The organism is Saccharopolyspora sp. NPDC050642, assembly GCF_040654735.1.
GTDB classification, from domain to species: domain Bacteria; phylum Actinomycetota; class Actinomycetes; order Mycobacteriales; family Pseudonocardiaceae; genus Saccharopolyspora; species Saccharopolyspora elongata.
Genome location: NZ_JBFAIN010000004.1, coordinates 1 through 56356, shown reverse-complemented (window position 1 = coordinate 56356; position 56356 = coordinate 1). Strand labels below are relative to the sequence as shown.

At 69.3% G+C, this 56356-nt stretch carries 51 protein-coding genes and 4 pseudogenes (1 of these 55 cut by a window edge); 35 read left to right on the top strand and 20 right to left on the bottom strand.

Annotation, left to right across the window (positions count from 1 at the left end; all coding sequences use genetic code 11):
* Together AB0H93_RS08785 and AB0H93_RS08780 are read left to right on the top strand one after the other, a co-directional pair.
* Positions 1-612, top strand: the 3' portion of a protein-coding gene (locus AB0H93_RS08785; RefSeq protein ID WP_358569666.1) for an acyl-CoA dehydrogenase family protein. It extends 555 nt beyond the left edge of the window; only the last 612 of its 1167 coding nucleotides appear in the window; its start codon lies beyond the left edge, outside the window; the stop codon is at positions 610-612.
* 313 nt (positions 613-925) lie between these two features.
* Positions 926-2122: a CaiB/BaiF CoA-transferase family protein gene (locus AB0H93_RS08780; RefSeq protein WP_358569664.1), complete on the top strand. Its 1197-nt coding sequence runs from the start codon at positions 926-928 to the stop codon at positions 2120-2122.
* Between the two features lie 38 nt (positions 2123-2160).
* Here AB0H93_RS08780 and AB0H93_RS08775 read toward each other — a convergent pair whose 3' ends face one another.
* Both AB0H93_RS08775 and AB0H93_RS08770 read right to left on the bottom strand, forming a co-directional pair.
* Positions 2161-2943: an NAD(P)-binding domain-containing protein gene (locus AB0H93_RS08775; protein ID WP_358569661.1), complete on the bottom strand. Its 783-nt coding sequence runs from the start codon at positions 2941-2943 to the stop codon at positions 2161-2163.
* Entirely contained in the window at positions 2940-3995 is a 1056-nt protein-coding gene (locus AB0H93_RS08770; protein WP_358569658.1) for a pyridoxal-phosphate dependent enzyme, read from the bottom strand. Before AB0H93_RS08770 ends, AB0H93_RS08775 begins: the two co-directional genes overlap by 4 nt.
* A gap of 11 nt (positions 3996-4006) precedes the next feature.
* On the opposite strand from AB0H93_RS08770, the gene AB0H93_RS08765 reads away from it, so the two are divergent.
* The 4 genes from AB0H93_RS08765 to AB0H93_RS08750 all read left to right on the top strand — a co-directional run bounded on the left by AB0H93_RS08765 (position 4007) and on the right by AB0H93_RS08750 (position 7268).
* Complete coding sequence (locus AB0H93_RS08765) at positions 4007-4492, top strand: Lrp/AsnC family transcriptional regulator (RefSeq protein ID WP_358569655.1); 486 nt, start codon at positions 4007-4009, stop codon at positions 4490-4492.
* 167 nt (positions 4493-4659) lie between these two features.
* Complete coding sequence (locus AB0H93_RS08760) at positions 4660-5361, top strand: type 1 glutamine amidotransferase domain-containing protein (RefSeq protein WP_358569652.1); 702 nt, start codon at positions 4660-4662, stop codon at positions 5359-5361.
* An 85-nt stretch (positions 5362-5446) separates the two neighbouring features.
* Complete coding sequence (locus AB0H93_RS08755; protein ID WP_358569649.1) at positions 5447-6715, top strand: VanZ family protein; 1269 nt, start codon at positions 5447-5449, stop codon at positions 6713-6715.
* Positions 6716-6797: 82 nt separating this feature from the next.
* A complete protein-coding gene (locus AB0H93_RS08750) occupies positions 6798-7268 on the top strand; it encodes an Hsp20/alpha crystallin family protein (protein WP_358569646.1) in 471 nt (156 codons plus the stop codon).
* Positions 7269-7487: 219 nt separating this feature from the next.
* Here the strand turns inward: AB0H93_RS08750 and AB0H93_RS08745 are convergent, their stop codons facing one another.
* Positions 7488-8807, bottom strand: coding sequence for an MFS transporter (locus tag AB0H93_RS08745; protein WP_358569644.1), 1320 nt, complete (start codon positions 8805-8807; stop codon positions 7488-7490).
* 169 nt (positions 8808-8976) lie between these two features.
* Positions 8977-10809 carry a phosphoenolpyruvate carboxykinase (GTP) gene (locus AB0H93_RS08740; protein ID WP_358569641.1) on the bottom strand — a complete coding sequence of 611 codons (1833 nt, stop codon included), beginning with the start codon at positions 10807-10809 and terminating at the stop codon, positions 8977-8979.
* A gap of 553 nt (positions 10810-11362) precedes the next feature.
* Between AB0H93_RS08740 and AB0H93_RS08735 the strand changes: the two genes are divergently transcribed.
* The 3 genes from AB0H93_RS08735 (at position 11363) to pqqC (ending at position 14394) form a co-directional block, all read left to right on the top strand.
* The gene (locus tag AB0H93_RS08735; protein ID WP_358569638.1) at positions 11363-11827 is read left to right on the top strand and encodes an MSMEG_3727 family PQQ-associated protein; all 465 of its coding nucleotides are present in this window, start codon (positions 11363-11365) and stop codon (positions 11825-11827) included.
* Between the two features lie 186 nt (positions 11828-12013).
* Entirely contained in the window at positions 12014-13699 is a 1686-nt protein-coding gene (locus tag AB0H93_RS08730; RefSeq protein ID WP_358569635.1) for a PQQ-dependent dehydrogenase, methanol/ethanol family, read from the top strand.
* Positions 13700-13710: 11 nt separating this feature from the next.
* A complete protein-coding gene (pqqC, locus tag AB0H93_RS08725) occupies positions 13711-14394 on the top strand; it encodes a pyrroloquinoline-quinone synthase PqqC (RefSeq protein WP_358569632.1) in 684 nt (227 codons plus the stop codon).
* 3 nt (positions 14395-14397) lie between these two features.
* Here pqqC and AB0H93_RS08720 read toward each other — a convergent pair whose 3' ends face one another.
* Both AB0H93_RS08720 and AB0H93_RS08715 read right to left on the bottom strand, forming a co-directional pair.
* Entirely contained in the window at positions 14398-15417 is a 1020-nt protein-coding gene (locus AB0H93_RS08720; protein WP_358569630.1) for a sodium:proton exchanger, read from the bottom strand.
* 118 nt (positions 15418-15535) lie between these two features.
* A pseudogene (locus tag AB0H93_RS08715) lies at positions 15536-15835 on the bottom strand (YdcF family protein); the annotation flags it as partial.
* Between the two features lie 359 nt (positions 15836-16194).
* On the opposite strand from AB0H93_RS08715, the gene AB0H93_RS08710 reads away from it, so the two are divergent.
* Entirely contained in the window at positions 16195-16614 is a 420-nt protein-coding gene (locus tag AB0H93_RS08710) for a hypothetical protein (RefSeq protein ID WP_358569627.1), read from the top strand.
* Positions 16615-17244: 630 nt separating this feature from the next.
* Here AB0H93_RS08710 and AB0H93_RS08705 read toward each other — a convergent pair.
* A complete protein-coding gene (locus tag AB0H93_RS08705; protein ID WP_358569624.1) occupies positions 17245-17709 on the bottom strand; it encodes a hypothetical protein in 465 nt (154 codons plus the stop codon).
* Positions 17710-18176: 467 nt separating this feature from the next.
* Here AB0H93_RS08705 and AB0H93_RS08700 point away from each other — a divergent pair, with 467 nt between their 5' ends.
* Positions 18177-18770: a protoglobin domain-containing protein gene (locus AB0H93_RS08700; protein WP_358569621.1), complete on the top strand. Its 594-nt coding sequence runs from the start codon at positions 18177-18179 to the stop codon at positions 18768-18770.
* Positions 18767-18931: a hypothetical protein gene (locus tag AB0H93_RS08695; RefSeq protein WP_358569618.1), complete on the top strand. Its 165-nt coding sequence runs from the start codon at positions 18767-18769 to the stop codon at positions 18929-18931. Before AB0H93_RS08700 ends, AB0H93_RS08695 begins: the two co-directional genes overlap by 4 nt.
* Before the next feature lie 27 nt (positions 18932-18958).
* On the opposite strand, the gene AB0H93_RS08690 is transcribed toward AB0H93_RS08695, so the two are convergent.
* Positions 18959-20230: a C39 family peptidase gene (locus AB0H93_RS08690; protein ID WP_358569615.1), complete on the bottom strand. Its 1272-nt coding sequence runs from the start codon at positions 20228-20230 to the stop codon at positions 18959-18961.
* Positions 20231-20743: 513 nt separating this feature from the next.
* Here AB0H93_RS08690 and AB0H93_RS08685 point away from each other — a divergent pair.
* The 4 genes from AB0H93_RS08685 (at position 20744) to AB0H93_RS08670 (ending at position 25043) form a co-directional block, all read left to right on the top strand.
* Complete coding sequence (locus AB0H93_RS08685; RefSeq protein WP_358570519.1) at positions 20744-21688, top strand: NAD(P)/FAD-dependent oxidoreductase; 945 nt, start codon at positions 20744-20746, stop codon at positions 21686-21688.
* A gap of 250 nt (positions 21689-21938) precedes the next feature.
* A complete protein-coding gene (locus tag AB0H93_RS08680) occupies positions 21939-23168 on the top strand; it encodes a wax ester/triacylglycerol synthase domain-containing protein (RefSeq protein ID WP_358569612.1) in 1230 nt (409 codons plus the stop codon).
* Between the two features lie 29 nt (positions 23169-23197).
* A complete protein-coding gene (locus AB0H93_RS08675; RefSeq protein ID WP_358569609.1) occupies positions 23198-23419 on the top strand; it encodes a phosphopantetheine-binding protein in 222 nt (73 codons plus the stop codon).
* 1 nt (position 23420) lies between these two features.
* Positions 23421-25043 (top strand): AMP-binding protein, encoded by a 1623-nt coding sequence (locus tag AB0H93_RS08670; RefSeq protein ID WP_358569606.1) that lies wholly within the window; start codon positions 23421-23423, stop codon positions 25041-25043.
* On the opposite strand, the gene AB0H93_RS08665 is transcribed toward AB0H93_RS08670, so the two are convergent.
* The 3 genes from AB0H93_RS08665 to AB0H93_RS08655 all read right to left on the bottom strand — a co-directional run bounded on the left by AB0H93_RS08665 (position 25038) and on the right by AB0H93_RS08655 (position 29669).
* The gene (locus tag AB0H93_RS08665; protein ID WP_358569604.1) at positions 25038-25769 is read right to left on the bottom strand and encodes a methyltransferase; all 732 of its coding nucleotides are present in this window, start codon (positions 25767-25769) and stop codon (positions 25038-25040) included. The genes AB0H93_RS08670 and AB0H93_RS08665 overlap by 6 nt on opposite strands.
* Before the next feature lie 176 nt (positions 25770-25945).
* Positions 25946-26842 carry an alpha/beta fold hydrolase gene (locus AB0H93_RS08660; protein WP_358569601.1) on the bottom strand — a complete coding sequence of 299 codons (897 nt, stop codon included), beginning with the start codon at positions 26840-26842 and terminating at the stop codon, positions 25946-25948.
* 103 nt (positions 26843-26945) lie between these two features.
* Positions 26946-29669 carry a LuxR C-terminal-related transcriptional regulator gene (locus AB0H93_RS08655; RefSeq protein ID WP_358569598.1) on the bottom strand — a complete coding sequence of 908 codons (2724 nt, stop codon included), beginning with the start codon at positions 29667-29669 and terminating at the stop codon, positions 26946-26948.
* Positions 29670-30005: 336 nt separating this feature from the next.
* On the opposite strand from AB0H93_RS08655, the gene AB0H93_RS08650 reads away from it, so the two are divergent.
* The 5 genes from AB0H93_RS08650 (at position 30006) to AB0H93_RS08630 (ending at position 34278) form a co-directional block, all read left to right on the top strand.
* Positions 30006-30521, top strand: a complete 516-nt coding sequence (locus AB0H93_RS08650) for a hemerythrin domain-containing protein (protein ID WP_132491860.1) — start codon at positions 30006-30008, stop codon at positions 30519-30521.
* A gap of 85 nt (positions 30522-30606) precedes the next feature.
* Positions 30607-31008, top strand: a complete 402-nt coding sequence (locus tag AB0H93_RS08645; protein WP_358569595.1) for a hypothetical protein — start codon at positions 30607-30609, stop codon at positions 31006-31008.
* Between the two features lie 266 nt (positions 31009-31274).
* Positions 31275-32822 (top strand): PQQ-binding-like beta-propeller repeat protein, encoded by a 1548-nt coding sequence (locus AB0H93_RS08640; RefSeq protein ID WP_358569592.1) that lies wholly within the window; start codon positions 31275-31277, stop codon positions 32820-32822.
* A 133-nt stretch (positions 32823-32955) separates the two neighbouring features.
* Positions 32956-33876, top strand: a complete 921-nt coding sequence (locus AB0H93_RS08635) for a hypothetical protein (protein WP_358569590.1) — start codon at positions 32956-32958, stop codon at positions 33874-33876.
* A 108-nt stretch (positions 33877-33984) separates the two neighbouring features.
* The gene (locus AB0H93_RS08630; protein ID WP_358569587.1) at positions 33985-34278 is read left to right on the top strand and encodes a hypothetical protein; all 294 of its coding nucleotides are present in this window, start codon (positions 33985-33987) and stop codon (positions 34276-34278) included.
* A gap of 56 nt (positions 34279-34334) precedes the next feature.
* Here the strand turns inward: AB0H93_RS08630 and AB0H93_RS08625 are convergent, their stop codons facing one another.
* Positions 34335-34703, bottom strand: coding sequence for a hypothetical protein (locus AB0H93_RS08625; protein WP_358569584.1), 369 nt, complete (start codon positions 34701-34703; stop codon positions 34335-34337).
* A 621-nt stretch (positions 34704-35324) separates the two neighbouring features.
* Between AB0H93_RS08625 and AB0H93_RS08620 the strand changes: the two genes are divergently transcribed.
* The 3 genes from AB0H93_RS08620 to AB0H93_RS08610 all read left to right on the top strand — a co-directional run bounded on the left by AB0H93_RS08620 (position 35325) and on the right by AB0H93_RS08610 (position 37128).
* Complete coding sequence (locus AB0H93_RS08620; protein WP_358569581.1) at positions 35325-36014, top strand: DUF1345 domain-containing protein; 690 nt, start codon at positions 35325-35327, stop codon at positions 36012-36014.
* A gap of 131 nt (positions 36015-36145) precedes the next feature.
* A complete protein-coding gene (locus tag AB0H93_RS08615; protein WP_358569578.1) occupies positions 36146-36826 on the top strand; it encodes a hypothetical protein in 681 nt (226 codons plus the stop codon).
* On the top strand, positions 36823-37128 hold the full coding sequence (locus tag AB0H93_RS08610; RefSeq protein ID WP_358569575.1) for a CPBP family intramembrane glutamic endopeptidase: 306 nt from the start codon (positions 36823-36825) through the stop codon (positions 37126-37128). Before AB0H93_RS08615 ends, AB0H93_RS08610 begins: the two co-directional genes overlap by 4 nt.
* A gap of 354 nt (positions 37129-37482) precedes the next feature.
* Here AB0H93_RS08610 and AB0H93_RS08605 read toward each other — a convergent pair whose 3' ends face one another.
* Positions 37483-38475, bottom strand: a complete 993-nt coding sequence (locus tag AB0H93_RS08605) for an alpha/beta hydrolase (RefSeq protein WP_358569572.1) — start codon at positions 38473-38475, stop codon at positions 37483-37485.
* 461 nt (positions 38476-38936) lie between these two features.
* Between AB0H93_RS08605 and AB0H93_RS08600 the strand changes: the two genes are divergently transcribed.
* On the top strand, positions 38937-39854 hold the full coding sequence (locus AB0H93_RS08600) for an acetoacetate decarboxylase family protein (RefSeq protein WP_358569569.1): 918 nt from the start codon (positions 38937-38939) through the stop codon (positions 39852-39854).
* 110 nt (positions 39855-39964) lie between these two features.
* Entirely contained in the window at positions 39965-41491 is a 1527-nt protein-coding gene (locus AB0H93_RS08595) for a succinic semialdehyde dehydrogenase (protein ID WP_358569566.1), read from the top strand.
* A gap of 146 nt (positions 41492-41637) precedes the next feature.
* Here the strand turns inward: AB0H93_RS08595 and AB0H93_RS08590 are convergent, their stop codons facing one another.
* Positions 41638-42234: a TetR/AcrR family transcriptional regulator gene (locus AB0H93_RS08590; RefSeq protein ID WP_358569563.1), complete on the bottom strand. Its 597-nt coding sequence runs from the start codon at positions 42232-42234 to the stop codon at positions 41638-41640.
* A gap of 95 nt (positions 42235-42329) precedes the next feature.
* Here AB0H93_RS08590 and AB0H93_RS08585 point away from each other — a divergent pair.
* The 4 genes and pseudogenes from AB0H93_RS08585 to AB0H93_RS08570 form a co-directional block, all read left to right on the top strand.
* A pseudogene (locus tag AB0H93_RS08585) lies at positions 42330-42974 on the top strand (2,4-dienoyl-CoA reductase); the annotation flags it as partial.
* 169 nt (positions 42975-43143) lie between these two features.
* Positions 43144-43239, top strand: a pseudogene (locus AB0H93_RS08580) (DNA-binding response regulator); the annotation flags it as partial.
* A gap of 942 nt (positions 43240-44181) precedes the next feature.
* A complete protein-coding gene (locus tag AB0H93_RS08575) occupies positions 44182-45603 on the top strand; it encodes an MFS transporter (RefSeq protein ID WP_358569560.1) in 1422 nt (473 codons plus the stop codon).
* Entirely contained in the window at positions 45590-46288 is a 699-nt protein-coding gene (locus tag AB0H93_RS08570) for an aspartate/glutamate racemase family protein (RefSeq protein WP_358569557.1), read from the top strand. The genes AB0H93_RS08575 and AB0H93_RS08570 overlap by 14 nt, the downstream gene beginning before the upstream one ends.
* A 302-nt stretch (positions 46289-46590) precedes the next feature.
* Here AB0H93_RS08570 and AB0H93_RS08565 read toward each other — a convergent pair whose 3' ends face one another.
* The gene (locus AB0H93_RS08565; RefSeq protein WP_358569554.1) at positions 46591-47208 is read right to left on the bottom strand and encodes a TetR/AcrR family transcriptional regulator; all 618 of its coding nucleotides are present in this window, start codon (positions 47206-47208) and stop codon (positions 46591-46593) included.
* Between the two features lie 39 nt (positions 47209-47247).
* Between AB0H93_RS08565 and AB0H93_RS08560 the strand changes: the two genes are divergently transcribed.
* The gene (locus AB0H93_RS08560) at positions 47248-48903 is read left to right on the top strand and encodes an MFS transporter (RefSeq protein WP_358569551.1); all 1656 of its coding nucleotides are present in this window, start codon (positions 47248-47250) and stop codon (positions 48901-48903) included.
* A gap of 746 nt (positions 48904-49649) precedes the next feature.
* On the opposite strand, the gene AB0H93_RS08555 is transcribed toward AB0H93_RS08560, so the two are convergent.
* From AB0H93_RS08555 to AB0H93_RS08540, 4 genes and pseudogenes are all read right to left on the bottom strand, one after another.
* Positions 49650-50165, bottom strand: a complete 516-nt coding sequence (locus AB0H93_RS08555; RefSeq protein WP_358569548.1) for a putative immunity protein — start codon at positions 50163-50165, stop codon at positions 49650-49652.
* Entirely contained in the window at positions 50162-50776 is a 615-nt protein-coding gene (locus AB0H93_RS08550; protein WP_358569545.1) for a putative immunity protein, read from the bottom strand. The genes AB0H93_RS08555 and AB0H93_RS08550 overlap by 4 nt, the downstream gene beginning before the upstream one ends.
* Positions 50777-50861: 85 nt before the next feature.
* Positions 50862-51854, bottom strand: a complete 993-nt coding sequence (locus tag AB0H93_RS08545; RefSeq protein ID WP_358570580.1) for a hypothetical protein — start codon at positions 51852-51854, stop codon at positions 50862-50864.
* 83 nt (positions 51855-51937) lie between these two features.
* Positions 51938-52330 (bottom strand): annotated as a pseudogene (locus AB0H93_RS08540) (AAA family ATPase); the annotation flags it as partial.
* Positions 52331-52697: 367 nt separating this feature from the next.
* Between AB0H93_RS08540 and AB0H93_RS08535 the strand changes: the two are divergent.
* The 4 genes from AB0H93_RS08535 (at position 52698) to AB0H93_RS08520 (ending at position 55833) form a co-directional block, all read left to right on the top strand.
* A complete protein-coding gene (locus AB0H93_RS08535) occupies positions 52698-52955 on the top strand; it encodes a DUF485 domain-containing protein (protein ID WP_358569543.1) in 258 nt (85 codons plus the stop codon).
* On the top strand, positions 52952-54502 hold the full coding sequence (locus AB0H93_RS08530) for a cation acetate symporter (protein WP_358569540.1): 1551 nt from the start codon (positions 52952-52954) through the stop codon (positions 54500-54502). Before AB0H93_RS08535 ends, AB0H93_RS08530 begins: the two co-directional genes overlap by 4 nt.
* Before the next feature lie 138 nt (positions 54503-54640).
* On the top strand, positions 54641-55198 hold the full coding sequence (locus AB0H93_RS08525) for a nuclear transport factor 2 family protein (protein ID WP_358569537.1): 558 nt from the start codon (positions 54641-54643) through the stop codon (positions 55196-55198).
* A 17-nt stretch (positions 55199-55215) separates the two neighbouring features.
* A complete protein-coding gene (locus tag AB0H93_RS08520) occupies positions 55216-55833 on the top strand; it encodes a response regulator (protein WP_358569534.1) in 618 nt (205 codons plus the stop codon).
* Positions 55834-55960: 127 nt separating this feature from the next.
* Here AB0H93_RS08520 and AB0H93_RS08515 read toward each other — a convergent pair.
* On the bottom strand, positions 55961-56356 hold a 396-nt coding region (locus AB0H93_RS08515), incomplete at its 5' end, for a transposase family protein (protein ID WP_358569531.1).

Genomic DNA, 56356 nt, shown 5'->3' with positions numbered 1-56356 from the left:
ATGTCGCTGTTCCTCATCGACATCGACCCCGAGCACGTGCACCTGAGCCCGATCCCCAAGCTGGGCCGCAACGCGGTCTCCTCCTACGAGGTCGTCATCGACGACCTGTTCGTGCCCGAGAGCGCCCGCGTCGGCGCCGAGGGCCAGGGCTTCAAGTACCTGCTCGACGGCCTCAACCCGGAGCGGATCCTGCTGGCCCACGAGGCGCTGGGCATCGGCCGGGCCGCGCTCGACCGGGCGGTGCGCTACGCGAAGGAACGCGTCGTCTTCGACCGGCCCATCGGCCAGAACCAGGGCATCGCGTTCCCGCTCGCCGAGGCGGCGACCCGGCTCGACGCGGCCGAGCTGATGGCCCGCAACGCGGCGTGGCGGTACGACCAGGGCCTGTCCTGCGGGCGCGAGGCGAACATGGCCAAGTGGCTGTGCGCCGACGCCGGCTTCCAGGCGGCCGACCAGGCGATCCAGACCCACGGCGGCATGGGCTACGCCCGCGAGTACCACGTGGAGCGGTACTTCCGGGAGTCGCGCATCCTCCGCCTCGCCCCGGTCAGCCAGGAAATGGTCCTGAACTACGTGTCCAACCACGTCCTCGGCCTGCCCAAGTCCTACTGAGGTTTTTCCAATCTCAGTTTGGGTGGCGGTGTGGGTGGCGGAACCTCAGAGGCTCCCTGGTCTGTGGGTGCCCCTCCTGATGTATGTCCAATACACGGCGGAGGGGGGCCGTCCTCGCCAGGAAGCCTCTGAGAACCCGCGGCGGTGCGAGTGTCGTAGGTGGGTTATGCGCATGCGGCACCCCATCGACGTGCAGCTTTGCGACCCGCGGCTGCGGGCCGACCAGGATGAAAAACGCTCACTGAGAACGTGCTTGGGCCGCCTTGTGCGCAGGACGTTCCGCAACCACTGATCGAAACGGGGATCTTCGCCCATGACCGCACCGAACGGCAGCCTCCGCGGCGTTCGCGTCCTCGACCTGTCGCGCATCCTCGCCGGTCCGCTGTGCACCCAGATGCTGGCCGACCACGGCGCCGAGGTGATCAAGGTCGAGCCGCCCGCGGGCGACGACACGCGCACCTGGGGGCCGCCGTTCGTCAGCGAGACCATGAGCGCCTACCACACGGGGATCAACCGCAACAAGAACAACATCTGCCTGGACTTCGCCTCGCCGGGCGGGCAGCGGGTGCTCGACGAGCTGCTGCGGGACGCGGACGTCGTGGTGGAGAACTTCAAGGCGGGCACGCTGTCCAAGTGGGGCTTCTCCGACGAGGCGATCGCGGAGCGCTACCCCCGCCTGATCCACTGCCGCATCACCGGTTTCGGCGTCGACGGGCCGATGGGCGGCATGCCCGGCTACGACGCGATCCTGCAGGCCTACGGCGGGCTGATGAGCATCAACGGCGAGCCGTCCGGGCCGCCGCTGCGCGTCGGAGTGCCCATTGTGGACATGGTGACCGGGATCTACGCGTTCTCCGGCGTGCTGCTCGCGCTCCACGACCGGCACGCCACCGGGCGCGGCCAGCTGGTGGACTGCACGCTGCTCGACACGGCGATTTCGTTGCTGCACCCGCATTCCCCGGGTTGGCTGGTCTCCGGGAAGCTCCCGCAGCGCACCGGATCGGCGCACCCCTCCATCGCCCCGTACGACACCTTCGAGGCCGAGGACGGCCAGATCTTCATCGGGGTCGGCAACGACCGCCAGTTCCGCCACTTCGCGAAGCTGCTCGGCATCCCGGACATCGCCGACGAAGCGCGGTTCGCGACGAACGCCGACCGGGTCCGCAACGTCGCGGAGCTGCGCCCGCTGATCATCGAGCGGATCGCCGCCCACCGCCGCCACGACCTGGCCCGCAAGCTGCTGGACCGCGGCGTGCCGGCGACGCCGGTGCACGACGTGGGCGAAGCGCTGACCGATCCGCAGGTGCTGCACCGGAACATGGTGGTGGAGCGGGACGGCTACCGGGGCACCGGAATCCCGATCAAACTCGGCCGAACGCCCGGCGAGGTCCGCACCGCGCCGCGCGAGAAAGGTGCGGACACCCGCCGGATCCTCGTCTCCCTGGGCTACACGCCCGACCAGATCGCGGAGCTGATCGAGGCCGACATCGCCCGAAGCACCGACGCCTAGTTGACGGCCCTCAAGGGGCGGTCGCGCGTGCCACCGGGCTAGTCCGCTCGTGCGGTGGCAACGCGTTGGCGGATGTGTTCGAGCGCCTGCTCGAGCGCGGCCCGGTTCTGCGGGTTGAACCACCTCTCGCGTAGGGCCTCGTTGTTGCCTCCGGGAGTTTCGTGTGCTCGACCGAGCTCGGGCAGGTCCGTGCGTTCATCGGCGAGGGCCGCGTTGACGCCCGAGAACATGCTGCGCACGTAGCCCTCCGCCGCGCGGGAATCCATGCCATGCCGCGTGATCCAGCCGGCGATGGTGTCCAGGTAGTGCAGGTAGCTGGAGATCGACGCCGTTGCGGCGGAAAGCACGTCGAAGACGGCGGGGTCCTGGGTCACGAGGGTGCCGCCGAGGCGGTTGAAAAGCTCTTCCACGACCGGATGTGCCGGATGCAGGGCGGTGATGCCTCGTTGTTGCCGCACGGCCGGTAGCGGGATCGAGCGGACTATCGTCACGTCGGCGTCGAGCTGCGCCCTCAGCGCCTCGATGGACCATCCCGCGACGGCGCTGATGAGAACTCGATCATCGGGTACGTGGAGTCCGGCGAGGGCCTCGCCCACATCATCGGGGCGGACGGTGAGGAGGATCAGCGGCGCCGCATCGATGACCGACTGGTTGTCCGCGCACACGCGAACGTTGGGGTGGCGACGTGCCAAGGCGTTCGCCGTCCGGGCGTTGCGCGGGGAGAGGTGGATCGCCGGGCTCTCCTCGGTCGTGGCGCTCAGCCCGTCCACGATGTCCTTCGCGATGGCTCCCGTGCCGATGATGCCGATGGGGCTGGTCATGGACGCTCCAGGTTCAGGTGGTCGTGCAGGGCTGCCACGACCGCGGGTTGGGGATTGGCTCCGGTGATGAGCGTTGCGACTCTGCCGTGCGGGACCTGACCACCGGCTATCGCCGCGATCCCGGCCGCTCCGGCCGGCTCCGCGATCACGGAGAGATGCCGCGCGACAAGGCCCATCGCGTCGCGGAGTGCACGCTCGTCGACCAGGACGATGTCGTCGACGAGGGCTCGCACGCGAGCGAGCGACTCGGGGTGGGGCTGGGGGATCGTGATGCCTTCGGCGAAGTCGCTCGCCGGTGCGACGGCGATCGGCCGGCCGGCCTGGACGCTGCGTCGCATCGCGGGTGCGTCGGCCGGGTTGACGCCGATGATGCGAGTGCGGGGCGCATGCTCGCGCATCCAGAGCGCGAGTCCGCTGATCAGGCTGCCATCGCCGATGGGCGCGACAACCGCGTCGAACTCGCCTTCGCGCGCCAACTCCTCGGCGATCGTGCCCGCGCCTTCGGCGATCGCCGGCAGAACGCCGTCGACGATCAGGTGAGCGTCCGGCTCCGCGGCCGAGGATGCCGCGGCGCGTCTCGCCCCCTCCATGCCGCCGCCGACTTCGACCACCCGCGCGCCGAAGGCTGTCATGCGTTCACGCTTGACCGGATTGATGGCAGTGGACGTGTAGACCACGACGTGCAAGCCACGAGAGCGGCCGACGTAGGCCACCGCCTGGCCGAAGTTGCCCGATGAAGCACAGACGACGGTGGCGCCGGCGGGCACGCCGGTGAGGGCGAAGCCGACGCCTCGTCCCTTGAAGCTGCGGATGGGATTCGCCGTCTCCACCTTGACGGTGACGCGTCGTCCCAAGGCCGCGTTGAGCAGTTCGTCCTCGTACTGCGGGGTGTCGAGGAAGCATGGGGGAATGACGGCTCTCGCCTGCGCGATGTTGCCCAGCGCGAGATCGGTGGCCGCGGCGGTTCGTCGTCGATCGTTGGACTGGATCACGGCGTGGACGCTACGCAACCGAATCCGGCATGCGCTTGCTTTGTTTGCGCTCCCGCGCAATATTTTTGCGCATGGGCCCCCGGAAGAGACCGCTGGACGAAATCGACACGCGACTGCTGGACCTGCTGCAGCACGACGCGGACCAAACCCTCCGCGAGCTCGGGGACCAGGTCGGCCTGTCGCCCAGCGCGGTCCAGCGCCGCATCACGAGCTACAAGTCCGCCGGGCTGCTGCGCACCGTCGCCGTCGTCAACATCGAGCACGCCCCGTCCTTGGCGCAGGCACTCGTCATGCTGACCCTGGTCGAGGAATCCCTCGATCACCACCGGCGCATCGCGGACCGGCTCCGGGCGCAGCCGGAGGTCCAGCAGTGCTACGCCCTCTCGGGCCGATGGGACTACGCCGTGCTGCTCACGGCCGCATCGATCCGAGACCTCAGGGACCTGAGCAACGACCTGTTCAAGAGCGACGACAACATCCGCCGGTACGACACGATGTTCATCCTCGACACGGTGCAGAGCGGCTCCGCGCTGCCGGGCGCGTTCCTGCTCCCCTGACCCCTCCGATAGCAGGGGCGGTTGCGTGAATCGATCACGGGATATCGCGACGGGGATCGCGGTTCGCGAACGGGCTTTTCCGGGGCTAGCCTGGTTCTCGTCTTCGTTCGACTGCCGGTGATCGGTTTTCGCCGGGACGCGCCGGAAATTCGGGGGATGATTCGGAAATGGCCAGGAAGAACAGGATTCTCATCGTCGTCACGAATGTTCCGGAGTATCGGAAGGTCGGGATGCGGACCGGTTTGTGGCTCGGGGAGCTGACGCATTTCTGGGACGTCGCCGAACGGGCCGGTTTCGAGATGGACATCGCCAGTCCGGCGGGCGGGATGGTTCCGCTGGATCCGGAAAGCCTGTCGCACGAAGTCCTGTCCGAACTCGGCACCGAGCGGCACTACCGGGACCGGGAGTTCATGGATCTCCTGGAGGACACGAAGCGGATTTCCGAGGTCGATCTCGACGACTACGACGCGATCTACCTGACCGGCGGGCACGGCGTCATGTTCGACTTCCCGCAGAGCGCCGACCTGGAGGGCCTGATGGCCCGGTTCTACGAGGCGGGCAAGGTGGTCTCCACCGTCTGCCACGGCGCGACGGGCCTGCTCAACGTCCAGCTCTCCAGCGGCGAACCGCTGATCAAGGGCAAGCGCGTCACCGGCTTCTCGTGGCCGGAAGAGGAATTGGCGAACCGCGCCGACGCCGTGCCGTACAACCTCCAGGAAGAACTCGCGAAGCTCGGCGCCGATTACCGCACCGCGGACGAACCGTTCGAGGCCTACGTCGTCGAGGACGGCCGGCTGATCACCGGCCAGAACCCCGGCAGCGCCAAAGCCGTCGGCGAGGCGGTGGTCCGGCAACTGGCCGCGGTCTGACGCGCCGGTGACCTCGGTCACCGATACTTCCGGGCCGAATATCACGATTTGACCCGTCATTCGGCTTCCGGAAATGATGTGCGTCGTGCCCAGCGCTTATCTGCTGCCGATCAAAACTGCGGTGATCGTCTTCCCACTGCTCGCCCTGGTGTTGTTCGTGCCCGCGGCGGTGGTGACCTACCGCAGGCACGGCGTCATGACCAGTTGGCGATCGTTGTCCTTCTACAGCTTCCTGTTCTACTCGCTCACCGCGTTCTTCATGACCGTCGTGCCGCTGCCCGGCCCGTCGGTCGACGTGTGCGCGAAGTACCCCAGGGTCGCGCATCCGCAGCTGGTGCCCGGCAACACCTTCGCCGACATCTGGAAGGAGGCGGAGGGGCAGGTCACCCTGAGCGCGCTGGTGATCCACAACCCGGCGGTGCTGGAGACCCTGCTGAACCTGCTCCTGCTGCTCCCGCTGGCCGTCTACCTGCGCTTCCACTTCCGGCTGAACTTCGTCGCCGCCTCGGCGATCGGGCTCGGCGCCTCGCTGTTCTTCGAGTTCACCCAGCTTTCCGGCCTGTGGGGCGTCTACGAGTGCCCGTACCGGCTGTTCGATGTGGACGATCTCATCGCCAACACCGGCGGGGCCATGATCGGCTGGGCCATCGCGGGGCCGCTGACCCGCTGGCTGCCGACCCTGGACAACCTGGACGACGCGGCACTGGCACGGCGTCCGGTGCCGCTGGGCAGGCGGTTCCTGGCGCTGCTGATCGACCTGTGCGCGCTGCCGTTCGTCATGCTGTTCACGACCCTGCTCTGCGTGGTGGTCTTCGACTCGTCCAGCTGGCTGCTCGGCATGGTGCTGGCCGTGGCGCTCTGGTTCGTGCTGCTGCCCTGGTGGCTGGGCGGCACGCCGGGCAAGAAGCTGCTGCTGCTCGAGATGGTCGGCCCGGACGGGAAGCGGCCCGAGCTGTGGCGACTGGTGCTGCGGGCAGTGGTGCTGGCCATCCCGCTGCTGCCGATCCCGGTGGTCATGGGCATGGCGGTGCTGGTCACCGTCGCGGCGCTGCTCCGCGTGATGGGGGCCGGCCTGGACCGCCTGTCCGAGGTGCCGTCGTTGGCGCTGGACCTGATCAGCGGGGATCACGTGGTGGAACTGCTGGTGGCCGCCGCGATGTTCGGGCTGGTCTGCCTGCTGCCCGTCGTGTTCTTCATCGCCTTGTGGCGCCACCCCAAACACCACGGCCTGCACGAGCGGTTCTCCGGGGTCAGCAACGTCGCCCTGCCGCACAAGCGCGCACGCACTCCGCAGCCCGACACCGACGCCAGCACCGATGCCGAAGCCGAGGAGACCACGGCGATCGAGCGCTGACAGCCGTCCGCGGGCGGTTTGGTGCCGCCGCGCCGGCGGGTAGGCCGAGGTCGGAACGCACGTGTTGTGGGGAGGGATCGGCATGGCTGAGCGGATGCCCGCCCGGCGCGGCGAACGCCGGGAGTGGGGTGGGGCACCGGATGCGTGGCAGGAGCCGTTCCGCGAGCTGGAGGAGCTCTGGGACCGCATGGGGCAGCTCTTCGACCCCGGGTGGGCCATGACGCGGACCGGCGTCGCGTGGCAGCCGATGGTCGACGTGGAGGAGACCGAGAACGCCTACCTGTTCGAGGTGGACCTGCCCGGCGTGGCGCGGGACGACATCACGGTCGAGGTCCGCGGCCAGGAGTTGTGGATCACGGGCGAACTGAAGGAGAAGGAGCGCACCGGTGTGCTGCGGCGCAAGACGCGGCGCACCGGGAGCTTCTCGTTCCGCGGCAGCCTGCCCGGCGAGGTCGACGCGGACGAGATCGAGGCCAACCTCATGGACGGCGTGCTCTCGGTGAAGGTGCCCAAGAGCAAGACCAGCACCTCGCGCCGCATCGAGATCAAGTGATTCGACGTCTACATCGGACTGAATCCGGTCGCCGCAAGGTGCTGGCTTCACGATTTCGCGCGAAATCGTCGTGACCCAAGGCGACTTCGCGGCGGAACGGGGCTCACCGGTTGCTGGAATCCGGACCGGGACCTCAGGACGTCGAGGACAGCATCGGTTCAAGCGCGGCGGTCCTGTATGGACACCCGTTGGCCGGTTCGCCGTGGGGCTGTTGCCGGGTCATGCCTCCATGCGTTGCGGGTCGACCTGCGCGGACGCGGCGGGAGGCGCCGACCTGCGGGGCATCAGCAGTAGCGCGATCAGCGAGATGACCGAGCAGAGCACGATGTACCAGCTGATCCCGGTGCTGGAGCCGGTGGACTGCAGGAGCGCCGCGGCGATCAGCGGTGCGGGGCCGCCCGCGATGACCGAGGCGAGCTGGTAGCCGAGACCGGCGCCGCTGTAGCGGATGTTGGTGCCGAAGCTCTCCGCGATCAGCGCCGCCTGCGGGCCGTACATGACGTCGTGCACGATCAGCGACACGACGATGGCCAGCAACACCAGGCCGGAGGACCGGGTGTCCAGCAGCGCGAAGTACGGGAAGGCGTACAGGCCGGTGCACACGATGCCGATGCCGTAGATGAGCCGGCGGCCGAAGCGGTCCGACAGGTGGCCGAACAGCGGAACGCTGATCAGGCCGACCGCGGCGGCGACCAGCGTGGCGTTGAGCAGCTCGCCGCGCGGCATCTCCAGGTGCTTCGTGCCGTAGGTCAGCACGAACGTGATGAACAGGTAGAACGGCGCCTGCTCGGCCAGCCGCACGAACGCGGAGGTGAGGATCTCCCTCGGGTGCTTGCGGATCGCGGCCCACACCGGCTGCCGTTCGACCGCCTGCTGCCGCTTCACCTCGGCGAAGTCGGGGCTCTCCAGCACCCGCATCCGCACCCACAGGCCGATCGCGATCAGGACGACGCTGAGCAGGAACGGTACCCGCCAGCCCCAGGTCTCGAATGCGTCGCCGCTCGCCGCGCTGGCCACCCCCACCGCGGCGGTGGACAGCAGCAGGCCGAGCGGCACGCCGAGGTGCGGCAGGCTCGCCATCAGGCCGCGGCGGGACTCGGAGCCCCACTCCATGGCCATCAGCACCGAACCGCCCCACTCGCCGCCGACGCCGATGCCCTGCCCGATGCGCAGCACCACCAGCAGCACGGGCGCGGCGAAGCCGAGCGTGGCGTACCCGGGAAGCACGCCGATGAGCACCGTGGCGATGCCCATGAGCAGCAGCGTGGTGACCAGGGTGGCCTTGCGGCCGATCCGGTCGCCGTAGTGCCCGAAGATCGCGGCGCCGACCGGGCGCGCGGCGAAGCCCACGAACAAGGTGCTGAACGATTCGAGCACGCCGGCGCTGGGGGAGCTGCCCGGGAAGAAGATCTTGGGGAACACCAGGGCGGCGACGGTTCCGTAGAGGAAGAAGTCGTACCACTCGATCGTCGTGCCGACCGTGCTGGCGATGACGGCGCGGCGGCGGTGCGTCCGATGGGAATCGGTGCCGTTCGACATGGCGAGCCTCCATTGGCCGAGCCACTCAACCAACTTTGGATCGAAAGCCTGCAATCCCGCACCCGGGCTGTCAAGTACGCCGAAGACCCGTATCCGACTCGTTGCGATCGGGGATCCCCGCACCGGCGGCGCGGAGGCGCATAAGTGTCCTTAGTGGACTGTTGGCGTGTCAGCCCCCGGCCAGGCGTTCGCGGAGCACGTCCAGCTGCTCCCGGAGGGTGCGGGGGAGCTTCTCGCCGATGGTGGCGAACCACTCTTCGATCAGCGGGAGTTCGGCCCGCCACTCCGCCTCGTCGACCGCGAGCGCCGCCTCCACGTCGGCCGGGTCGGTGGAGAGCCCGGTCAGGTCGAGGTCGGTCGACGCCGGGACCAGGCCGACCGGGGTCTCCGCGGCGTTCGCGGTGCCCTCGACGCGGCCGACGATCCACGCCAGGACCCGCGAGTTCTCCCGGAACCCCGGCCACAGGAAGCGGCGGTCCGCGCCGCGGCGGAACCAGTTGACGTGGAAGATCTTGGGCAGCTTCGCCGGTTCGGCCCGTGTGCCGGTGGTCAGCCAGTGCCCGAGGTAGTCGCCGGCGTGGTAGCCCATGAACGGCAGCATCGCCATCGGGTCGCGGCGGACGACGCCGACCTCGCCGGTGGCGGCGGCCGTGGTCTCCGAGGACAGGGTGGCGCCCATGAACACCCCGTGCGCCCAGTCGCGCGACTCGGTGACCAGCGGAATCGTGGTGGCCCGGCGGCCGCCGAAGAGGATCGCCGAGATCGGCACACCCTCGGGGTCGTTCCACTCCGGGGCGACGATCGGGCACTGCTCGATGGGGGTGCAGAACCGGGAGTTGGGGTGGGCGGCCGGCTCGCCGCCGCCCGGCGTCCAGTCGCGGCGCCGCCAGTCGGTCAGGTGCGCCGGGGGCTGCTCGGTCATGCCCTCCCACCAGACGTCGCCGTCGTCGGTGAGCGCGACGTTGGTGAAGATGGTGTTGCCCTGCTCGATGGTCCGCATGGCCACCGGATTGGTGCGGTAGCCGGTGCCCGGGGCGACGCCGAAGAACCCGAACTCGGGGTTGACCGCGCGGAGCCGGCCGTCGTCGCCGAAGCGCATCCAGGCGATGTCGTCGCCGAGCGTTTCGGCCGTCCAGCCGGGCACGGTGGGCTGCAGCATCGCCAGGTTCGTCTTGCCGCACGCACTGGGGAACGCCGCGGCGATGTAGTGGACGGTGCCGTGCGGCGACGTCAGCTTGAGGATGAGCATGTGCTCGGCCAGCCAGCCCTCGTCGCGGGCCATCGCCGAGGCGATGCGCAGCGAGTAGCACTTCTTGCCCAGCAGCGAGTTCCCGCCGTAGCCGGAGCCGAAGCTCCAGATCACTCGCTCCTCGGGGAAGTGGCTGATGTACTTCGTCGGGTTGCAGGGCCACGGCACGTCGGCCCGGCCCGGGTCCAGCGGAGCCCCGACGGAGTGCAGGGCCTTGACGAACTCGCGTTCGCCGCCGTCGCGGCCGATGAACTTCTCCAGCGCCCCGGTGCCCATCCGGGTCATCACGCGCATCGACAGCACCACGTAGGCGGAGTCGGTGATCTCCACGCCCAGCTTGGGGGCCTCGGCGTCCAGCGGGCCCATGCAGAACGGGATCACGTACAGGGTGCGACCGCGCATGCAGCCCCGGTAGAGCTCCGTCATGGTCGACTTCATCGCCGCAGGGTCCATCCAGTTGTTGGTGGGCCCGGCGTCCTCCTCGCGCCGCGAGCAGATGAAGGTGCGGTCCTCCACGCGCGCGACGTCGCCGGGGTCGGAGGCGGCCCAGAACGAGTTCGGCTTCGCCGCCAGCCGCACCAGGGTGCCCGCCGCGACGAGCTCGGTGGTCAGCCGGCGCCACTCCTCGTCGCTGCCGTCGCACCACACCGCCTGCTGCGGGGTCGTCAGTTCGGCCACTTCCCGCACCCACGCCACGAGGGCCCGGTGGGTGGTCGGTGCCTGGTCCAGGCCGGGGATCGCGGTGGTGGTCATCGTGGTTCTCCTTGCGGCGGCGCGATAGTGCACTGTGGACGATGGCGCCCGCCGTCGGTGCCCAGGTCGTCCAGCGGTCGACGCCACCGGTTCCGGGCCTTCGCGGTCATCGTCCCCACAGCTCGTCGAAGCTCCGCGGAACGGCGCTTTCATCATCTGCGCGCTCGACGAACATCGCAAATGCTCCGTCGCACCCGCGTTCGCCTCGTCAGCCGCACCCGTCACGGTCGTGCGTCTGATCGTTTCCCCTTGCGCAGCAATGCGTTTCCGCTCCTCGGATCGGCTTACGAAAGCCGCTGCGGCAGAGCTATCCTGCACCTGCAATGGGATCCACGCGACGGGGAGGTGTCGGGTGGCCCAGGCGAGGCCTGCGCATGCCGGTTGCGCGAGGCAACCGGTGTCGAAGCCCCTGCGGCATTTCCCGGCCGTCCCGTTCGTCCGGCGCGCCCTCGCGCCTTCCGGGAACTTGTCGACGGCGGTCGATCCTGCGCTGGGGGTCCGCCACCGTGAACCGGGTGCACGGGCGCTGCCTCGGGGCTAGGAGGTGAATGCGATGGCGACCGCCTCAGGGGAGCTGTCGGCACTGGTGAGCGAGCTCGGGCTGGACAAGCAGAACGGGGCGTCGCTGGGGCGGCTGGTCGCCCACGGCGGCCTCGGACACGCGGAGGAGGACGCCGACGGCCGCATGCACGCGCGGGTCCGGATCCCGATCGACGAACTGGTCTGGGATCCGTCGATCCTCGTCCTGCCGCACGGCGGTGACCTCGAACTGGAGCTCGTCAACGACGACCAGAACACGCACTGCGCGCTGCTGCCGAGCAACGGCGACCGGCAGTTCATCTGGTTGCCGATCCAGTCGCGCGGCACGGCGAGCCTCAACCTCGATGGCCCGGGCTACTACTGGTACACGTCCCCCATCGGCAACGACGAGGGCCGCGGCCTGGTCGGCGTGATCGCCGTCCTCGGCGACGTTCCGGAGCACGCCCGCCTCGACCGCCCGGCCCAGCCACGACCCTAGGGCTCTGTTCGAAGGCGGCGGTAGCCGCTTGCGGTGTGGGATTGGACTTGCGCCGCCGCGGGTTCTCAGGCTGTGCCGACCCCGTCGGGGTTCTCGGCGAGAAGACGGCCGCAATCCCCGCAGGAGCCCGCTACCCGCACTGCCACGCGAACCACTCTTGAAACACGATCCAGGAAGGAGCGGGTGATGGCGGAATACGTGCAGGCAGGGCATGCCGTGAGCCAGGCGTCGCTGAGCGGCCTGGCCGGGACTGCGCCGCCGGTGGTCCAGAACGTCACGTACGAACGCATTCTCGAGGCCCGCTCGGAGCCGCAGAACTGGCTCACCTACTACGGCGCCTACGACGGCCAGCGGTACAGCCCGCTGGACCAGATCAACACGGAGAACGTCCGGCGCCTCGTCCCGGCCTGGGTCTTCCAGTCCGGCTCGGCCGGGATGCACGCGGGTGCGTCAACCTACTCCTTCGAGGCCGCTCCGATCGTCGTGGACGGCGTCATGTTCGTCTCCGGCTGGGACGGCTGGGCCTGGGCGCTGGACGCCCGGACGGGGCGGGAGGTGTGGCGGTACAAGCACGAGGTCCCGTACGACACGTCGCTGTGCTGCGGCAACGTGAACCGCGGGGTCGCGGTCGCGAAGGGGAAGGTCTTCTTGGTGACCCCGAACGCCCACCTGCTCGCGCTCGACGCCACCAACGGCAGGTGCGTCTGGGACGCGATCTACGGCGACGTGCGAGCGGGGGAGAGCGCGACGCTCGCTCCGCTGGTGGTGAAGGACCTGGTCATCGTCGGCAGCTCCGGCGGAGAGTTCGGCGTGCGCGGCCACATCGACGCCTTCGACCTGGAGACCGGGCGGCACGTCTGGCGGACCTACACGGTGCCGAAGCCGGGCGAGCCGGGCTCCGAGACCTGGCCGGACGGCCCGGCGTGGACGCGCGGCGGCGGGAACTGCTGGGTCACCGGCACCTACGACCCGGAGCTGAACCTCATGTACTGGGGGACCGGCAACCCGGCGCCGGACTTCGACGGCGCCGTCCGCGAGGGCGACAACCTCTACACCGACAGCGTCATCGCGGTGAACCCGGACAACGGCGAGATCCGCTGGCACTACCAGTACAACCCGCACGACCTGTGGGACTACGACAGCACGATGGAGCACATCCTTTTCGAGCTGGAAGGCCGGAAGCTGCTGGCCCACTTCGACAAGAACGGGTACTTCTTCGTCCTCGACCGCACGAACGGCGAACTGGTCCGGGTGGCGCCGTTCGTGGACCGGATCACCTGGGGCGAGATCGACCCCGACGGCAAGGTGACCCCGAAGGTCTACCCGGACGAGGAGGGGGTGGAGGTCCGCTTCTGGCCGGGACCGGCCGGCGGCAAGGAATGGACGCACGCGGCCTACAGCCCGCGGACGGAGCTGTTCTACGTGCCGGTGCAGGACGTCGGAGCCATGGTCACGCGGCGGCGCAGGGAGTTCAAGGAGAGCATCCCCTACTGGGGCGCGAGCGTCACGGTGGATTCCGGTGACATGGCGGGCTCGGTGTCGGCCTTCGACCCGGCCACCGGCCGGGAGGCGTGGCGCTGGCGCAACGAGGTGCCGATGTGCGGATCCGTGCTGGCCACCGCCGGTGACCTGGTGTTCGCCGGGGAACCGACCGGGGAGTTCAACGCGTTCGACGCGCGCAGCGGCGAGCTGCTGTGGCAGTTCCAGACGGGCAGCGGCCACCACAGCAACCCGACGACCTACAGCGTCGACGGCAGGCAGTACGTCGCGGTGCCGGTCGGCTGGGGCGCGTGGGTCGAGGGATTCCTGCCGGGGATGCTGGGAGCTCCGCACGGCGACGCACTCTTCGCCTTCGCGCTACCGCAGGACTAGCCGGAAGCGCCGTGACCGCGGACGCCGACGACTTCACCGCCGCGCTGCGCGCCCAGGCGCAGCGCTACCACGACCAGCACCCGTTCCACATCAGGATGAACGCGGGGCTGCTGGGGCGGCAGCAGATCCGGGGATGGGTGGCGAACCGCTACTACTACCAGCAGAACATCCCCCGCAAGGACGCCGCCATCCTCGCCAACTGCCCTGACCGCGAGGTCCGGCGCCGCTGGGTCCGGCGCATCCTCGACCACGACGGCACGGTGGGCGGGGAAGGCGGCATCGAGGCGTGGCTGCGCCTGGCCGAGGCGGTGGGGCTGAGCCGTGAGGAGGTGCGATCCGAGCGCCACCTCGTCCCCGGGGTGCGGTTCGCCGTCGATGCGTACGTCACCTTCGCCCGCACGCGGCCGTGGACCGAGGCGGTGGCGTCCTCGCTGACCGAGCTCTTCGCGCCCGATCTGATGTCCGAGCGCCTCGCCGCGTTCGAGCGCTGCTACCCCTGGATCGACCGCGACGGCCTCGGCTACTTCCGCGACCGCCTGACCCAGGCCCCGCGCGACGCCGAACACGCCCTGCGGGTGGTGGTCGAACGCTGCCGGTCGGCCGACGAGCAGGCGCGCGCCGTGGCGGCCCTTTCGTTCAAGTGCGACGTGCTCTGGAGCATCCTCGACGCCATCGACCACGCCTACCCGGACTGACCGTCACGACTCGACCGGAACGCCACCGAACACGGCGAAGCTGACGGCCCAGTAGGCGACGTAGCAACCGAGCAGCGCGAAACCGTGCCATCGCTTCAACCGGCCGGTGTGCAGGAAGTACGCGGCGAGGACGGTCATGGCGACGAGCACCGGCAGGTGCCACCGGACCACGTCCGGGCCGACCGTGATGGTGCCGCCCGAGAGCACGATGACGCCGAGCTTCGCCGTGACCGAGAAGACGAGGCTCCCGATGACGTTCCCGATCCCGATCGCCGGCACGCCCTTGCGGATCGGCTCCACGGTGAGGAAGACGTCCTCGATGGTCAGCACGACGGTGACGATGGTCGCGCCGAACACGGTGCCCGCGATCCCGTAGTCCTGGAGGATGTCCTTGGTACCGGTGCTCATCGCCGCGGCGCCGACGACGAGGCCGGCGAGAGCGAGCACCGCCAGCCCGAGATTGGCCCAGCCGGGCCGTTTGCGGGCCGCGGCGAACGGGATTTCGGCGGAGAAGGATTCCCCGCCCGGCCGGGCGTTTCCTTCCGCCGTTTCGCCGCACACCTCGGTGTTGCGGAACGTCGGTGTTTCCCGCCGGAATTCCTGCACGAGGATGTAGCCGAGGAACAGCGCGAAGAGCCCGAGCAGCAGCACTCCCTGGACGGCGGTGAGCGGCGCTGTCAGCGCGAACGCGGCCAGCACCAGCGGCGCAGCCGCGAAGATGGCGAGGTAGTCGCGCGGGACGCGCACCGCGGCGGGAGTGATGATCGCGGCGAGCGCGAGCACGATTCCGGTGAACGAGATCGCGGTCCCGAGCACGAGCCCGAGCGAAACGTCCTCGAGGTCTTCGAGGTTCAGCGCGACGCCGAGCACGATGTCGTCGAACTCGATGCCGGTGAAGACGACGGCGAGGAAGAACACCGAGATGCTGAGCCGGGAGGCGGCGCCGGCGAGGTAGCCGATGAGCTTCTCGGCGCTGCAGATCAGCAACACCGCCCCGGCGACGAAGAGGAATGTCGAGGCCATGACGGAAAGCGCCTCCTCACCCCACCGGAGTTGCCGCGTCACCCGCCGAATCCAGTCCAACACGTCCGCCTGCACCTCGAAAGTCGGGCGGACTCGAACTGCCGGTCGAGGAGTGCACGTCGCCGATCGACCGCACGTACTCGTCCAGGGGCAGGCGCTGCGAGCTGCACATGATCTCCACCTCCGGCCAGATCTTCCTGGCCGTCGCGAACGCTCGTCGCTGTTGGGACGGGCGCGACACCAGCAGCAGCGACTCGCACCGGATTCCCTTGGCCGCCAGGAGTTCTCGCGTGTACTCGATGTTCTCGGCCGTGTTCGTCGCTCGCGGCTCCACCGCGATCGCCGAGTCCGGCACACCGCGTTCCAGCGCGCGTTCGCGGTAGTGCACGGCCTCGCCCCTCGGGAAGCGCTCCACCGTACGTCCGCTCGGATGCGTTCGGGGATGGCCGGCGTCGGTGCGTTCATGGCCGCCTTTCGCGCCTTCGGCTCGGTCAGGGATCTCGCCTTCAGAAGGCTGGGCGGCGGCCGCGCACGGTGTTGCCGACCGCCCCGGGAGCGCAAGATCGAGGATCAGCACGGTTCGCAAAGCGCGGAAAAGGTCCGGAGACGATCTCCCCCGCCTCCCCCGCGGTGTTCCACCAGGCGTTTTGGTGGCGCAGGTCGTGTACCCCATTGGGTGATGTTCATGTTGGTGGCCAACGGTGTCGCCGCGCCGGGCGTGGGTGAATGGCGGGTCCGGAAGGGCCGGACACCGGCAGTATGTGAAGGGGATTGCTCATGAGATTCACCGGACGGGCAGCGCGAGGCGGAGTCGCTGTCGCCGCCGCCACTGCGTTGGTGCTGGCCGCGCCGGCCGCGGCGAGCACGAGCGGAGCCACTGCGCAGGAAGGCGCCTGCGCCATGGGGCAAACGCTGTGCAACACCACCTACGGCACCGGCAACAGCGTCAAGCAGATCGTGGCTTGGCGGAACACGAATGTGACAGCAGAGATCGGATTCTTCGAGATCTTCGGACCGGGCACTTACAAGGTGACCGGTCCCACCAACCGGGAACAGGACCACACCTTCCAGGTCAACGCGAGTTTCCCTCGCGGCTCGCTGCTCTGCGTGACCTTCTGGGGGAAGAACGCCAACGGCTCCTTTACCAAATATGGCGGCAAGAAAGGCAACGCCTGCACTTCAACCCCCATCGGCTGACCGCGGCCGGATCCGGGAACAGGCGGCTTGAGCGTTCCCGGCCGCCACGGACCTCGGCCGGCCTCGGCACCGTGGCTGCCGCACACCAGTGCGGCAGCCACGGTGCGGGCCGCGCTGACCGAAACGGCATTGCGGGTGTTCCACAGTCGGCTCACCTCAGTCTTGCACCGACGTGAGCGGCGAATTCGACGGCTCCGAGGTCGACGAGACGAGCGGCCTTGCGCCCGAAACGCTTCGGCTTCACCGTGCCGTGGCCGCCGGTCGACTTCGCCGCGCCGGCCTGGCCTTTCTTGCTCCGCTTGGGGCGAATTCCATCGGATGCGAATCCGACCCGAGTTGGACCGATGAGGACGGTCCGCTCCAACCCCTACCGTCCAACCCGCGAAGACGGCTTTCGAAGGCACACCTGGTCGCGCTGCGACCACCTCGTCTCGTCTCCGCGCTGCGGCGCCTCTTTCGGCGAATGAGCTGCGGGGATATGGCCCAGCTGCATCAGATGCGAGATTCTCGCGCTCACTGCGAGTGATCAAAGGCGGTGGTTCGTGGGGGCCACGACGCAGATTCCCGGGTCGGCGAAGCTGCACCTGGTCGACGGCGTGGCGCTGTTGCGCCCGAGGTAGCTGGATGGGCTCAGGGAGAGGGGGTGGGCGCGTCCTGTCCTTGTCCGCTCGTGCGTCGGCGGTAGTAGGCGTACGCAACCGATCCCAGAAGCGGCCCCCAGGCGAGCAGTGGCAGGTAGCAGACCGTCAAGATGACCTCTTCAGCGGTCGTGTGTCCGGGGGGAAATCCTGCGAACAGGATGGAGAGGAAGAAGTAATACACGACCCCCGTGCAGGCGAGCGCGCCCAGTGCGGCCGGTACCACCGCGGCGTGAGGGGGGATGCGGCGTCCGCCCAGCAGCGGTATCCAGCGCGGCACCGACTCGCCCCATGACTGGACCAATCCCAGGGTGAGCAGCCCGAGCGCCTCGGAGACCGCGAAGAGCAGGAGCAGATACAGATCGAGCCCGACGCCGTGGTCGCGGGCCTCGGCTGTGCCGAAACCGGGGATGGCCAGCATCACTCCCATGCGCCACAGTCCCGAGGGCAGGATCACGAAGGGCACTGCGTGCGCGGCGATCCGCGCCCAGCGGGGCACTGGGGAAACGGGGACAGGGCCGGCGCCCCGAGTGGTGCGCAGGTACCCGTTCACCGGAGGAGTTTCGGGGCGGAGGTTGGGCATCACTGCTCCTTCGATTCGTCAGGCATCGTTCGCGTGACGCATTTCGAAGATCGCAGCCCGTCCCGACCTCTGGCATCCTCCGCCCGGTGCTGGGATGGTCCTCCTCGTGGAGGAGGCCTTCGTCCAACTCGAGGATGACCGCGAGCAGTGCTCTCCGGGCGGGTGCGGGGTAGTGGATGATCTTCGCCCATGCGTGCGGCTCCCGGCCGGCGACATTGTCCACTGTGGAGGACGAAGTGTGCCGATCCGGTGCCGCGCAGGTCTCCGGCTGCGGTGCGGACATGAGGCGCTGGGATCCGGGTACTCCGAAGGGCGATGGGTTGTCGAGGAGGGAGCATCCGATGGGCACCGCACACCGCATTCCCGGCTACACGTACGGCGAGCCGCAGGTCGAGCACTCGCCGGTCACGATCGCCGAGCTGGACGCGCTGAAGGAGGCGCTGCTGTGGACCGACTCCGACGACGAGGCGCTGCGCATGGCCGGTGACGTCCTCGCCGACCAGGTCGGCGACGTCGTGGCCACCTGGTACGACTACGTCGCCGCGCATCCGCACCTGGTCGCCTACTTCGGGCCTCCCGGCGGCGCGCCGGACTCGGAGTACCTGGAGCGGGTCCGCGCGCGGTTCGAGCAATGGATCCTCGACACCTGCAGGCGCCCGTACAACGACGTCTGGCTCGACTACCAGCAAGAGATCGCGCTGCGCCACACCCGGGCGAAGAAGGACCAGACCGACCACGTCGATGCGGTCGACCGGGTGCCGCTTCACTACATCATCGCCTTCATCTACCCGATCACGGCAACGATCCGGCCGTTCTTGAGCGCGAAGGGGCACGGCGAAGAAGACGTCGAACGCATGTACCAGGCCTGGTTCAAGGCAGTGACGCTGCAGGTCGCGTTGTGGAGCCGTCCGTACGCGCGCGAAGGCGACTGGTGAAGCTCCGGATCTTCCTGAGCCTGCACGTGCCGGATCGGCCGCCGCCGAGCAGGTTCGGCCACCACGCGCGGGCTCGCGCAACGCGGTATGACGTGCCGGCCTACATCTTCGTGGTGCTGACGGCCAATTTCATCGGCGCGACCCTCGTCGAAGGTCACTGACTGCTGACCGGGCGCGGTGCCGGCGCGTCATCCCGCGGAGGCGTGGCCGGGCGGGGCGATGATGTAGGCGATGCCGCCGGGGGCGTCGGCGACCTTGCCCGCGGCGTCGCGGCGTTTCGTGCGTTGCCAGACGTTCTCGAACTGGGCGCGTGGGTAGATCGTGCGGACCGCCGAATTGTCGGAGGAGGCGGGATCGTTGGCGATGACGTCCCCGTCGGCGGTGAACCCGACGATGACCATGATGTGGCCGTCGGTGTCGTAGCCGGCACCGTCGAGCTCGTCGGCGCGGAAGGATTGCGACGTGATCACGGGGATGCCGTTGCGGATGTACCGTTCCGCGTCGGCCAGCGAGGGCAGCCGGGTGATGTGCGCCTCCAGCCCGTAGGTGGCCGCGTACGCGGTGTTGAACGGCCAGTTCCCGGTGCCGTCGTAGGCGTAGTCGTACGTCTGGCGCGCGGCGTGCTCGACGGCGGGATCGGGGTGCTGCGGATCGACCCAGGCCAGCTCCTGCGCGGACGGTCGCTTTCCCCAGTACTCGATGACCATCTCCGTCGACGTGGGGCTGCACCACGCCTCGCCGCCGCCGCCGTACTGCGGATAGTGTCCACTGTGGATGTTCTGGGAATAGCGCGGCACCGGGAGTTCGACGCCCCAGGCGCCGCCGGGGCCGGAGGTGGGCACCCCGAACCGGTCCGGGATCTTCGAGGCCATCGCGCCGACCATCGACAACACCGGCGAGGCCGGAGTGCCGGTGGCGCGGTAGAGCGTGGCGCGGAGCTGGTACTCGGACAGCGTCGTCCCAGGGCTGGCGGTGAAGGTGTCGACGTTGACGGTGCCGTCGGGGTCGGACTGGCCGTCGACGCTCGTGCGGTGGATGTCGGCATCGCCGGACGCCCACTGACCCAGCACGTACCAGCCGGTTTGCGCGCCCGTGCCGGTCCGGCCCCGCATCTCCACCTGCAGCCAGGTCCCGGGCGGGGTGGTCGCGTTCCAGGACGCGACCAGTTGGGTCGCGGCGAAGCCGATGCGGTGCGGCGGGGACGTCCACCGCGCGTACTCGTACTCGCGCGTCGTGCCGCCTTCGGCGGCGGGATGCCCGACGCTGCCGATCGGGTGATCGATGCGGATGCCCGCCCCGTCGTCGCGGATGCCTTCGGCGTTGCCGGACTGGAAGTCCGCCGCGGAACGCCATCGGTGGAAGTCGATGGCGGACCGCTCGTCGACCGGCGCGGGTTGCGAGCAGGAGACCGCGGTCGACGCCAGCACGCCGACGAGCCAGATCTTTCCCGGATTTCGCATCGGACACCTCAAATCGGCACCGCCCGCGCGGTTCGCTTCGATCCTTCGGAGTGTAGGTTTCCGGCGCGGCGCCGACCATGAGACGTTCGGTGGTGGGGCGAACGCGGAGCGTGATCGCGGTTTGTTAGGGTGCGAACCGCCGGTGAGGGCGGGATAGGCCGGAAAGTGCACCTGGGGATTCTCGAGCCCGCTAGTCCGGGCCCCGGCCGAATCCGACTGCTGTGGTCAACGGTGCTCAACCGTGTCGGTGTGGGGTTGCGGCGACATGGCCTGGAAAGTGCTGGGGAGAGCGACGCGCGCCGTTCGCGGAACTGACCAGCGGAATCATCGTCACCACCGGTCGTGCGGAACGTCCTTGTCCGGCCTGGAGAACAGGGGCGGAAGGCGCTCGCGCGCGATGCGGCGGAGACGAGATCTCCAAGCCCTGCCACGACGCGGAATTCCGGAATCGAAGAGATGGAGCTGCCGGCCTGGCCGGGCGACGGCGCAGGCGCGGCTGCGGAGGTGGGTTCGATGGACGCGATGGACTACGACGTTGTGGTGATCGGGGGCGGCGCGGCCGGTTTGACCGGCGGGATGGTGCTCGCGCGGTCCCGTCGGCGGGTGGCCGTCGTCGATGGCGGTGAGCCCCGCAATGCACCGGCCGATCACCTGCACGGGTTCCTGTCGCGGGACGGCATGCCCCCGGCGGAGCTGTACTCGGTCGGCCGGGAAGAGGTGGCGCGCTACGGGGGAGACGTCATCGGCGACCGGGTGCAGGGCGTCGAACGCGGTGCGGAGCGCGGATTCGTGGTGCGCACCTCCGACGGTCGGGAACTGACGACCCGGTCGGTCCTGATGGCCACCGGCCTGCGGGACGAATTGCCCGACATCCCGGGGCTTCGCGAGCGGTGGGGCCACGACGTGCTGCATTGTCCGTACTGCCACGGCTTCGAGGTGCGGGATCTGCCGCTGGGAGTCGTCGGCGGTGAGAACCGGCCGTTCACCTTGCACCAGGCGCAATTGGTGCGGCAGTGGTCGTCCGACGTGGTGTTCTTCCCGAACCGGATCGTCCTGGCGGACGAGGAGCGGGAGCGGCTGGCCGCCCGTGGTGTGCGGGTCGTGGAGGCCGACGTGGTGGGTGTTCTCGCCGACGACAACGGCGTGTGGGGCGTGGAGCTGGCCGATGGCGAGGTCGTGCCGCGGGCGGTGGTGTTCGTCGGTCCCCGGTTCGTGCCGCAGGACGGGTTGCTGAAGGGCTTGGGCTGCGAGCTGGGGGAGAACGGCTGGGTCTCCGTCGATCCCTCCGGGCGCACGAGCGTGCCGGGAGTGTGGGCGGCGGGCAACGTCATCGACAACCCGGCTCAACTGCTCAACGCCGCCGGGGCGGGCACGAGCGCCGCCATCGCGCTGAACCACTACCTGCTGGCGGAGGACGTCGAACGGGCCGTCGTGGCGCACCGTTCGAACCGTCCGTGACGATCCTTCTCGGCTGTCGGCGGGCGTGATCGAGGATTGCCGGGCCGCGTGCCGGAAATCGGTGCGCCGGCCCGCAATTCCGCCGCGAGGCGGAGAGCGCATCGTCGGGAATCGGTAAATATGAGTCGGTTTTGCGATTGTTGGTGACCTGCCGGGTGTTACTCGATGGAGGCTTGTTCGGCGAATCAGGTTGCTGCTCGATTACCGCCTGGATACACATGGATCCGGCGAAATTCGAGAAAAGGGCAGCATGGACGACTTTCTGTCAGCTACCGAAGAACTCCTGGCCGGCGGCGTCGAACCCGCCGGAGTGGCCGCGCTCTTCTCCGGCGAGCCCCCGGACATCACCGAGCTGCGAGAGCGCGTGGCCGAGCGCTGGGGCCCGTTCTCCCGGCTGCACTGGGTGCTTCCGGCCGAGGAGAGCCGCCTGCGGCGCCGGCGCTGGACCGCGCTCGACCGGTTCGACCCGCGGCAGCAGGTCGTCGAAGGTGACGACCTGGAACTCGAAGCCCTCCTCGGCTCCCTCGTGATCCAGCCGCTGCCGCGGGACATCCCGCCCTGGCGGCTGCACCTGGTGCGCCGGCCGTCGCGCGACGGATTCGCCCTGGTCCTGATCGCGCACCACGCGGTGCTCGACATGGAATCCTGCAAGATCTTGTTCTGCCACCTGCTGGACGGTCCCGCGCCCCGCGCTCGGATCAGAACCGGCGCCGCGCCCGAATCGGAATCCTTCCGGCGAACCGCGATGAGCACCTTGCGCAACGTGCTGGTCGGCGGGCGAAGCCTGCCCGCCGCCGATGCCGAACCGGAACTGGCCTGCGCGTCGGTGGACGCGGGACAACTGCGCGCCGTTCGCAGCGCACTGCCCGGCGAAGGCGTGACCCCGACGGAAGTCCTGCTCGCCAGCACGTCCGGTGCCGTCCGCAGCGTGTTCGGCCGGCCGTACAACTGGCCGGGGAAGCCGGGCGAGCTGTACGCCGTGGTGCCCAAGAACCGCCGAACCGGGCAGAACGCGCAGGAACTCGGCAACATCCTCACGGGCGTGCGCGTTCCGCTGCCCGTCGCGGAGGACCGCCCGGAAGAGCGCCTGGCAGCGTGCCGGGGAGTGCTCGGTCGCGCGGACTCCGTGGACGGGGCCGCGCGGCTGCTCGACGCCGCGCTGACCCTCGGGCCCTGGGCGCTCCGCGCCGCCACCGCGCTCCTCACCTCGGCCAACTTCGCGTCGGTGCAATGCACCACGCTCCGGTGGACACCGGGCGCTTGGGCCCTCGGCGGCGCGCCCCTGCGACGCGTGGTCGCGATGCCGGACATTCCCGCGCCGGGGGCGATCAGCGTTTCACTCGTGGGCTTCGCCGACGCCCTGAGCCTCAGCGTGCTCAGCAACACCCGCCCCGGCGACGCCCGGTCGCTGGCGGACGCCGTCGAGCGGGAGATCGCGCTGCTGGCCGACCTCGCGGCGCAGGTCGGACCGGACAGGTGACCGGAAACCCTTCGGAACAGGAGTTGGACATGCGGAACGAGGCTGCCCTGCACGAGATCCTGCAGGGACTCGGCGTGGCGGACGAGGAGATCCAGGCGGACACGCGGCTGCAAGCGGATCTGGGCCTCGACTCCACCGAGATCACCACGCTCGAACTGGAGCTGGAGCGCCGGTTCGGCGTGCGGATCGACCTGTGGAGCGCGACGGACTTCTCCGTGGCCGACCTCGACGTCCTCATCGAAGGGCGTTGAAGTGCCCGGCATCCCCGAAGAACGCGCGCGGAGCTATCGCGAGGCCGGGTGGTGGCGGCCCGAGACGGTGCACGAACTCGTTCTGCGCCAAGGGAAAAGACTTCCGCGCAAGTGCGCGCTGGTGTCCGGCGACCGGCGGATGACCTACGGGGAGCTGGCAGCCGCCGTCGATCGCGCGGCCGGAGGGCTCTCGGCGCGAGGCTTGCGGCGCGGTGACACGGTTGCGGTGCAGCTGCCCAACGGCATCGAGTTCGTCGTACTCCTGCTCGCCCTGCTGCGGATCGGCGGGCTGCCGATGCTCCTCCTCCCGACGCTGCGGTCGTACGAGGTCGAGCGCATCCTGAAGTTGACCGGCAGCCGCGCAATGGCCCTGCCGCACCGGACGCGGCGGTTCGACCACCTAGCGATGGTCCGAGACCTCCGCCCCAGGCACCCGAACCTCGAGATGCTGCTGCTCACGGGCGAAGAACTGCCGCCCGGAAGCGACATCGTCGACCTGTCCGAACTGTGCAGGCCAAGCGCTTCCGGCCGCGACGCGGCACCCGTCGACCGGCCAAGGCCGCAGCACGCGGCTGTGCTGCTGCTCTCCAGCGGGACTTCCGGGCCGCCCAAGGTGATCGCCCGCACGCACGAGTCCCTCAACCACATCATCCGGACCACCTCGGCGGTGGCCCGGATCGACGCGAGCACCGTGTACCTCGCGGTCATGCCCGTCGCGCACGGGTTCGCCTTGTCCTGCCCGGGAATTCTGGGCGTCCTCACCGCCGGCGGGACGGTCGTGCTCGACAGCGCGGAGGACCCGCGCCGTGCGCTGCGCCTGATCGAGCAGGAGCGGGTGACCCATTTCGCGGCGGTGCCGGGGTTGTTCGGTCAGTGGTTGGCGGTGCTCGACGGGGAGCGCTTCGATACCTCCAGCCTCGTCGCGGCCCAGATCGGGGGCGCCAAGCTGGAACCCGATGCGGCGGCGCGGGCGCGTTCGGTGCTGGGGCCCGTCGTGCAGCAGGTCTACGGCATGACGGAAGGCTTGATCAACGCGACCAGGCTCGACGATCCGGCGGACGTGGTGTCCTCCACGCAGGGGCGGCCGGTCTCGGCCGCCGAGGAGGTGCTGGTCGTCGACGACGGGGGCGCACCCGTTCCGCCTGGGCAGCCCGGGCAGCTGCTGACGCGAGGCCCGGCGACGATCGGCGGCTACTACCGGGACGCGGCGGCCACCGAAAAAGCCTTCACCGCAGACGGTTTCTACCGGACCGGCGACCTCGTCCGGCAGTTGCCGAGCGGTGATCTCCAGGTCGTCGGGCGGATCAAGAACGTGATCAACCGCGGCGGCGAGAAGATCTGCGCCGAGGAGCTGGAACAGCTCGTCCGGGAGCTGGACAACGTCGCCGAGGTCGCGGCCGTCGCCGGCCCGCACCCGATGCACGGCGAGATCGTGTGCCTCTACGTGGTGCCGGTCGGCGACGTGGTCCCGGAACTGCGGGAAGTGCGCCTGCACCTGGAATCCCGCGGCGTTGCCCGGTACAAGATGCCCGAGCGGCTGGAGCTCGTCGACGCGATGCCGCTGATCGGGATGGGCAAGCTCGACCGCGCCGCGCTGCGCGAAACCGCGGCGGGGCGGTCATAGCCCGTTCGCGGCGGTGATCTCCAGGAGCTGGAAGGTGACCGGGGCGTTCCCGGCCCGGTTCGTCGCCCGCTGCATCTCGGTGGCGCGCAGGCCCATCAGCGCCGCGAGGGCTCGCAGCCGGGAGATGTCACCGAGGCTGTTGAAGCCGAGGAACAGCCGCCCTTTCTCGGTCAGCCGCGCCAGTCCTTCCCGGAGGTAGCGGTCGTGCGCCGCGTAACCGGCGTCGAAGATCGCTCGCTGCGTGGGAATGGTGTAGTCGAAGTCCGCCGGTGCCGGGACCACATTGGAGTTCCAGAACACCATGTCGAAGCGCTCGTCGGGGTCCAAGGCGTCGAAGATGTCGCTGCCGAGCACCCGGACCCGGTCCGCCACCCCGTGGCGGGCGGCGTTCAGCCCGGTGTTGCGCACCGCCGCCGGGACGATGTCCACTGCGGACACCGAGGCGCATCCGCGCAAGGCCGCGTTCACCGCGATCACCCCTGCGCCGCAACCGATTTCGAGGAAGCTCCCGCCGTTCGGGTAAGGCAGCCACCGGGCGAACAGCTCGGTGGACGCGGTGTGGATCGGCGCGAAGACCTCCGGCAGCAGATCCCACCGGAGCCCGAGCAGGTCGAACTCCGCCGGCCGGCCTTCGAGTTCGCCGTGCCGCTGCACCAGCCGCATGCCCACGTCGAACGACGATTGCTGAACGACCCCGGGCACCCGGGGCAATTCTCCCGTGGACATCTGGGAATTCTCCTAACGCACTACGGCGATCGCGATTGTTTTTTGCGTTTCTTGCCCGCATCGGGCAGGAGGGGGTCGAGTGGTACTCATCCTTGAGGACCACCCGGCCCGCTTCAATCATCCGAGAGCATGAAAATCATTCCCAGCTGGCGGATTCGAGCCGCCATGCGTCGCGATCAGGAGGTGTGCGCGAGGATCGCCCGGGCTAGGGCTTCGTGCACCTGCGACGGCAACGTGTGGCCCATGCCCTCGACCAGCAGCAGCTCGGCGCCCGGGATCTCCTCGGCGATCAGCGCGCCGTGGCCCGGCTTCACCGGTTCGTGCGTGCCCTCGATGACCAGCGTCGGGGCCTCGATCCGGGCGAGCGCGCCGACCGGTTCGAAGGCGGAGTCGGTCATCGCGGCCAGCCGGTGGTTGGCGACCGTCGCGGGATCGCGGTCCCGGTCGAAGATGCGCTCCTCCAACCGCCGCTGCTCGTCCTCGTCGAACGGGATCGCCGGGCCGTGCAGCACCCGCGCGGTCTCGATCGCGAAGTCGATCTGGGACCGCCGGTCGGGCGCCGGCGGGTTCACCGCGGCCTTGCCGAAGTGCTCGATGAACTCCCGGGTGGGGCGGGGGAGCTCGCCCGGCTGCGGGTCCTCGCCCATCAGGGCGCGCACCAGCGTGGCGCCTTCTCCGCGGCCGAGCGGTGAGGACGCGATCACGGTGAGGGACAGCACCCGCTCCGGCCGCTCGGCCGCGATCCACTGACCGAGCAGCCCGCCGGCGGAATGGCCGACGATGTGCGCCCGGTCGATCCCGTACGCGTCGAGCACCGCCAGGACGTCGTCCTTGATGTCGGCCCAGGTGTAGGGATCGGCCTCGAAGTCGATGGCGCTGGACTTCCCGGTGTCGCGGTGGTCGTACCGGATGACCCGGCGCCCCGCGGCGGCGAGCCGGCCGACGAGCCCGTCCGGCCAGAGCACGCCCTGCGACATCGAGCCCATCACCAGCAGCACCGGCGGGTGGCCCGGGTCGCCGAACTCCTCGGTCCACAGCTCGACGTTCCCGTTGGTGATCATGCGTTCGGTCATGCGCGGCTCCTTCGCGTTCTCGGTGAGGAGAAGCTTGGCCCAGCGCTCCACCGGTGCCATCCGTAGGACCACTGGGCATGTGCCGGCCAGTACCGGGATCGGCTCACCGGGCGGCGTTGACCAGGCGCGACAGCTCCGTGCGGGAGGCGACGCCGAGCTTCGGGTAGACCTTGTAGAGGTGGTACTCGACGGTGCGGGGGCTCAAGAAGAGGCGGGCCGCCACCTCCTTGTTGGACACGCCGTCCGCGACCAACCGCGCGATGCGCAGCTCCTGCGGGGTGAGCGTGCTCAGAGCGTCGGACTCGTGCCGGGCGGCGGACTCGCCGGCGGCGCGCAGCTCACCGTGCGCGCGAACTGCCCACGGTTCGGCGCCGAGCCGCTGGAATGTCTCCACAGCGGTGCGCAGCGGCAAGCGCGCGTCGCCTCCCCGATGCGCGCGGCGCAAGCGTTCCCCGTAGAGGAGCGAGGTTCGGGCTTCCTCGAACGGCGAACCGCCGTCCCCCGCGTGCAGGCGCAGCGCCTCCTCGTACAGCGGAAGTCCCTCGTCAGCGTCCTCGGTGACGAGCGCACGGCAGCGCGCGAGCAGCGCCTGCGACTCCGAAGTGCGCGCATTCGCGATCCAGCGCTCGTACGCCTCCAGCGCGGTGCGTGCGGCGGCCGGCTCGCCGCAACCGATCGCGGCCTCGACGCGGTCAGGAGTGGAGCGCAGGGTCGTGACCGGATGACCCGCCCCAGGCCCGGCGCCCGCCATCGACTCGAAACGGCCGTGCGCCGCCGCGAAACGCCCCAGGCCGAGGTCGAGGAGTCCCAAGGCGTAGGCCGCGACGCTCGCCTGCAGCCCGACCCGGTGCGGGACGGCGATGGCCAGGGCCTCCCGCGCGTAGTGCGCGCAGTCGGCTTCCCGGCCGCGGACGGCCGCGACCACCGCGAGGTTGGCCAGATGACCGGCGGTGGAGTTGGTGTACCCGGCGTCGCGCGCGAGCGCGAGCCCTTCCTCGGAGATCGCGGCACCGAGGGCGAAGCGGCCGCTGATGCGCTCGGCCCGGGCCACGAACTCCAGGACCACCGGCAGCTGCCCGGTCATGCCGGAGACGCGGGCCACCTGCCCGGCGCGGATGATGTACTCGGCCGCGCTGTCGATCTCGCCCAGCTCGCCGGCCGCGACGGAGGCCCACAGCAGCCGGTCCGCACGGCCGAGCCCATCGGTGCCCGCGAGCGCGCCGCGCAGCAGCGGCACGCCCCGCTCGGCGTCGCCGGTGTGCATCGCCGCCATGCCGACGAGGATGGCCCGCAGGAACGGATCGGTGTCCTGATAGGACTCCGCGAACCGGCCGATCTGCACGGTCGCGGCGACGTCACCGACGTTGGCGGCGGCCTCGGCGGCATCGCCCAGCATCTGAAGAGCGCGGGCGGGATCGGAGTCCTTGGCGCGCTGCGCGCCTTCGGTGAACACGCGCTGCGCCGCGGCGGCGTCGCCCGAGCTGAGCTCGAAACGGCCGTGCAGCTGCGCGAGTTCGGCGAGCAGGCGCGGGTCGTCGGTCAGCTCACGCGCTTCGGCCAGGCAGCTTTCCGCCCGCCCCGGCAGCCCACCCAGCCAGGCCGCCGTCGCCGCATCGGTGAGCCGCCGGGCCCGCACCGGAGGTTCGGGCGTGAGCTCCGCCGACCGCGCCAGCGCGGCCGCCGCGTCGGCGAAACCGCCACGCGCCCTTGCCCTTTCGCCTGCCTCGGCGAGCCGGTCGGCGACCTGCGCGTCCCGCCCGGCCGTCGCGGTGGCCCGGTGCCAGGCCTGCCGATCGAGCTCTCCGGCCTCCGCCAACGCCTCCGCCAGCGCCGCGTGCACGGCCTGCCGCTGCGCGAAGGTCGCCGCCGCGTACACGGCGGACCGGACGAGCGGATGCCGGAACCGGACCGACGAACCCCCGACGGTGATCAGCCCGGCGGTCTCGGCGGCCTCCAGCGCAGCCGTCGAGTCGTTGCCGAGCCGGGCCGCCGCACCGAGCACCCAGCCGAGCTCGCCGGAACCTTCGGCGGCCGCGACCAGGAGCACGAGCCGCGTCGACTCGGGCAGTTCCGCCACCTGGCGGCCGAACAGCTCGACCCCAGCGCCGACCGGCAGCGGATCGGGGAGCGGCACGCGCCCGGCGAGCTGGTCGGGCGTCAGCGCCCCGGCCGCCTCCCGCAGCGCCAGCGGATTGCCGCCGGTCAACGCGACCAGGCGCTCTTTCACGGCCGCTGCGGGAACAGCGGCGGAACACCCGGCGAGCAGCTCGCCGGAGCTCTTCTCGTCGAGGCCGCCGACGCGCAGTTCGGGGATGTCGCGCACGACCGGTCCAGCGCTGTCGCGGGCGGCGATCAGCACCGCCACGCCGTGGGTGTGCAGCCGCCGGACCGCGAAGAGGATCGCGTCGGCCGATGCCCGGTCGAACCACTGGAAGTCGTCGATGAGGCAGAGCAGGCCACTGTCGGCGGCGGCCTCGGCCAGCAGCGAGAGAACTCCGGCGGAGACGAGGAACCGTGCGTCCTCGGCGGGCGGCGCCGCCAGTCCGAGCGCGCCCCGGACGGCATCGCGCTGCGGCTCGGGCAGGGCATCCAGCAGATCGGTCACCGGAAGCAGCAGCTGGTGCAGGGCGGCGAAGGCCAGATCGGCCTCCGGCTCGGCCCCGGTGGCCCGGAGCACGCGCATCGGCGCAGCGGCCGCGTAGTCCAGCAACGCCGACTTCCCGGCGCCGGCCTCGCCGCGCAGGACCAGAGCCCGGCCGGTGCCGCCCCGAGCCGCGCTGGTCAGCTCGTCGATAGCGGCCTGCTCCACCGCGCGCCCGTACAACATGGGGCGATTTTCCAGCAGGTGATGGACCTGGAGGCACCGGAGGGTCGGCTCGGCCGTTCACTGCGGCGACCGGCGCAGAGCCCGCTGACCAGCGTCGCTGGTCGAACGGCTTGTCGAATGCGGATCACCGGGGGAGTGCGCCGCCCGTTGACCTGCGCCCGAGCTCCGGTCAACGGGCGCTTTCGGCCGTCGGGACAACAGGATTCGAACCCGAACCGCCGCTCCACCCCGCCGGCTGACTGGGCTCGGCTCCAGCCCGGCACGAGCAAGATCGCTATCGTCTGTCCAGGGGCCGCCCGCTGGGGCAACGGGGAGACGTCCGATCCGAGGAGGAGCATGGCTGGGAGTTCCGAGGCGCGCAGCCGCCTCACCGCCTTCGGCAACCAGTTGATCGAGGTGCACATCTGGCTGCGCGAGCAACTGGAAGACCTCCGGGACGACGTCGACGACTACTTCGACGGCAAGGGCCTGCCGTCCCGTGATCTGCGGGCCCACTGCCTCTCCTTCTGCTCGGCCCTCACGCGCCACCACACCGGCGAGGACCGCGGCGCGTTCCCGGTGATCGCCGACGAGCACCCCGAACTCCGCAAGGTGATCTCGGAGCTGAAGACGGACCACAACCGGATCGACTGGATCCTGGGCAACCTGGAGAAGCTGCTCGGAAACCTCCCGGAGACCCCGGACCCGGCGACCGCGGCGAACGTGCGCGCGGAGCTGGAGGGCCTGTCGGCGATCATGGAAACGCACTTCATCTACGAGGAGAAGAAGCTGATCTCCGTCCTGAACTCGATGAACGTCCCAGGATGGCGAGCAGACAAACCAGACTTCCTGCTCACCGAAGACGACGAGTAGCAGCGATGTCCAGCTCTGGGACGCCATCGGGCGGCTTCGGGATGAGTAGAACGCCGGATGCAACTGCGGAAACGGCCCTCGAGAGATGGTCACTCAGGAGCTCGCCGAGCACCTCGAGATTCCACCCAGCATGCCTGACCTGAAGAAGCTCCTGGACAACGAGTTGTACGACCACGCGGTCCGCGAGGTCGGCATCGCCGTCGAAGAGGAGCTGCGGCTCGTGGTGGGCAACGATTGCGAATTCGGGCAGCGGCTCGTCGGCGAGTTCATCAAGCACCTGGACGAAGAGTTCTTCGTCTACAACACGTTCCTCAAGATCTACCGCCTGCGGCTCCGCACGTTCTTCAAATTCACCCGGAATCCGCACGCCCATCGCAAGATCACCCTCGCGCGACCTCACGCGCTTGCCTTGATGACACATGCTCTGGGACTGCTGAGCGACATCCAGGAGTTCCGCCGAGGGAAAGGCGAACCGGTCAGGAGTTGACCGAGGGCTGATCGACAACGCAGGGAATGCTGCCGACCAGGGAAGACAAGCCAAGCCTGGTTCCACGATTGTGTCGATGCCCAAGCGCGACACCTTTTCCCCGCAACGGTTGCGGCCACTTGGCGGGGGTGTGGGCCCGGTGATCAGGTCCCTGCGGCGGATCGACGCGATCCGGCGCTGCTGCCAGGCTTGGCGGGACGTCGCGGTCCAGGGGAGTGGTTCCTATGCGCCGGGCACCCGGATGGATGGTCGTGTTGTGCGCTGCCGTGGTTATCGGCAGCACCGCGAGCGCCACGGCGAGCGAGGATTCGGGTAGCGGTCGAGGCGACTGGCCGAGCTGGCAGGGCGATCTCGCCGGGTCGCGGTTCAGCCGCGCGGAGCACCAGATCACGCCGGACACCGTCGGTGGGCTGAAGCTCAAGTGGGCGTTCGCGTATCCGAAGACCGAGGCGTGGGTGAAGAGCCAGCCCGCCGTGGTCGGCGATGATGTGTTCTTCGGCGGGCCGGACCAGCAGTTCTACGCGGTCGATGCCCGCAGCGGGAAGCTGAAGTGGCGGTTCGACCTGACCTCGGTGGCCCCGGGCCCGGTGGACGGGGTCGCGTTCAACGGGGCGACGGGACCGGCCGTCGCCGAGGGCAAGGTCTTCTTCGGCGACAGCCGGGGCTACGTGTACGCGCTGGACCAGCACACCGGGAAGCTGATCTGGGCGGTGGACACCGAAGACCACCCGCGTGGTTGGCACACCGGTTCGCCGCTGTACTACCAGGGCCGGATCTACCTCGGTGCCGCCAGCGCCGAGCACGGCGTCGGCCCGGACTACCCGTGCTGCACCTTCCGCGGGCACATCGACTCGCTCGACGCCGCGACCGGGGCGCTGATGTGGCGCTACCACACCGTTCCCGAACCGCAGGCCGTCGGAACCTGGCCCAGCGGCGCGACCCGGTACGAGCCCTCCGGGGCGGGTGTGTGGGGTTCGCCGGTGATCGACGAGGCGACCGGCACGCTGTACGTGGGCACCGGGCAGAACTACTCGGGGAACGGCGGCGATTTCGACACCCTGCTCGCATTGGACGCCCTCGACGGCGAACTGCGGTGGAAGCAGCAGGTCACCGACGCGGACAGCTGGCGGGATCTGTGCAACGTCCCCGATTCGGAGGGCTACTGCCCCGGCCTGAAGGACAACACGGCACTGGACTTCGACCTGGGTGCGGCGCCGAACCTCTTCCCGGTGCAGGGGCGGATGCTGGTGAGCGTCGGCCAGAAGAGCGGCGTCTACCACGCATTCGACGCGCAGACCGGTGAGGTGCGCTGGCGGCGGCAGTTGTCGGTCCCCTCGCCGCTCGGCGGGGCCACCGGCATTCAGTGGGGGAGCAGCTACGATGGCCAGAACCTTTACGTGGCAACCTATTTCGCCGAACCCGGCACCCTGAACGCGCTGGACCCGGCCACCGGAGAGGTCGTGTGGACAACGCCCAACCCGGCCAACGGCTGCGATTGGGGCGGCGCGGCGGCGCATCCCGACCAGTGCGTGCTGGCGCACACGCCGGCCGTCACGTCCAGCCCGGGACTCGTCTACGAAGGCAGCACCGACGGCAAGATGCGGGTGTACGCGGCAGGCACGGGCGAAGTGCTGTGGGAGTACGACACCGTCCGGGATTTCGTCGGCACCAACGGGTTGATCGGACGCGGGGGCTCGATTTCCGGCAATGGTGGCGCGGTCGTCGCCAACGGAACGCTCTACGTCCAGGCCGGGTACTACCCGATGTACCCCAGCGACCACGGCAACGTGCTACTGGCATTCGACGTGCCCTAGGGATCGTGCCGCCGATGCATGCCGAGATGCCGACCGCGAGCCGCAGCCCGGGAATCGAGGCATCGGAACTCCTCGCGGAGTAGATGGGTGAGCCTCCCACAACGTCAATTGCGGAAGTGGCACAGTCCTCACCGTGTCGTTGGGTGATCTGCCGACGTGGTTGCCGGCCTGGTGCGTGGACCAGTTGGGCGACGAGCCGGTCAGCGTTCTGTTCGAGGTGCGCTCGATCTCGGCGGTGTTCGGACTGCGGTTGGCCGGCGGGCGTGACGTCGTGGTGAAGACGCGGGAGGACGACGGCCGCGCCGCGTCGTGCGTTGCCGCGCAGGCCCGGTTGGCGGAGCGGGGATTTCCGTGCGCTCGGCCGCTCACGCCCGCGGTCGGCGTCGGTGCGCTGGCCGTTCACGCCGAGGAGTCCCTGCCCGGCGGGGAAATGCTGCGCGGCGATTCGGAGGACGTCGCCATCCGCTGCGCGGCGGTGTTCACCCGGCTGATGGCCGAGCTGGCCGACGTGACCGTCGCGCCGCCGCTGCCGAACCCGCGCTGGGTGCGTTGGGACCACACGGATTCCGGGCTGTGGCCGGCGATCGAGTTCCTCGACGAGCGAGACCAGAGCGCCGTGCCCGCGTACGTCGTCGACGCGGCCGAGCGGGCCCGCAAGCGGATGCTGGCCACCGACCTGCCGTGCGTGCTGGGCCACGCCGACTTCGAAGCGCAGAACCTCCGCTGGCGCGACGGCCACGTGTGGGCCGTGCACGACTGGGACAGCCTGGCGTGGCAGCCGGAGGCGGCACTGGCGGGCGCGGCGTCCGGGGCGTTCGCCAGCGCCTCGCCGCCGACCCTGGCCCCGATCGAGAGCTCCGCCGCGTTCCTGGCGGCTTACCAGGACCTTCGGGGGCGCCGGTTCACCGCGGAGGAGCGGGAGATCGCGTGGGCGGCCAGCCTGTGGCCGGCAGCGCACAACGCCCGCTGGGAGGCCCTGCACGGCGACCCCCCGGTGTCTTGTGACGCCGTCCGCGCCCAGTCAGCGGAACGCCTCCGCCGAGCGAACGCCTGATCACGCCGAGCTCGTGGTGCTCCGTGCAGCCTGGTCGCGGAAAGCATCGTGCCGCTCAGCCGCGGTGTGCTGTGATGTGGCTGCCAGTGGCCGATGAGGGGAGCGGGAATGCGCTGGGGCGAGTCCGACGTCAACGGCAGGCGGGCGTGCGACGAGTGCGGGCACGCGCGCAGCGAGCACAGCACGCAGGGCTGCATGGCGGACGTGCCGTACACCAGGGTCGACGGTGTGGGCCGGGTGGACTGCCGGTGCGGGCTGTACTGGACGAACGACTACACCAGCGTGGTGGAGTGGCCCTGCGGCTGCGGGCACCGCAAGCACAACGGCGAGTGCCGGTACCCGAGCTGCCGATGCGGCCACGAACAGCCGGTGTGGCAGATCGACCCCGGCCAGGGGATATGACTGCGGCATGGCGAGGAACGCCAGGTCCTTATGGGGGGCGTTCGCCGTTCGGATGATCACTTCGGACTCTTGCGGCCGTCGCGCGTTTCGACCAGGACTGCCGTGGCGTCGTCGCGAGCTTTGTTCCGCGGCACCCGAGCACCGAGCGGATCACCGTCCTCAGCGGCTCGGACTTGCTCGACCAACCCACCGGGCCCGGCCTCTCGCAGCACGCGCAGAACGCCGGCGGTCGTATCGATCGGGGTGAGGTCGAGCGCGCGCATGGCGCCGTCGCTGCACACCGCGACTCGCTCGACCTGGTCGACCGGGGCCGAGCCGGTGAGGGAGTGCGCGGCGGCGTCGGGGTCGCTCGATGCGATCCAGTAGCCGCCCTCCCGGTTCCGGGAAGCCAGCTCGACCTCCTTCATCGCCAGGATCGCCGTCATCTTCTCGTCGGTGCCGATCAGGAACCTGTCGCACTCCCGGCGTTCGTCCCAGCCGGTGCGGCTGACGCGGTCGTCGCAGGTCGCAACGACACCGTCGGCGGTGGTCCCGACGATGACCGTGATGTCCCCGAGGACGATCCATCCACGGCCTCGGACGTCCAGCGCACCAAACCGACCGCCGCGGACGGGGTTCCACGGTGTTCCAGGTCGCAGGAACCGGAGTGCGCCGCAATGACCTGCCGGATCGAATCGGCCAGCACGCCTCGCAAGTCCCTGGCGTGGTCGGCGGCGTTCGCGACCAAGGACGCGCCGAGAGTGCGGACGTACCACGGAAGTCCGTGGACGCAGCCGGTGTCGGTGCGGATGGTCGCCCCGTCGAGAACGACGACAAGACCGTCCGCGGCGGCGAACCAATCCTCGTTCGGCTTGTCGCCACTGGGCTGGGTGTGCGCGGTGATGTGCACCGATGGCCTCCCTGAAACGATCAGCTCGCAGCCCAGTCCACGGCGAACACGCGCCAACCACCAGCGCCCAGACGGATCAAACACGGCCCAGCACTGCGTGAGGGGAAGCCGAGCGCGTCGCATCGCCGGTCGCCGTCCGAGGTGGTTTGCTGGAGCCATGTCCCGGCAGAAAGCGGCACCGGGCCGGCTGCGCCGCAGGCCTGGCCGGGCCGGGACGCTGGTCATCACCTGGATCATCCAGCTCGCCATCGCGGTTACCGGAATCGTCTCGCTGTTCGACCCGACGCTGGTGGTGCTGCTGATCTGGTGCGTGATCGGCTCGCTCTACGCGGCAGCCACCGTGATCACGCTGGCGTTGCGCGCGCGGACCAACCCGAAGTCGCCCGCGCCGGACGAAAGCATGCCGAGGTGGTTCGGCGGATTCCGCGTCGTGATCGAGTTGCTCCTCACCATCGTCCCGACCGCGATCGGCGTCACCGCCGCGCTGCAGGTCATCGTGTTCGGGAAGGACGTGGCCGTCAGCTCGCTCGTCAAGCTCCTCGGCGTCTGGGCGATGCTGCTCGCATGGGTGTTCCTGCACTGGGGATACGCCCAGGTCTACGCCTCCCGGTCGGAATCGGCACGGGCCGAGCGCATCTTCGAGTTCCCGGGCACCGATCGCCCCAACCTCATCGACCACGTGTACTTCGCGTTCACCGTGGGCACCACGTTCGCGACATCCGACGTCAACGTGCTGACGACCCGCACACGATGGCTCGCGACCGTGCACTCCGTGCTGAGCTTCTTCATGAACGCCCTCATCATCGTGCTCTCCTTCAACACGATCATGAATGCCGGCCAGGGCTGACGTCGGTTCGCTCGGCTGCGGAAGGCTCCGCAAACGCCTGACATCTGTCATGGGTGGCCGGTGCGAATGGCACGGAGAGCTCGTGCGGCCGACCGCTGGTTACCGCGTTCCGATCGCGACAGGTTCGAAGCATGAACTCGACCACCCCCGTACCCAGACCACAAGGGCACCCGCAACCGGGCCCGGAGGCGTCGGACGGCTTCGCCCGAAGCGCTCGTCGCAGAGGCAGACGCAGTATTCCCGCGGGGCTCGAGTATCAACAGGTCGTTGCCGCAACGAACCCTGCGTGGTGGCGCGGCGTCATTGCGATCCTGCTGATCATCGCCGGGTTGTTCGTCCTCGCGGTTCCAGTGCAGATTCTCGGCGCGCTGCTCAACACATCGCTCGGCCTCGTAGACCCGTCGGCCCCACCGGCGTTCACGCCGATCACGCATCTCACCAATCTCGTCGGAGTCGCGCTTCTCATCCCGTGGAGCATGCTCGTGCACCGGTGGCTCCTCGGCGTACGCCCCAGATCGCTCCACTCCGTGACCTCGAACTTCCGCTTCGACGTGTTCGGTCGTCCGATGTTCTTCCTGCTGCCGGTCTACGCGATCTACATGGGCGTCATGTCCCTAGGCGGAGCCAAGACAACGACATGGGCACTGACCGGCATCGTGGCGGCCATCGTCGTCACCATCCTCTTCGCCCCGCTCCAGGCGGCGGCTGAGGAGTACGGATTCCGCGGTGTGGTGTTCCGTGCCGCTGCCGGCTGGGGCCCCGCATGCGTCTTGCAATCGGGGTGGTGGTCTCGGCGGCGCTGTTCGCCATGATCCACGCAGCAGCCGACCCGTGGCTCAACCTCTACTACTTCACGCTGGGAGCCAGCCTCGCGGTCATCACATGGCGAACGGGCGGAATCGAAACGGCGGTCGTCATCCACGCGGTGAACAACACGCTGTGGTTCCTCTTCCTGATCGCACAGCACGGCGACTTCTTCGCGGGAGCCGACCGGTCGGCGGGCTCGTCGAGCGCGATCATGCTCGTACCATCCGCCCTCGCGGTGACGGTCGCGGCGGTCGTGTGGTTCGCCACCCGACGCAACGGCCCAGCTGTCACCCCGAAGACCGTCTAGAACAACCCGGAAACTGCGCACGCACCCGCAAAACAGCGACCAAGGAACGACGAATTGAGCTGCGCCGAGCGCGCCATCCATTGAGGACATTTAGCGCTAGTCCGCTCCGGCTGCCAAGTGCCCCCGACGCCCGTCGCGGTCCGAAAGGCTTTGCTGGGGAAGGATGTTCTGCCAATGTCCCCGTGTTATCGCGGTCGACTGTGGGGTTGCTTCAGATCGGCGGTCGTCGAGGGCGCCGCAGTGCCCGCGACCCCGCCCCGAAACCCTCCGCGTGTTCCGGGGCGGGGTCGTGTCGCCGGGGTGGTCGCCGTCCGGCCATCGCGTTCGGAGCAGATGCCTATCGAGCGGGTCCGCTCATCGCTGCGATGGCTGCGTGCCTTCGGCGTTCACGGTGAGGGAGGCATGGAGGAACTGGAGGATCTCCGCCCGCGCGGCCTTCGCCTGCTGCTCCACGCCCGGCATGCTGAGGAACGCGTGCTTCGCTCCGGGGTATTCGGTCAGCCGCGTGGGTGTCCCGGCCGCGTGCAGTCGTTCGGCGTAGCGGCGGCCGTGATCGGCCACTGCGTCTTCGGTCGGCACCACCACCAGTGCCGGGGCCAGCCCGTTCAGGTTGTCGGCGTACAGCGGCGAGAGCGTGCGAGGGTCGGTTCCCGCTGGAACGGCGAGCCGCTGGAAGAATTGCAGCTGCGGAAGGGCGCGGGTCGGGCTGTAGGCGTACTGGGTGATCGAGGCGTGGTCGTACATCGTCTCGGTCACATCGACAGCGGGGTTGACCAGAACCTGCGCCCGGAGGTGCAGGCCGGCCTCTCTGGCCCGGATCGCGGCCAGGGCGCTGATCAACGCGCCGCAGCTCTCGCCGAAGACGGCGGTCCGTGCCGGGTCGATGCCCCACTGCGCGGCGTGCTGCACCACGTGCTGGAGCACGTCCCAGCCGTCGTCGACGGCTGCCGACAACGGATTTTGCGGGTCAACGAGGCGGTGCTCGACCGAGACGACGACCGCGGGCAGCTGGGCGGCGAGGTGGCTGTTCACCCAGTCGCTCTGCACCGCTGTGCCCACGAAGCCGCCTCCGTGCACGTGGAGCACTAGTGGCAGGTCGGCCCGGTCGGCGCCCGTGCCGTCGCGCCCGGGCAGCGGCCGGTACACGCGGACCGGGAGCTCGCGGCCGGGCAGCGCCACCTCCTGCCACCGGATCGCGGCGCCGGGATCCGGATCTCCGGTGATCGCCCGCGCCGTGCTGGATGCCCGAAAGCGGTTCTCCGCCTCGCGATAAACGACCAACTCCTCGACCGTCGTCGTCGGCCAGTCCGGCTCCGGCGGCCGCTCCGCGGCAGTGACCTCACGCATGCCCACTCCTCGCCCAGAGATTTTCGCAACTTCGAGTATCGAAACCTACGGTAGCGAAATTTGATCCCGACTGCACACCCGCGTCAGCGCGGTGGCCTTTCCCGTCATGCTCAGCACGGTCCACGAGCTCGGCCACGCGCGCGCCACCATCGACCGCACCGCCGCCGAGGTCGGCGTCGCCAGGCCGACGATCTGCCGCAGTCGGCGGCCCAAAGGGGGCGGACGACCTCCACATGCGTACAGGGCGCGAACTCAACCCATCCGGCCATCCGAGAAGCTTCGGATCTTGATGTGCTCGCTGGTCGGGCGCCTGCACGCCTGTTTTCGCGAGGTTCGCAAACCGTGGATGGACAACGGTTTTCGTCGGCCAGAGTGGCGCGGGAGGTGATGTTGACAGTGCTCACATCCCGAGGCTAGCCTCATGTGAGCACTGTACACATTTGGGTGAGGGAGCTGCGCCGATGTCGTCGATCCACCAGGACGCGGTCGAGGTCGATCTGGGTGGCCGCACGGTCGCGGTCCCGAAAGGCGGCCTGTACGACCGGTACCGGATGAACACCGATCTCGACGAAGTCGCCCGCGATCCGCGCGTCAGCAGCGTGGACTTCTTCCGGCGGTTGCCCAAGACCAGGGTCGATTCCCCGATCGGTGCCACGCTCACCCCGAACTTCTACTACCGCATCTCGACCGCCCGGCTCACGATGCTCGCGCGGTCCCGCGCGATCCGCGCCCGCCTGCCCGGGGAGTTGGCGCCGCTGGAGGTCGCGCCGGGTCTCGGGCTGATCTCGATCATGTTCTTCCGCTACGACGTGTGCGACATCGACTTCTACACCGAAGCCGCGGTCGGGATCGCGGTCCGGCCGGCACGGCACGGCCGGCTCGGATTCGTCGACCTCGTCGCCGCCCTCAAGAACGACCACCTCGATTCGTACGTGCTGTCCCTGCCGGTGAGCACTGATATCGCCCAGGTTCGAGGCCACGACGGCTACGGCTTCCCCAAATGGGTCACCGAGCTCGATGTCGACATCGACGACAGCCGAACCGCCGCGCGCGTGGCCAACGACGCCGGCGGGACGGACCTGTCGTTCTCGGTCGTCACCCCCGCCCAGACCGCATATCCCACCGGCGAGCGCGTTTCGACGCTCACCTCGTACACGTCGATCAACGGCGCGTGGCACTCGACCCTGAGCCAGACCAACGTGCTCTCCGCCGGAAGTGCGCGCTTCCCGCGCAACGTCGCCCTCCAGGTCGGGGATGGCCGCATGGCGGACGATCTGCGATCGCTCAAGCCGCTCAAGGCCGTTCAGCTCGACGTCACGACCGAAGGCCAACTCGCCCTGCACATGCCGGTCCCGACCTCGGTCAAGAGCCGGGACTAGGAACACGGGAGCAGAAGGGACAAGCGGCCTGCGATCGAGCACTTCAGCCGCAGCGAGGCCGATTTCCGCCCTCCGGCCCGCCGCCCGCGACAACACCGCGGAGCCCGGCCATGCCCACTGACCACGCCCCCCTTCTCGGCCTGCCCCCATCGCTGAACGCGCCCCTGATCGAGCGGCTGACCGCGCGAGTCGCGGCCGCGGCAGACGCCGTGCAGGTCACCACCAACGCCCCGTACACCGGTGCCCCGCTCGCCGACCTGCCGGTCTCGACGCCTGCGGACGTCGACGCGGCGTTCGCGCGCGCCCGCGACGCCCAGGCAGCCTGGGCCGTCACGTCCATGCGGGAGCGGAAGAAGATCCTGCTGCGTTTCCACGACCTCGTTCTCGAGCGCCAGAACGAGGTGTTGGACCTGATGCAGGCGGAAAGCGGCAAGACGCGCCGCGACGCGTTCCTCGAAGTCACCGACATCGCGATCACCGCCCGGTACTACGCGCGCAGCGCGCCGGGACTTCTCGCGCCCCAACGCCGCCGCGGTGCGATCCCGCTGCTGACCCGCACCACGGAACTGCGCCACCCCAAGGGATTCGTCGCCGTCGTCTCACCGTGGAACTACCCCCTGAGCATGGCCGCCGGCGATGCCATTCCCGCGCTCATGGCCGGGAATGCCGTCGTCCAGAAGCCCGACACCCAGACCGCGATCACCGCGCTGTGGGCGCTCGACCTGATGCACGAGGCCGGCTTGCCGACCGGTGTGTGGCAGATGGTGCTCGGCCGGGGCAGCTCCATCGGCGGCGCGCTGATGGACAACGCCGACTACATGATGTTCACCGGCTCCACCGCCAGCGGACGCCGGATCGCACGCGACGCCGGCGAACGCCTCATCGGCTCATCCCTCGAACTCGGCGGCAAGAACGCCATGCTCGTCCTCGACGATGCCGACATCGACCGCGCAGCCGATGGCGCGATCGCCGCGTGCTTCCCGTCGGCCGGCCAGCTCTGCGTCTCCATCGAGCGCATGTACGTGGCCGAAGCCGTCCACGACGAGTTCGTCGCCCGCACCGAGGAACTCCGGATAGGCGCCGCGTACGACTACAGCTGCGACGTCGGAAGCCTCACCAACCCGGCCCAACTGGACACCGTCACCGCGCACGTCGAAGACGCCGTCGCCAAGGGCGCAACCGTCCTTGCCGGTGGCAAGGCGCGACCGGACCTCGGGCCGCTGTTCTACGAACCGACCATCCTCGCCGACGTCACTCCCGACATGACGCTGTACGACAACGAGACCTTCGGTCCTGTCGTCTCGATCTTTCCCTTCCGCGACGTCGACGACGCGATCGCGCGGGCCAATGCCACCCCGTACGGCCTCAACGCCAGTGTCTGGTCCCGCAGCGGAGCCCGGGGCCGGGCCGTCGCAGCCCGCCTGCGCGCTGGAACGGTCAACGTCAACGAAGCCTTCGCCGCCGCTTGGGGAAGCATCGACGCGCCGATGGGCGGCATGGGCGACTCGGGACTTGGCCGACGCCACGGTGCCGACGGCATCCTCAAGTACACCGAGCCCCAAACGGTTGCCCACCAACGCGTTCAGGGGTTCGACCCGCCGGCTGGCGTCTCGCATCGGGCCTGGCCGCCATCCTGACCGCCGCGCTGAAGGTCCTGAAGGGAGTCGGCGCTCGCTGAGGCGCAGCGGGCAGGCGGACGCTTCGTTCGAGGTTCGCCTTCCAGGTAGCGGTTCGCCGCCTTCGGTACGTCCTTTTTGGACGGACGCGTGCCGGTACCGCCCCGCTACGTCCGCTGGGACATCGCCTGGGAAGCGGTGAACAGCGCGTGGACGGCGGCGCGGACCTGCTCGGCGACCGCCTCGGGGGTGGAGGCGTCGAGCTTGCCGTCGAGGTGCAGGAATGCCAGGCCGTGGACGAGGGCCCAGACCGCGGTCGACAGCGCATCCGCATCGACGCCGGGGAAGATGCCGTGGACGATCCCGTTGACGTATTCCGAGATGGCGGCGGTCGCGGTGACGCGTTCCTCGTTGCCCGGATCGCAGGGCTCCACGAACATCGCCCGGAACAAGGCCGGGTGCTCGAGCGCGAAACGAACGTAGGCGACGGCGACCGCGGCGAGGTCGTCAGCGGTTTCCGGCGAGGGATGCGCGGCGGCCAGGTATCCCGCGAGCTCGCGGTAGCCCTCCGCGGCGACCGCGGAGACCAGCGCGTCGCGGTCCGCGAAGTGGCGGTAGGGGGCCGTCGCCGACACGCCGGCCCGCCGCGCCGCCGCCCGCATCGACAGTCCGGTATCGCCGTTCTCTTCAAGCAGTTCCCGTGCTGCGCGCAGACAGGCTGCGCGCAGGTCGCCGTGGTGGTACTGGGCACTCGTTTGCGGCACGGATCACGCTCCCTCATGTTTACAGTGCTCACATTGCCCCGTAATGTGAGCGCTGCACACATCATAGGCGATGAAGACTTGGGAGGGGAACTCGGATGACTAGCGAGCTGTTCTCGCCGCTGCGCCTGCGCTCCGGTTCGGTGCTGGGCAACCGGATCGCGAAGGCGGCCATGGAGGAGAACATGGCCGGCGACGGCCAGCTGCCCGACCGGCAGTTGCTGGAGCTGTACCGGCGCTGGGCCGCCGGCGGCGCCGGATTGCTGATCACCGGCAACGTCATGGTCCACGCCGAGGCGCTGACCGGTCCTGCCGGCGTCGTGCTCGACGAGGCCGCGCCGCTGGAGCCGTTCATCGAGTGGGCCAAGGCCGGCAAGGCCGGCGGCGGGGCGCTGTGGATGCAGATCAACCACCCCGGCCGCCAGGTCCAGGCCGACATGCCCGGCGTCGTGTGGGGGCCGTCCGCGGTGGGCGTCGACCTCGGTCGGCACAGCAGCCGCTTCGGGCGCCCCGTCGCCATGACCCCCGAGCAGATCGAGGCCACCGTGGCCCGGTTCGCGGTCACGGCCGCGCGCGCCGAACAGGCGGGGTTCGACGGTGTGGAGGTCCATGCCGCGCACGGCTACCTGCTGTCGCAGTTCCTGTCCCCGCTGGCCAACCAGCGCACCGACGCGTGGGGCGGCTCATTGGAGAACCGGGCCCGGATGCTGCTGGACGTCGTCCGCGCCGTCCGCGCCGCCGTGTCACCGGAGGGCTACGACAACATGCGCCGCGCCCGACCGGTTGGCCTGTGCTCTGTGCCGACCGGGCCGCCGCTACCGCTACCCTTCCGCGGTGATCGATCTTCGGCGGGTCCCGTAGTGGTGGCGCCGGTGGGACGTCACGGTCCGGGATTTCCCGCTCGCGCCGCTGCTGATCACCTTCGTGTCCCGCATCCTCACCGAACTCGACCTCCGCGACCGCGTCCAAGCGGTCGTCTTCGCCTACCGCCAAGGCCTGGTGGCCTGATCCCAGCCCGTCCCGGGCCGGAGGAGCCGGAAGATCCGGTGGGACCGCAACGCGCTCCGCGTGCGACGACTTTCAGCCGGGATCTGGGAAGTCTGCGTCGGCATGCCATCCGAGCTTTGCCGCCGGGCGGTGAAAACCGGGCCGCACACCGAAATGGACCAGAAACGCGCTAGCTGCGTCCCGGCGCGGTGGGCGACAGCGGGTAGTCGTCGACGGTCATGGAGTTGTGGACGCGTGCGCTCTTGGTGGCAAGGCGGAGGAGGGTGCGGCTGGGACCCGCGGGCAGGGCGGAGACCAGGCGGTTCCGGCGCTTGCCAACGGTGCATTCTCGAAGGCAGGACGTGTCAAGGCGTCTTCGCACTGAAGGTGATTCCGCTGCGTCGGATCTGAATGAGACCGCCGCAGCGGTCCTTCAAGCGCGAGCCCGTGCTGAGGTCGGTTTGCTGGCCTAACTGTTTGGTGAGGGTTTCGCGAAAGTTGTGCCGTGCCTTCGTTTCGGTGGTGCCGGTGTGCTCCACCGCCGGGTGTGGCCGTCGCTTCCGCTGAGTGGTCATGATCTTCGCGCCCGTGAGGATCGATGTCTTTGGGGATCCACTTGCCTACTCGGCCGTAGGTGCGGATCGTGCCCTAGGTTCCGAGAGTGGCCGTGTCGGACGCGGTGGGTTCGGCGTCGGCACGGCTGCCTCCACGGCGTCGGCGTTGAGGCGGCAGTGCGCCGCTGGCGCGGAGCCCGAACTTCGGGGATCTGAAGTCGGCGTAACCGGGCGCTCTTTCCACTCCGCACTCGTACTGGTGAACGAGCGCTTGTTGGGTTACGCTTCAGCTCCATTCCGCCATTCAAGATGACTATTCCGTATCACGGAATCATTCGTTGGGTTCAATCCTGTCGCTGGCCGTCTGCGGACGGCCCTCATCATGCGACGACGCATCGGAGGTAGCGCTGTGGAAACGGCATCCGGCCGGTCTCAACGATCGCCTGACGGCAAGGTCACGTTCTCCGATCAGATCGAGAACGCTTACGACCGAATCGGCGTCACCAGTGCGCACAAGCAGATCTTGGTCATGGTCCTCCTCGGCATCTGGTTCGACGCCCTGGAGCAGAACGCGGTCGGCCTCACCGGTCCCGTGTTGAAGGAGTCCTGGGGACTCGGCGGGGCCGAGATCGGCTTCCTCAACACGATGACCTTCACCGCGACCGCCCTGGGGCGGCTGGTCACGGGCGTGATCATCGACCGGTTGGGCCGGCGCACCATGCTGATGGTCAACCTGATCATCTTCGCCTGCGGTTCGTTGCTGTGCGCCCTGGCGCCGAACTACGCGGTGCTGGCGGCGGGCCGCTTCATCGTCGGTTTCGGGCTCGGCGGTGAGATCTCGGTGGCGGTCATCATGATGGCGGAGTTCTTCGCCGCCCGGCACCGCGGCACCGCGGTCGGACTGATCAACGTGACCGCGGCCGGTCTCGGGAACATGCTGGCGCCGCTCTTCGGCATCCTGGTGTTCGCGGTCTTCGATGGTCCGGACAAGTGGCGCTGGGTCTTCGGTCTGCTGTTCCTGCCGGCCATCCTGATCATGTTCTTCCGTCGCTACGTGCCGGAGACTCCCCGGTTCCTGGCCGCCAGCGGGCGGATCGACGAAGCCAACATCGTGATCAACCGGCTGGCCCGGGGCCGGCTGAGCGGGCCGATCGAGAACCCGGAGCAGTTCCTGACCCGAACCGGCGCGCAGGAGCCGGGGCAGCAGCCTCGCTCGGACTGGCGCGCCGTGCTGCAGGGCCGGCTGCTGCGCCGAACGTTGCTGCTCATCGTGGCCGTGTGCATGTCCTACGCCGCACAGATCTCGATGCTGACCCTGATGCCCACGATCCTGGTGGCCACCGGCTACAACCTCACCTCCAGCCTGGGCTTCACCCTGCTGATGCAGTCCGGTTCGCTGGCCGGCGCGATCGTCGCGGCACTCGCCGCCAGCCGGCTGCCCCGCAAGAAGGTGCTCACCGGCGGTGCCGTCCTCGGCTGCCTGGCCGGTCTGTCGATCGCCCTGTTCTCCAGCAACATCGTGCTGGTGCTCGTTTTCGGGTTCCTGTTCAACTTCGCGTTGATCATCCTGAACACCACGATCTGGTTGTTCGCCCCGGAGCTCTACCCGACCCGGGTCCGGGGCATCGGAACCTCGATCATCCTGGCGATGGGATCGTTGTCCGGCGGCCTGTTCCCCCTGGTGTCCGGCTTCGTCTTCGACGCCAGCGGCCTGACCGGCATGTTCGCGATGCTGGCCGCGCTGTTCGTGATTCTCGGCATCGCGGTCCAGTTCCCGCCGGAGACCTTCGGCAAGCCGATGGAGGAGGACGAGCAGATTGTCCACGCCTGAGACCGGACGGATACTCCTGGTCAATCCGAACACCAACCGGGCCACCACCGAGATGATGCGCGCGCTCGCCGCGAGATCGCTGCGCGGCAGCGGGCTTGACGTGGACGGGATCACGGCGGCAGCCGGCCCGTCGATGATCGTCGACCCGGTGGCGTTGAAGGAGTCCGAGAGCCATGTTCATGATGCCGTGCTGCGGGCGCTGGATGCCGCCGAGGAGGGAGGGCGCCGGTATCTCGCCGTGATCGTCGCCGCGATCGGGGACCCGGGCCGCGGTCGGCTCGACGAGGAGCTCGACCTGCCGGTCGTCGGTATCGGCCAGGCCGCCATCCGCGCCGCGGGCCAAGCGGGACGCCGGTTCGGCATGGCCACCAGCACACCCCTGCTGGTGGACTCCCTCGCCGCTCAGGTCGCCGAACACGGGATGTCCGAGGGGTTCACCGGGGTCCGGTTGACCGAGTCGGAGCCACTGGTGCTGGCGGCCGACCCCGAGCGGCAGTTCGCCGAACTGGCCGCGGCGGTCGACCAGTGCACGGCGGCGGACGGCGCCGACGCGGTGATCATCGCCGGTGGGCCGCTCAGCGAGACGGCCCGCCGGATCGCCGACTCCCGCACCTGCGAGATCGTGGAACCCATCCCGAGCGCGGCCAGGCAGGTGTTGCAGGAGCTGGGACTGTCCGGGGTCTGAACGGGCCCGGCCAACCGCGGTTGAGCGGAGGCGGTCGTCTCCCGCCGTCCTTCGGTGGGAGACGACCGCCTCCTCGCTCGCCGGTTCGGGGCCGAGTCATCAAGCGTCCCGCCGCACCTGGTTCGAGCGCGGAGTCCAGTGTGGCGCACCCGTCCTACGGCTAGTCCTAGATGGACAGTCCTGTTCGGACTCTGTCGTCGGACGGGGGCGTGGCCAGGCGGGGTGAGGTTGATCGGACCCCGGCTCTACCGGTCTGGGCCACCGTCTTGGGCGGCCGCGGCAACCGATCGAGGAGCAGGCGATTATTCGCCGCCCTGCGACGCGCCGGCACCAGTGGCGTGGTGCGCCAGGCCATCGAGCAGCCCGTTGAGTCCGCGGGAGAAGCTGGTGTCCCAGTCGGTGTTCGCGGTGGCGAGGTGCGCTGCGAGCGTGGGGTAGGTGTCGCGGTTGGCGATGATGTGGCTCGCGGCGTTGTCGCGGGCCGCGTCGCCCTGGGTGTGCCAGGAGAGTTGCATGATGGTGGAGCCGATCACGTAGTTCGAGAGGGCGTAAGCCGCGTCGGTCAGGTATGGGGAGTTGAAGCCGCCCCGTGCCAGGACCGCGTGGAGGCATTCGTTTCGCGCGAGCATGCTGGGGCCGAGCAGGGGCCGTCCCAGCAGCTGCGCTGACCACGGGTGGCGCAGCAATGCCGCACGCCACGCCGTCATGAGGTCGGAGACCGCTGTCTTCCAGTCGGTGTCCTCTCCGGTGGGCATGGGCGCCTCGGCGTAGACCGCGTCGAGGGCGAGATCGAGCACGTCGTCCTTGGTCGCGACATGTCCGTACAGCGTCGTCGATCCCGTGTCGAGGCGTTCGGCCAGCCGCCGCATGGTGAGTCGATCGGCGCCTTCCTCGTCCAGCAGCGCCACTGCGGCTTCCACGATGCGGTCCCTGCTCAGTCGCTCCTTTCGCGGAGTCTCGTGGCGCAACCACACCTGGCCGGCCGTGGCCGCACCTCGCTGGCTCGTCGACGACTGCGTTCTCGCCGGCCGCTTGCCGGCGCCTTTCCCGCTCATGTCGCCCAGTGTAGTACGTTGATCCCATACCCGACCAATGGTCGGGTTTGCGACCAACGATCGTATCTGCTGCTGGGAGGCACGATGGATCAACGCGAACCGAGCCGTGCGACGACGCCGGAGAGGGACGTTTCCGCGCAGGCGCGGCGCTGGTGGGCATTGGGGGTCATCGGGCTGGTTCAGCTCATGGTGGTGCTCGACGCCACGATCGTGAACATCGCGCTTCCCTCTGCGCAGAGCGGTCTGGGGCTGTCCGATGGAGACCGGCACTGGGTGATCACCGGGTACGTGCTGGCTTTCGGCGGGCTTCTCCTGCTGGGCGGGCGCATCGGGGACCGACTGGGCACGCGGCGGGTTCTGCTCGCCGGGCTCTTCGGATTCGCCGTGGCGTCCATCATCGGAGGCGCAGCGATCAACGGACCGATGCTGTTCGCGGCTCGGGCGTTCCAGGGGCTGTTCGCCGCGCTGATCGCGCCGGCTGCGTTGTCCTTGCTGAGCACCATGTTCAGCGATCCCAAAGAACGTGGAATCGCCTTCGGCGTCTATGGCGCGCTGTCCAGCGGAGGCGCTGCGGTAGGACTGCTCGCCGGAGGCCTGCTCACCGAATACCTCGACTGGCGGTGGTGCCTGTACGTCAACGTGCCGATCGCGGTGGTCGCCCTCGTCGGAGCCGTTGTCACGATTCCGGCGGTTCGCCCCGCTCCGGCGGGACGACTTGATCTTCCCGGCGCCCTGCTGAGTTGTGCCGGATTCGCTGCGATCGTCCTCGGATTCGCGCAAGCCGAGTCCCGCGGCTGGAGTGATCCGATCGTCCTGGGCCTTCTCGCCGGGGGAGCGTTGTTGCTCGCGGCGCTCGTCCGGGTCGAGGCCACGGTGAGCAGCCCGCTGCTGCCGCTGCGGGTCATCGCGCACCGCGGACGTGGCGCATCCCTTGCTGCGGTTGCGCTTTCCCAGGTGTCGCTGTTCGGGTTCTTCTTGTTCATCACCTATTACATGCAGGTGGTCCTCGATTGGTCGCCGGTGCGGGCCGGGGTGGCGTTCCTGCCGCTCACGGCGGCAATAGCGATCGGAGCCAGCGTCATCGCGGTGCGGGCGATGCCTCGAACGGGGCCCCGTCCACTGATCGTCGGTGGCCTGCTGCTCGCGGCCGGTGGCATGGCGGCGTTGACGCAGCTCGACGGCGGGGTGAACGCCGTCTACCTGACCTTCCTCCTGCCCGCGCAGCTCGCGATCGGGTTGGGGCTAGGCCTGGTGATGATGCCCGCGATGAACACGGCCACTGCGGGCGTGGATCCGCAGGATGCGGGTGTGGCCTCGGCAACGGTCAACGCCGCTCAGCAGATCGGTGGTGCGATGGGCACCGCGCTGCTCAACACCGTTGCTGCCATCGTCACCGCCGGCTACCTCCACGACCACGGACCCGCCGACCACATGGCCGCGACCGTCGAGGGATACACGACCGCCATCGCGGTGGGGGCGGCGATCCTCGCCGCGACAGCGATCCTCACGGCAGTGACCATGCCGGGTCCTCTTCGGACCGCTGCGCCGCAACCGAGGTGAAACCGCGCCGTCGGGAGCCGCGCTGGCGGACGTGGCTCGCGGCGCGAGGCGCCGATACCTCGTCCGAGTTGCCGGAGAGCCCGAAAAGCGTTCGTGCCACGGTGAAATCGACTGTCTGCGCGTTCACAGTGTTGTCACGACCTGCGTAAAGGGAGTCCCGCGTGGGCCTGGCGAGGAGTCGGGGCCTTGCCGGGATCGGGGAAGGTGGGGTGGCTGTCGGGTGTCGCCCGCACCGCGAAGTTCACCCGCGGCGAGCCGCCCGCGCACCTGTGGTGCGAGGGCGGCTCGTTGCGTTGTCCCACCGCCCCTACGCCCTCGACGGAGCGCAAGCGGAACAACCGCAGGACTCACCATGTCGAGCCCTGTTGACGTCCTGGACGGGGGAGGAGTCCAGGACGTACCGCGAGGATGGAACGTCACTGAGATCCTCGCTTGGGGGAAGCTAGACCTGTCGGGGGTAAATTGCACATTTGCGTTACCCACGACGGTGGTGGTATTGGGGGCGGGTTTCGGGCTTCTGCCAAGTCCGTCAGCACGCAGAATCCATCCTCGCCCACCTTGACCGGGCGGTGCTCGCCGTGAACTGCTACGTCTGCTCGACGCTGAAGGTGTCGGCGAAGGAACTCGGCACCACGCTCACCGGTCGAGGCCTTCTGGCCGGTTTGCATGGTCGCAACTGCCGAGATGCCGGCATCAAGGCGGGAACTTCGACCGGGCCGGCAATCGGGGCCGTGCGAGGTTGTGCTTCAACAGTCGAACACCGACCAGCAGATGTCGTTGCGCAGTCGCTGGTCATCGAGTACGAGCTCGCGGATCGCCTCCGGGAGCTGATCGCGCTGCCACTGGCATTCGAGTCGTCTTGCGGCGTCGCTCAGGCCTTCCGGTGCCGCTGCACGTGCCGCTTTGATCGCGTAGGCGGCTGCGCCGAGTTCGTGTGCGGCGACGTGTGCGACGACCCCGGCCTGGCCGGCGGCGTACGCGGCATGGCGTGCTGCCCCGCGCAGGTCTCTGGCTGCCCCCATCGCATGGCCGCCCGCCGCGCGGGCCTGCATCATCTTGACCTCGCCACGCACCCAGGCCCGGGCATGCTCGATCGCCTGGCGCGGTCGCGGGTCCCCAGGCCGGGCCGACTCGAAGAGGTCGAGGACGTGCTCTGCACACGAGGCAGCCCACAGGGCGAGGAGATGGTGATCCGCATCGGTGAGAGTCCCGCCACGGCGGATCGTCACGAAGCGAGGGTCCCGGACCTTCGGGAGGATCATGCCTCGCGCTCCTTCCCGCGCGCATCGGCGCGACTCCCCGCGGTGTGCCCTGGCGACCGGTCAGCCGCCTGGCGCAGGGAACGATCCAGAGTGCTCATCAGCCGGGCGACACGATTTCTGCCGATCGCCGCGGGCGGGTAGCGGCGGAGCACGTCGATGAGCACCGGTGTCGCACGCTGCCGCGACCGTTCCAGCAGGGCATCCCCGATCGCGGGGTCACCGCCCGCCTCCAGCTCCCCGATGCGCGCAGCGCTCGCGGAGGCGCGCAGGATGTGGCCGATCTGACTGGCTTGGGCGATGGGGTGCAGGTATGCGGCCGATGCGGCGTCTCCGGCGGATCGCGCGGCCAGTCGCGCGGCTTCGGACGGTGCGGACCGGGCGGCTCGATGGGCGTCGAGGGAAGTGACGCGCTGCAATTTCGTCCTGTTCGCACCGTTGATGAACGCCCAGGCAGCGTCGATCGCTGCGCGGGGGCGCGGGTCGTCGGGAACGGCTTGCTCAAAGACCGGCAGGACGTCCTCTGCGTGCCGAACCACGTAACGCGCCACGAGGCGCAGCTCGTCCATCGTCAGGTCGAAGTCTCCGGACACGGTGTGCGTGCTCTGTGCCATGTCCCTGAATCATATCCTTGAAAGCTCGGTTGAAACTCTGCGACGAATCCTCCGCGAAAGTGCGCCCGAAACCCTCAACCAGAGATCACCTGCGGCTGGTGGCCCCGGCTCGTCGCTGATGGGTGCCCCGGTGCGGCTCGTACAGCATCCACCTGTGGGGCGTGGCTGGTCGGCGACGTTGGTGGACGGGAAAGTGCCTGGTTGCGTCCGCCTCCGTCAGACGACCGAGCGCGTCGTACTGGCGCCCGACCGAAGACTCGAAGCGACTGAGCGCGCACAGGGCCAGCGGCAGCACGCCGATCGCACCCTGTTCTCGGCAGTGCTGAACCAGCCTGTCCGCCAGTTCGAGGCCGCCGACGTCGTCGCCGAGCGCCCAGTACCAGGACGGAACCAGGGCCGTCTCCCGCAACTTCAGCGCGCCGACTTCCCTTTCGGTGATGTCGATCAGCTCGCGGAGCGCGCGCACGCCATCGGCGATCTCGTCGCTCGCCTCGCTGCCGAACCCGGTAGCCATCCGTGCCAGCGCAAGCGCCCGCCGGCCTTCAGGACGCTGGGCCGTGCGCTCCGCCGTTTCGTGAACGAACGCCAGATCACCCGCGACAATCGCGGAATCCACCGCGCGGAAGAGCAGGTAGCCGGCCGTGCCCGGGTTTCCGTCAGCGGCTAGCCCGGCATCGGTCAGGATCCGATGAGCCGACCTCGGGCGGTGCTGTTCGTCGGCGACCGTGGCTCGAACGGACGCGACTCGCGCGAGCGCCACAGGGTCGGTGATGAAATCGGCGGCGCGTGCGGCTTGGTCGCCTGCGTCATCGAGCCGGCCCGCATCCGCAGCCGCGAGCAGCCGGCGGCCACGGTGCTCCGGGTCCGGACTGAGCGTGGCGGCACGTTCGCAGGCGGCGGCCATCGCCGCGAAACCGCCTCGCGCCCGGACGCGTTCGGCGCTGTCCGCCAGCATCGCGGCAACGTGTTCGTCCGGCCCGGCGCTGATCGTGGCCAGGTGCCATGCGCGCCGATCGGCGTCGGCCGCGCTGTCGAAGGTCTCGGCAAGCGCCCGGTGTGCCTCCACTCGCAGGGCCAACGGAGCGCAACGCCTTCGGCATGCAGCCGGCGGGCGACGAACAGCAGTACCTCGGCGGAAGCGTGGTCCAGCCAATGCGCGACATCGACCAGGCACAGCACGGGGCCTTGTTCCGCCAGGTCCGCGAGAAGCGTCAGCACCGCGAGTCCCACGAGGAACCGGTCGCCCCCGAAACCGGTCGCCATTCCGAGCGCCGCGCGCAGCGCGCTTGCCTGCTGCGCGGGCAGCCTGTCGATGCCGTCGAGGTGCTCGCGCAGCAGGAGGCGCAAACCGGCGAAGGGCAACTCGCTTTCCGATTCGATCCCGTACCCGCGAAGAACCCGCAGATCGGCCGCGATGGTGCGGGCGTGCTCCAGCAGGGCCGACTTCCCGATACCCGCCTCGCCGCGCAGGATCAGAGCTCCGCTGTGCCCGAGTCGGGCGTCGGCCACGAGTTGCTCGATCGCAGCGGACTCGCCAGTCCTTCCACGGAGCATGCCCAGAACCTACTGCCCAATGCGACGGCGACGGGGAGAGGACGGCCACGCTCTTGACCCCGGGCGGCGGCGCAACAAGCCGAAGTCAGGGCGCGGGAGCTGGTGCTGCGCGGGCCGGCGGAGGAGTAGGGGATTTCTTCAGGGGCCGGTGTGATTCCTTCACCTGCCAGGGGGCAAACGCGCATTGTTCGCCTTCGACCAGGTCCGTAGCGTTCCGATATCGAGCTGGCTGTGTGCGCGGTCACCCGCGCATCCGCAGCGGATCCGCTAAGGAGCTGCGCGACCGCGGTTGACCAGAAGGAGAGCGGCCATGCCGTTGGAGCACTCGCATCCCCCCGCGCCAAGTGCGCCCGTCCCAGAACCGTCCATGGTGGACACCCTCGCCCGGCGCCGGATGCGCCTGGTGGCCGTGTTGTCCGTGTTGATCTGCGTAGTGTTCTTCCCGCTGCCGGTGCTCGGTCAGTTCACCGGCGCGCTCGACGGCTTGACCGGCGGGGGACTGACCTGGGCCTGGATCTACGCCTTCGCGCAGTTCCCCGCCGCACTCGCCGTCGCCGCGTGGTACGCCGCGCGGGCACGGCGGCTCGACCAGGCCGTGGAGCTCGTCCGGGAGGGCCGGTCGTGAACATCTACACCGCCACGATCTTCACAGCCCTGGTCGTGCTCACCCTGGTCATCACCTACGTCGCGGCGCGGCGCAGCAAGTCGGCCGCCGACCACTTCGTCGCCGGCGGCCAGCTCACCGGCAGGCAGAACGGTGTTGCCATCGCGGGCGACTACATCTCGGCGGCGTCGTTCCTCGGGGTCACCGGGGCGATCGCGCTCACCGGGTTCAACGGCTTCTACCTCGCGGTGTTCGTCCCGGTCGCTTACGTGCTCGCACTGCTCCTGGTCGCCGAACCGCTGCGCAACCTGGGACGTTTCACCTTGGCCGACGTGTTGGCCGCTCGCTTCGGCGGCAGGGACGTCCGGGCCGTCATGGCCACCAGCACGGTGGTGGTGAGCACCCTCTACCTCGTGTCGCAGTTCGTCGGAGCCGCCCTGCTCGTGCGGTTGCTGTTCGGCCTGGACTACACCGTCGCCGTGCTCGTCATCGGTGGCCTCACCACCGTGTACACGATGCTCGGCGGCATGCTCGCCACCAGCTGGATCCAGATCGTGAAGACCACCCTCATGATGGGCTGCGCCGTCGCGCTGTTCGTGCTCGTCCTGGTCCGCTACGGCGGCAACCCGCTGGGGGTCTTCCAGGACGCGCTGGACACCTTCGGCACTGCGGCGGTCGCGCCGAACCGCAGTTCCGCCCTCGCCGGTTTCGACCAGCTGTCCCAGGTGTTCGGCCTGGTGTTCGGGGTGCTCGGGCTGCCGCACGTGATGATCCGGTTCCTCACCGTGCCGGATGCTCGCGCCGCACGGTCGTCGGCGATCACGGCGATCTGGGTGTTCACCGTCTTCTACCTGATGATCCCGGTGATCGGCTACGGCGCCGCCAAGCTCGTCGGGCGGGACGAGATCACGGCGCAGAGCCCCGCGGGCAACCTGGCGGTGGCGCAGCTGGCCGAAACGTTGGGCGGTGGCCTCCTGCTGGCACTGGTCGCCGCTGTCTCCTTCGTGACCATCCTCGCCGTGCTGTCCGGGCTGGTGATCGCCACGTCCGGGGCGATCGCGCACGACCTCTACACCCAGGTGATCAAGCGGGGTGCGGTGAGCCCGCGCGGCCAGCTGACATCGGCGCGCATCGCGACGCTCGCGACCTCCGCGACCGGTGTGGTCCTCGCTCTGGCGGCGGAGAAGCAGAACGTGGCGTTCCTCGCGTCGCTGGCGTTCGCCGTCGCCGCCAGCGCGAACCTGCCGGCGTTGCTGCTGACCATCTACTGGCGACGGATGACCGCCCGCGCGGTGCTGTCCGGCATGGTCGTCGGGCTCGTGGCGTCGGTCGCGATCATCTTGCTCAGCCCGGCCGTGCACGGGCCATCTGCGCCCCTCGGGTTCAGCAACCCCGCGCTGGTGACCGTTCCGCTGAGCCTGCTCGTCTCGGTCGTCGTGGCCCTGGCCGCGCCTGCCCGGGGTGAAACGGCGGCCCGCGACCGGGCCACGTTCGGCGCGTTGCGCACGAAGGCCCTGACCGGCCGCAGCACTGCGGACCTTCCTGCGGCCACCGGGCAACCGACCTGAGACGTGCACGGCCGAAGGGATAGCGGGGCCACGCAGCTGCTGCGGCGAGGGCCGGAGTCCAGCGGCCGGCAACTCGGCTACGAGGGCGTTCTCGCCAATACCGTCATCACTATGTGAACCGCAGGGAGTGGGGAGTTCATGACCAGCGATGCCACTGTCGCCGCCTTGACGCGGCGGATCGAGGAACTGGAGGCCGAGTCGGAGATTCGCCGCCTCCAGGCCCGCTACATGTTCCTGTGCGACACGCCGAACCCGGAGTTCGGCGTGCGCGACGACGCGCACCGCATCGATCTGATCATGGAGCTCTACAGCGAGGACGCGGTCTGGGAAGGCGTGGGCGAGTACTACGACGGCCAGTTCGGGCGGGCCGAGGGCGCCGCGGCGATTCGCGAGCACTTCGAGCGGTTCTGGAGCGAGGAGCAGGCCCCCGCGTTGGTGCTGAACGCCCACTACCTGACTTCGGAGCAGATCCACGTCGACGGGCACGAGGCGACCGGCCAGTGGATCCACGTGCAGCCGTGGCTGTTCTCCGACGGGAAGGCCCTGCTGCGGTCGAGCCGCCTGAACAACTCCTTCCGAAAGGTCTCGGGAACCTGGAAGATCACCCGTACGCGCACCGAGAACGTGTTCGTCGCGCCGCTGGCACCCGGCTGGGCGAGCGACTACCCGTCGACATCGGTGCTGATGAAACCGTAAGGGAGGCGGTGGCGGTCATGACAGCCTCGGACCCCGTGGTCCACATCGTCGACGATGACGAGGACCTGCGGCAGTCGCTGATCTTCCTGCTCGAAAGCGTGGGAATCCAGGCGCTGAGCTACCCGGACGCGAGCTCGTTCCTGGCCGAGTTCGACCCGGACGAGTCGGCGGTGGTCATCGTCGACATCCGGATGCCCGGGGTCAGCGGCTTCGAGCTGCAGGAGCGACTGCTGCAGCTGGGCTATCCGGCGCCCGTCATCTTCTGCTCGGCGCACGGCGACATCCCGATGTCGGTGCGGGCGATGTCGCAGGGCGCGGTCGACTTCCTGGAGAAGCCCTACGAGCCGCAGAAGATGCTGGAGATCGTGCAGAAACAGCTGCTGGAGGCGAAACGGCGGTTCGCCGATCACACCTGCCGTCGTGACGTCCTCCGACGGCTGGACGTGCTGACGCAACGCGAACGAGAGGTGCTTCGGCTGGTCATCGACGGGTTGCCCAGCCAGCTCATCGCCCGCCGGCTGGGCACCAGCGTCAAGACCGTGGACGTCCACCGCGCCCGGATCAAGGCCAAGACCGAAGCGGACACGCTCGGCGCCCTGGTGCGGGACATCCTGCTGCACCAGATCACCGTCTGAAGCCTGTTTCCAGGCGCGTTTCGCGTGGCGGTGCGGGTGGCGGCCCTGCGGAAGTCACGGCCGCCGCCTGGACTCCGTCCTCCGCAATTTCCATTGAAATCGAACCTTCGATTTCAATGAGGTGATCTCAGTGGATTCGGTTGTGTTCGTGGTGGGTGAGGGTGAGTGCGGCGCGGGCGATCGCGGTGATTTTGCGTGGGCTGGCGGTGATGCGTTTGAGTGTGCGCCAGCGTTCGGTGAGGAGCGCAAAGCCGCGTTCTCCTTGGGCGCGTAGGCCTCTGAGCAGGGCGTTGTAGGTGCGGTTGTCGGCCTCGAGTGGGTGGCCTGTGAAGGATTTGTGGTGTTTGATCGGTGTGTGGACACCGATGCCGGCGCCCTGGAAACCGCCGTCGGCCAGCGTCGGTAGATCGAGCCGGGAAGCCGCCCAATAGAGGGCGCCGAGAACGTGGTTTTCGGCGGTGGTGAGGTCGTGGACGCTGCCGGGCTCGACCGGTGAGGACCAGAGCGGGAATCCGGTCGGGTC

Bases quoted from the DNA above. Each gene is read 5' to 3' on its own strand.
- AB0H93_RS08780 (WP_358569664.1), top strand. From the start codon at position 926: ATGACCGCACCGAACGGCAGCCTCCGCGGCGTTCGCGTCCTCGACCTG.
- AB0H93_RS08775 (WP_358569661.1), bottom strand. From the start codon at position 2,943: ATGACCAGCCCCATCGGCATCATCGGCACGGGAGCCATCGCGAAGGAC.
- AB0H93_RS08765 (WP_358569655.1), top strand. From the start codon at position 4,007: ATGGGCCCCCGGAAGAGACCGCTGGACGAAATCGACACGCGACTGCTG.
- AB0H93_RS08760 (WP_358569652.1), top strand. From the start codon at position 4,660: ATGGCCAGGAAGAACAGGATTCTCATCGTCGTCACGAATGTTCCGGAG.
- AB0H93_RS08750 (WP_358569646.1), top strand. From the start codon at position 6,798: ATGGCTGAGCGGATGCCCGCCCGGCGCGGCGAACGCCGGGAGTGGGGT.
- AB0H93_RS08745 (WP_358569644.1), bottom strand. From the start codon at position 8,807: ATGTCGAACGGCACCGATTCCCATCGGACGCACCGCCGCCGCGCCGTC.
- AB0H93_RS08740 (WP_358569641.1), bottom strand. From the start codon at position 10,809: ATGACCACCACCGCGATCCCCGGCCTGGACCAGGCACCGACCACCCAC.
- AB0H93_RS08735 (WP_358569638.1), top strand. From the start codon at position 11,363: ATGGCGACCGCCTCAGGGGAGCTGTCGGCACTGGTGAGCGAGCTCGGG.
- AB0H93_RS08730 (WP_358569635.1), top strand. From the start codon at position 12,014: ATGGCGGAATACGTGCAGGCAGGGCATGCCGTGAGCCAGGCGTCGCTG.
- AB0H93_RS08720 (WP_358569630.1), bottom strand. From the start codon at position 15,417: ATGGCCTCGACATTCCTCTTCGTCGCCGGGGCGGTGTTGCTGATCTGC.
- AB0H93_RS08710 (WP_358569627.1), top strand. From the start codon at position 16,195: ATGAGATTCACCGGACGGGCAGCGCGAGGCGGAGTCGCTGTCGCCGCC.
- AB0H93_RS08700 (WP_358569621.1), top strand. From the start codon at position 18,177: ATGGGCACCGCACACCGCATTCCCGGCTACACGTACGGCGAGCCGCAG.
- AB0H93_RS08690 (WP_358569615.1), bottom strand. From the start codon at position 20,230: ATGCGAAATCCGGGAAAGATCTGGCTCGTCGGCGTGCTGGCGTCGACC.
- AB0H93_RS08685 (WP_358570519.1), top strand. From the start codon at position 20,744: ATGGACGCGATGGACTACGACGTTGTGGTGATCGGGGGCGGCGCGGCC.
- AB0H93_RS08680 (WP_358569612.1), top strand. From the start codon at position 21,939: ATGGACGACTTTCTGTCAGCTACCGAAGAACTCCTGGCCGGCGGCGTC.
- AB0H93_RS08675 (WP_358569609.1), top strand. From the start codon at position 23,198: ATGCGGAACGAGGCTGCCCTGCACGAGATCCTGCAGGGACTCGGCGTG.
- AB0H93_RS08665 (WP_358569604.1), bottom strand. From the start codon at position 25,769: ATGTCCACGGGAGAATTGCCCCGGGTGCCCGGGGTCGTTCAGCAATCG.
- AB0H93_RS08660 (WP_358569601.1), bottom strand. From the start codon at position 26,842: ATGACCGAACGCATGATCACCAACGGGAACGTCGAGCTGTGGACCGAG.
- AB0H93_RS08655 (WP_358569598.1), bottom strand. From the start codon at position 29,669: ATGTTGTACGGGCGCGCGGTGGAGCAGGCCGCTATCGACGAGCTGACC.
- AB0H93_RS08650 (WP_132491860.1), top strand. From the start codon at position 30,006: ATGGCTGGGAGTTCCGAGGCGCGCAGCCGCCTCACCGCCTTCGGCAAC.
- AB0H93_RS08645 (WP_358569595.1), top strand. From the start codon at position 30,607: ATGGTCACTCAGGAGCTCGCCGAGCACCTCGAGATTCCACCCAGCATG.
- AB0H93_RS08630 (WP_358569587.1), top strand. From the start codon at position 33,985: ATGCGCTGGGGCGAGTCCGACGTCAACGGCAGGCGGGCGTGCGACGAG.
- AB0H93_RS08625 (WP_358569584.1), bottom strand. From the start codon at position 34,703: ATGACGGCGATCCTGGCGATGAAGGAGGTCGAGCTGGCTTCCCGGAAC.
- AB0H93_RS08620 (WP_358569581.1), top strand. From the start codon at position 35,325: ATGTCCCGGCAGAAAGCGGCACCGGGCCGGCTGCGCCGCAGGCCTGGC.
- AB0H93_RS08615 (WP_358569578.1), top strand. From the start codon at position 36,146: ATGAACTCGACCACCCCCGTACCCAGACCACAAGGGCACCCGCAACCG.
- AB0H93_RS08610 (WP_358569575.1), top strand. From the start codon at position 36,823: ATGATCCACGCAGCAGCCGACCCGTGGCTCAACCTCTACTACTTCACG.
- AB0H93_RS08605 (WP_358569572.1), bottom strand. From the start codon at position 38,475: ATGCGTGAGGTCACTGCCGCGGAGCGGCCGCCGGAGCCGGACTGGCCG.
- AB0H93_RS08600 (WP_358569569.1), top strand. From the start codon at position 38,937: ATGTCGTCGATCCACCAGGACGCGGTCGAGGTCGATCTGGGTGGCCGC.
- AB0H93_RS08595 (WP_358569566.1), top strand. From the start codon at position 39,965: ATGCCCACTGACCACGCCCCCCTTCTCGGCCTGCCCCCATCGCTGAAC.
- AB0H93_RS08555 (WP_358569548.1), bottom strand. From the start codon at position 50,165: ATGATCCTCCCGAAGGTCCGGGACCCTCGCTTCGTGACGATCCGCCGT.
- AB0H93_RS08550 (WP_358569545.1), bottom strand. From the start codon at position 50,776: ATGGCACAGAGCACGCACACCGTGTCCGGAGACTTCGACCTGACGATG.
- AB0H93_RS08535 (WP_358569543.1), top strand. From the start codon at position 52,698: ATGGTGGACACCCTCGCCCGGCGCCGGATGCGCCTGGTGGCCGTGTTG.
- AB0H93_RS08525 (WP_358569537.1), top strand. From the start codon at position 54,641: ATGACCAGCGATGCCACTGTCGCCGCCTTGACGCGGCGGATCGAGGAA.
- AB0H93_RS08520 (WP_358569534.1), top strand. From the start codon at position 55,216: ATGACAGCCTCGGACCCCGTGGTCCACATCGTCGACGATGACGAGGAC.